The organism is Leclercia sp. LSNIH3, assembly GCF_002935105.1.
GTDB classification, from domain to species: Bacteria; Pseudomonadota; Gammaproteobacteria; order Enterobacterales; family Enterobacteriaceae; genus Enterobacter; species Enterobacter adecarboxylatus.
This window is the reverse complement of the sequence record NZ_CP026387.1, coordinates 286,899-344,139: the sequence shown is the minus strand read 5'-3', so window position 1 is coordinate 344,139 and position 57,241 is coordinate 286,899. Positions and strand designations below refer to the sequence as shown.

Here is a 57,241-nt window from a genome sequence, read left to right as displayed (position 1 = left end):
CAATTGGACTCGAACCAACGACCCCCACCATGTCAAGGTGGTGCTCTAACCAACTGAGCTATGAACGCATTGTTGTGTGTGACAACGGGGACGAATATTAGCGGCAGTGCGGGCATCAGGCAAGAGGAAAACTGCAAATTTCTTCGCGATTTCACGCGATTGCTTCATTCCCGCGCAAAATGCGGAGAAAGTAGCCGCCCGCAGGCGGCTACTGCGCAATTAGCGTGCAGCGCGTTGCAAAATCACGCTCGATGGCTGGCGTTGCAGGAAACGCATGCGCAGCATCATCATGATCGCGGCTGAGGTTAAGCCGATAATAAAGCCCATCCAGAAGCCGGCAGGACCCATCCGATCCACCACCAGGTCGGTGAGGGCGAGAATATAACCGCTCGGCAGCCCCAGCACCCAGTAAGCGATAAAGGTGATAAAGAAGATCGAGCGAGTATCTTTATAGCCACGCAGCACCCCGCTGCCGATGACCTGGATGGAATCAGAGATCTGATACACCGCTGCCAGCAGCATCAGCTGGGAGGCGAGGAGCACCACTTCCGGGTTGTCGTTATAGAGCAGGGCGATCTGTTCGCGTAACGCGACCGTGAACAGCGCGGTGCAGACTGCCATGCACACCCCGACGCCAATCCCGGTGCGTGCCGCGGTTTGCGCATCCAGGGTCGACCCCTGACCAAGGCGATACCCCACGCGAATGGTTACGGAGGCTGCGAGCGACAGTGGCAGAACGAACATCAGCGAACTGAAGTTAAGGGCGATCTGGTGGCCAGCCACATCCACGATCCCCAGCGGAGAAACCAGCAGCGCAACCACCGCGAACAGCGTCACTTCGAAGAACAACGCCAGCGCGATAGGCAGGCCCAGTTGCACCAGACGTTTAACCACCGCCATGTCCGGCTTGCTGAAGCCAGCTTCATAGCGAATATCGCGCATTGACCGGGCACGTTTCACGTACGACAACATGCTCAGGAACATCACCCAGTAAACCGCCGCTGTCGCTACGCCGCAGCCAACACCGCCCAGCTCAGGCATGCCGAAATGACCATAAATAAAGACATAGTTCACCGGAATATTCACTAACAGCCCGATGAATCCCATTACCATGCCCGGTTTGGTCTTTGCCAGACCTTCGCACTGGTTACGCGCCACCTGGAAGAATAAATAACCTGGCGTCCCCCAGAGCAGGGCGCGCAAATAACCGACGGCTTTATCGGCCAGGGCCGGATCAATATTGCGCATGGCGTGAATAATATAGCCCGCGTTCCACAGGACGATCATGATCAGCACTGAGACAAAACCGGCCAGCCAGAAGCCCTGGCGGATCTGGTGGGCGATACGCTCCCGGCGCCCGGAGCCGTTGAGCTGCGCAATAGTCGGGGTCAGGGCCAGCAGCAGACCGTGACCGAATAAAATTGCCGGCAGCCAGATAGAGGTGCCAATGGCTACCGCGGCCATATCGGTGGCGCTGTAGCCGCCCGCCATAACGGTATCGACGAATCCCATTGCGGTTTGGGCAATTTGCGCGAGTATTACCGGGATCGCCAGAGCTAATAACTGACGCGCTTCAATGAAGTACTTCTGCACGTAAACACCTTTGATATTGTTGTTATTTGAGATAAAAAAAGCCGCTGCGAAAAACAGCAAGAAGAAATGCGGGGAATTCCAGCTATTGTAGCGGGGATGCGCCAATTATCTAGTGAAAAAATCGCCAGAAAAGGTGGGGTACTGGCAACCTCTATTTTCAACTGTTATTGTGGTGCGATAAAACGGTGTCATCACCGAAGGAACAAACAGGAGTCGTAAGCATGTTTACTGGTATTGTGCAGGGCACCGCGAAACTGGTGTCCATTGATGAAAAACCCAACTTCCGAACCCATGTTGTGGCCCTGCCGGATGAGATGCTTGATGGGCTGGAGACGGGAGCATCGGTTGCACACAACGGTTGTTGCCTGACGGTCACCGAAATTAACGGAAACCTGATCAGTTTCGATTTAATGAAAGAAACGCTGCGCATCACCAATCTGGGCGAGCTGGCTGAGGGTGATATTGTTAACGTTGAGCGCGCGGCGAAATTCAGCGATGAAATCGGCGGTCATTTAATGTCGGGCCATATTATGACCACGGCAGAAATCGCCAAAATCCTGACCTCGGAAAATAACCGCCAGATCTGGTTTAAAGTTCAGGATCCGTCCTTAATGAAATACATCCTCTATAAAGGATTTATTGGCGTGGACGGTATCAGCCTGACGGTGGGTGAAGTAACACCAACCCGTTTCTGCGTACACCTGATCCCGGAGACGCTGCAGCGCACCACCCTTGGGAATAAAAAGCTGGGCCATCGGGTTAACATTGAAATCGATCCGCAAACCCAGGCGGTGGTCGATACCGTTGAACGCGTGCTGGCGGCCAAAGAGGCCGCAGCCATCCAACAGACGCTCAACGACGCGTAATAAAAAACACCCCGGCTTGCCGGGGTGTTTTGTTTAGCGAGCCACCCGCAGGCCGTGCTCCACGCCGCGGCTGAATACCACTTGCCACAGATGAATATCGCGGGCGCGAAACGCCCCGGCACAAGCATTCAGATAATAGCTGAACATCCGTTTAAATCGTTCGGAATAGTTGTCTGCGATCTCCGGCCAGGCGGCGAGGAAACGTTCATGCCATGCCATCAACGTCGTATCGTAGTCAGCGCCAAAATTATGCCAGTCCTCCATCACAAAATGGGGTTCACTGGCATTTGCAATCTGGCGAACAGAAGGTAAACAGCCATTCGGAAAGATGTATTTATCGATCCACGGGTCAACGCGATGATCGGTTTTCTGTGAACCTATGGTGTGCAACAGAAACAGACCATCCGGCTTCAGGTTATGGTCCACGACTTCGAAATAGGTGCGGTAGTTCTTTGGTCCGACATGTTCGAACATCCCCACGGAGACGATACGATCAAACTGATCGCGCAGGTCGCGGTAATCCTGCAGCAGAATGGTGACATCCAGACCGGCACAGCGCGCCTGCGCCAGACGTTGCTGCTCCGCTGAAATGGTCACGCCCACCACGCTAACGCCGTAATGTTTAGCCATAAACTCAGCCAGACCACCCCAGCCGCAGCCGATATCCAGCACCCGCATGCCGGGTTTAAGCTGCAATTTTTCGCAGATAAGACGGAGTTTATCCTGCTGCGCCTGTTCAAGGGTGGTCGCCTCTTTCCAGTAACCGCAGGAGTATTGCATAGTGGGGTCGAGCATCCGGCTGAACAGGTCATTACCCAGATCGTAATGCTCTTTACCGACGATCCAGGCGCGTTTTTTACTTTGCAGGTTGAACAGGCGAGCAGTGGCGATCCGAAGCGTATCCTTCAGGTGGCTGGGCAGTTGCGTTTCCAGGCCAGCGCGTAAGACGTTATGGAAAAAAATATCCAGCCGCTCGCACTCCCACCAGCCGTCCATGTAGCTCTCGCCAAGACCCAGCGAGCCTTGCTTCAGGACGCGTTTAAAAAAATCCGGGTGTTTAACCTGTAGATCGGAGGATGCCGGGCCGTTGATGGTGATACCTGCGCGGCTCAGCAATTCATTGACTATACGGAACCAGTCATCGTTCCGTATGCTGACTTCTTCTATACACGATGAACTCATAGCTTCTCCATCACCTGATGTAATCAGAATCCATAAACAGCGTAGATGCTCTTTATGGAGAGTGATAAATCTCACGGGAACCGTGAGGCTAATATCCGACGTAGAACAGAGGAAGGGAGGGGACCCTTGCCGAAAGGCCATCCATGGAGAAACGGGAGCACTCCGGCTCCCGTTAATACATAATATTTTAGTATTTATCAGAACGCTTCAGTCAGTATAGGACTGATATCGCACTGATTCAACAGGGTATCGTTAGCAAGCTAACGGCTTATTTTGTTATACCCGGGTCGATTCAGCTTGCAGACTATTATCCTGCTGATCAGCACGCACATACTGCATCCGATAGCCAAGCGCCGCCAGCACCACGGTTGCCACCATCACGCTGGTGGTGGTCAGCAGTGGGGTGGCAATCAGCCACGACACCAGCAGACTCGCCAGGAAGCAGAGGCCGAGCTGTAACGTGTTTTGCAGGGCAGCGGCACTGCCCGTCGCCTGTGGGAAAGGACGCAGTGCCTGCGCCACCACAATCGGGTAGATTGCACCGTTCGCCACCGCCATCAGGCAGAAGGGGATCAGCAGCTCTGCCAGGCTCGCGCCCGGAATAAACCCAACCGCCCAGGTGCCGATTACGCTAAGGGCAAACAGACCCAGCAGCCACGGCAGCATCTGATGCCCCTGCCATTTTTGCAGCGCGGCGCGACAGCCATAGCCACCAATCAGGAACGCAATAGTCTGCGGCACATAGCTCAGGCCAATCACCGCCGGGCTGTAGCCCATGTCGCTAAGAATAAACGGCGAGCCGGTCAGCCAGGCGAAGAAGCTCGCTGAGCAGGCGGCGTAAATCAGCACGTTCCCGCGGTAGGTGCGCGAACGTAACAGCGATAAAAAGGTTACGCGTTCTTTGGGTTGCTCATTTTTGACCGTCGCTGGCTTCAGGCTTAAGGCCGGGATCATCAGTACCAAAGTGATCACAAACAGCACGGCGAAAATTGCCTGCCAGCTAAAGTGGGCGAGGATCCAGCTACCGAGCAGCGGTGCCAGGGCCGGAGAAAGCCCGACCAGCGGCATGATGGTGGCGAAGATACGGTTGGTGCGCGACGCCGGGTAATAATCGGTGACCAGTGCCTGCCAGGTGACCGCCGCAGCGCAGACGCCTACCGCCTGGATAAAGCGCAGCACCAGCAGCCAGGTCGCATCGCGAACCCACAGCATGCCGAGGCAGCCGAGGGCGAAAATGGCTAAGCCCGCCAGAAGTACCGGCTTACGTCCGAAGCGGTCGGACATCGGTCCCCACAGCAACTGGGCAAAGGCAAACCCGGCCAGAAACAGGCTCAGGCTGGCGCTGATCGCAGCCGCAGGGGTTTGCAGATCCGCCTGCATAATCGAGAAGGCAGGCAGATACATATCGGTGGCAAGAAAGCCCAGCACGCTTAAGCCGCCGAGCCAGACTAAAAATCCTTTCCCGGGTTTCACTGTTTTATTTTCCTTATGGGCGCAGGTTGTCATTGCCGCAAAGTGTAGGGAGTGCAAACAGGCTTGTGAAACGCTAATATTTGGCGGTTGCGTTCAAAAATTTTGCAGGCAGAAAATGTGGTCAGAATATTCTCTTGAAGTGGTGGATGCGGTCTCGCGTAACGGCAGTTTCAGCGGTGCTGCGCAGGAGTTGCATCGCGTACCTTCAGCCATCAGCTATACCGTGCGTCAACTGGAGGAGTGGCTGGCAGTGCCGCTGTTTGAGCGTCGCCATCGCGATGTGGTTCTCACCCCGGCCGGGCTGTGGTTTCTGAAAGAGGGGCGGTCTGTTATCAAAAAAATGCAGATCACCCGCGAACAGTGTCAGCAGATCGCCAATGGCTGGCGGGGGCATATCTCTATTGCGGTGGACAACATTGTTCGTCCCGAGCGCACCCGCCAGATGATTGTCGATTTTTACCGCCACTTTTCTGACGTTGAGCTGCGGGTTTCTCAGGAGGTCTTCAACGGCGTCTGGGATGCGCTGGCAGACGGCAGGGTTGAGATGGCGATAGGTGCCACGCAGGCGATCCCGGTAGGTGGCCGCTATGCGTTCCGCGATATGGGAATGCTGAGCTGGTGCTGCGTGGTGGCCAGCCATCATCCTCTGGCTGCTCTGGACGGGCCGATCAGCGACGATATTCTGCGCAACTGGCCGTCGCTGGTACGAGAAGATACCTCCCGCTCACTGCCGAAACGGATCACCTGGCTGCTTGATAACCAGCGGCGAATTGTCGCGCCGGACTGGGAATCGTCCGCCACATGCCTCTCGGCAGGATTGTGCGTGGGCATGGTGCCGGTTCATTTTGCCCGCCCGCAAATAGCCAGCGGGAAATGGGTAGAGCTGGCGCTGGAGAATCCCTTCCCGGATGCGGCGTGCTGCCTGACCTGGCAACAAAACGATATGTCACCGGCCCTGGAATGGCTGCTGGATTATCTGGGAGACAGTGAAACGATGAACAGGGAGTGGCTGCGGGAGCCAGAGGTGCTGGCTCCCGGAGAAGATTAACGGCGATAGTCGCGGAACGGACCATCCGCAACGGAACGGCGTTCAATCAGGCGCGGATGCACTTCAATTGACTGGGACTCTTCGCGCTTGTTGACGATACGGTCCAGCAGCATGTTGAAGGCGGTCTCCCCCAGCGAATCTTTTGGCTGGTGGATGGTGGTCAACGCCGGGGTAAAGAAGCGCGCGTTGCGCACGTTATCATACCCGATCAGCGAAACGTCCTGCGGGACGCGCAGGCCCATCTCATCGGCGGCACAGAGCGCACCCATGGCCATAATATCCCCGCCACAGAAGATGGCAGTAGGGCGCGGGCTTTGGGAGAGGATCTGCTGCATTGCGCGGTAGCCGGACTCCGGTTCAAAGTCGCCCTGCACGATCCAGCTCTCTGGCACGGTAATCAACGCTTCTTCCATGGCTTTCATAAAGCCCGCCAGACGGCCGGCACCGGTGTTGCGCTCCAGCGCGCCCGGGATCACGCCGATTTCGCGGTGACCGCGTTCGATGAGGTAACGACCGGCCATGTAGCCGCCTTCAAAGGCGTTATCGATCACCGAGTCGGTGAAGTCGGCCTTCGCTTCGCCCCAGTCCATCACCACCATAGGAATATTGCGATACTCTTCCAGCATAGACAGCAGCGATTCTGGGTATTCGGAACACATCACCAGCAGACCATCGACGCGCTTTTGCGCCATCATCGACAGATAAGCCCGCTGTTTTTCGAGGCTGTTCCACGCGTTGCCGAGGATAAGGGTGTAGCCTTTCTGGAAGCAGTTCTTCTCTACCGCTTCAATGATTTCTGCGAAATAGGGCGCTTCGCTGCTGGTCGCCAGCAGGCCGATCGATTTCGTGTGATTGACCTTCAGACTGCGGGCCACGGCGCTAGGTGAGTAATGCAGCTCTTTAATGGCCGCCCAGACATTATTTCGGGTCTCTTCCGCGACAAAGCGGGTTTTGTTAATAACATGTGATACGGTTGTAGTGGAAACGTTTGCGCGTTTCGCCACGTCTTTAATTGTTGCCATCAGATGTCACTCCAGACCATATCTAAGCTCCTGAAAAACCGGTAGGTAAACGTTTGCCTTCACTCGCCCTAATTGCGCAATTTGAATTGCGGTACGCCGGGAAAACGACACAGGACGTCAGGAGGGGGTCAATGGCCGGTACGCTAATAAATTTAGCGTGGAATTTTGTCTTATCTTGGCCAAAAGGGGAAGAGCAAAAAACGATATCAATCTAAATCCAGCAAGATTTTTACCCTGAACTGTGTAAAAATGAGCAGGCTCACTCTTCATAGGGTGATTAAAAGGAGAAAAATTGATGAGTACCGATCTTAAGTTTTCGCTGATTACCACCATTATTGTTCTGAGTCTGATTGTCGCCAGCGGTCTGGTTGCGGCACTGCACTGATTGATGCGGGAGAGGCAGCTCTCCCTCGTTCCTTTACGCTGATTGTTACGCGCCCTGCAAAAATCTTTTGCTAAATTGTTAACTTCTCATTTTTTGTGATTGATGTCATGCTTTCGCCTTCATTGTTCTGTGTCGCCCGACGACACGGTGTCTGGAGTTGAAGTATGAGAATCAATTTTCCGCTGCTGGCCCTTGCCATCGGTGCCTTTGGTATTGGTACCACCGAATTTTCGCCGATGGGTCTGCTGCCGGTTATCGCCCGAGGGGTAGATGTTTCTATTCCCGCGGCAGGTATGCTGATCAGCGCCTATGCCATCGGGGTGATGGTGGGGGCACCGCTGATGACGCTGCTGCTGTCGCATCGGGGCCGCCGTAACGCCCTGATCTTCCTGATGGCGATCTTTACTGTCGGCAACGTGCTGTCGGCGCTCTCCCCGGACTACACCACCCTGATGCTGTCACGTATTCTGACCAGCCTGAACCATGGCGCATTCTTTGGCCTCGGATCGGTGGTGGCAGCCAGCGTGGTGCCAAAGCATAAGCAGGCCAGCGCCGTAGCCACCATGTTTATGGGGCTGACCATCGCCAATATTGGCGGCGTGCCTGCCGCAACCTGGATGGGTGAGGCGATTGGCTGGCGCATGTCCTTCCTGGCCACCGCGCTGCTGGGCGTGGTGTCGATGATGGCGTTGTTCTTCTCTCTGCCTTCTGGCGGTGCGGGTGAAAAGCCGGAAGTGCGCAAAGAGCTGGCGGTCCTGCTGCGTCCACAGGTGTTATCAGCCCTGCTGACCACCGTCCTGGGTGCCGGTGCGATGTTCACTCTTTATACTTATATTGCCCCGGTGCTGCATGACCTCAATCAGGCGACGCCAGCCTTTATCACCGCCATGCTGGTGCTGGTTGGCGTCGGTTTTTCCCTCGGCAACTATCTGGGCGGCAGGCTGGCTGATAAGTCCGTAACCGGCACCCTGAAAGGCTTTTTACTGCTGCTTATCGTGATCATGGTGGCGATTCCGTGGCTGGCGCGGAATGAGGTGGGCGCGGCCGTGGCGATGGTGATATGGGGTATGGCGACCTTTGCGGTGGTCCCCCCGTTGCAGATGCGCGTTATGCGCGTAGCCAGCGATGCGCCAGGGTTATCTTCTTCGGTGAATATCGGTGCCTTTAACCTGGGGAATGCGCTGGGGGCGGCGGCCGGTGGGGCGGTTATTTCCAGCGGAATGGGTTACAGCTTCGTTCCGGTAATGGGGGCGATCATTGCCGGTCTGGGGCTTATTCTGGTCTTGGCCTCCGGGCGAAAACAACCTGAACCGGTTTGCGCGACCAAGTAAAAAAAATAACGCCGAAGGAGTTACCTTCGGCGTTTTGTTTATGCCGCGAAGTTCTTCGCAACAAACTCCCAGTTTACCAGCGCCCAGAAGTGCTCCAGGTAATTTGGGCGCGCATTACGGTAATCGATGTAATACGCATGTTCCCAGACGTCAACGGTCATCAGCGGGGTGGCGCTGGTGGTTAATGGCGTCCCGGCGTTGGAGGTGGAAACGATAGCCAGCTTGCCGTCCGCTTCTTTGACCAGCCAGGTCCAGCCTGCGCCAAAGTTCTTCACCGCCGCATCAGTAAACTTCGCTTTAAAATCCGCAAAGCTGCCGAATGCAGCAGTAATGGCTGCCGCCAGCTCGCCCGTTGGCTCGCCGCCTGCATTGGGTGCCAGGCAGTTCCAGTAGAAGGTGTGGTTCCACACCTGAGCGGCGTTGTTAAACACGCCGCCTTCGGAGGTGCGTACGATCTCTTCCAGGGTTTTCCCTTCGAATGCGGTGCCGCCGATCAGGTTGTTCAGGTTGGTGACATAGGTCTGGTGGTGTTTGCCGTAGTGATATTCCAGGGTCTCCGCCGAAATATGCGGGGCCAGGGCGTCTTTTGCATACGGTAATGCAGGTAATTCAAACGACATTGCTACTCTCCTTATTATAGTGATCCATTTAATAGCCATACTAAATGAAGGGATAGAGTAGCAAATTGAAAGGCCATGCAAAAGAGGAACTTACCCCGCCAGCGTACTGGCGGGGCAGGGGATTAACGGAGGGTGTTGGCCTTCATTACGCGACGCGCGCCGACGTAATGACGCTGCCAGTAGTCTTCGCTGAGGGAAGTAATCTGGATGTCCTGGCCGGTGCGTGGCGACTGAATAAATTTGCCATTGCCGACGTAGACGCCGACATGATCCGCCGTACCCCGACCCTGGGTGCGGAAGAACACCAGGTCACCGCTCTCCAGCTCACCGCGATCGACCGGTGAGGCGTCACGCAGGTGGTACATTTCGTTAGCGGTACGTGGAATGCGGAATTTAACCAGATCTTTATAGGCGTAATAAACCAGGCCGCTGCAGTCGAAGCCGGTACGCGGCGACGAGCCACCCCAGCGATAAGGTTTACCAATCTGGCCCATCAGTTTATTCATTGCCGTTTTCTGGGCTTTTTGCACCCGGACTTTATGCGCCTCGGCAAGGGTGGTCGTTTTACTGGTTTTCACGCAGTGCGTTTTGCGCCCTTTACGGGTGGTGCATTTTTCTGTCACAACGCGGGAGGCGGTTTGCGTGGTTCGGCTGGCACTGCGTGAGGAGGTTCGGCTTTTTTTGCTGGAATTTGTTGACTGCGTTTTAGCGAGGCTTTTTTTAGTGCTGCTTTTTTTACTGGTGCTCTCTTTTTTTGTGGTTTTGCTGGTACTGCTTTTTTTCTTGGGTTCGGTTGCTTTTGCCAGATGCGTTTTATGCGCGGCAGAAGGCCGCGCCTGCTCTGAGGCGTTAGCCATCGGTGTGCAGGTGAGAGACGTAAACAGCAAGGCACAGAGCGTGATCGAGAATGTATTTATTCGCGCCACTGGGCAATCCCCTGGTAATAGCAGGTTATAAATAAACCTGCGTATGATTTACAAAACTCGTCGATTCTAATCTATAAAAAGGCCCGACGTTAATAAACTTTTTGCATCTAAAACCACGTTTCGTTAGCTAGCGCAAAAATATCACTCTTTCACCTGGGCATTTTGTGTATTAGCTGAACAAAACCGCAGGTAATCGCGCGATAAGGTCGTTTCTGAATGCAACTTTAAGGGACGCGCGGTAAAATCATATAAGTGACAAAAATGTTATTTTCCGTTGTCGGTCTGAAACGCTACAATGTCAGACGATTGCCGTAACAGAAGTTTAAGGAAGCAAAACATGAGCACTACTATTGAAAAAATTCAGCAGCAGATTGCTGAAAACCCGATCCTGCTGTATATGAAAGGTTCTCCGAAACTGCCAAGCTGTGGTTTCTCCGCTCAGGCGGTCCAGGCGCTTTCTGCCTGTGGCGAGCGTTTTGCTTACGTTGATATTCTGCAGAACCCGGATATCCGCGCTGAGCTGCCAAAATACGCTAACTGGCCGACCTTCCCGCAGCTGTGGGTTGATGGCGAACTGGTAGGCGGCTGCGACATCCTGATTGAGATGTATCAACGCGGTGAACTGCAACAGCTGATCAAAGAGACAGCTGCGAAATACAAATCTGAAGAGCCAGGCGCCGAGTGATCCACCGGGCCAGGTAAATAAAAAGCGACCAGAAGGTCGCTTTTTTTATGCGTCGTTATCGGCTTCCGGCAGCGGCCAGCCACCGAGGCGTTTCCAGCGGTTTACGATTTCACAAAACAGTTCCGTTGTGCGCTCGGTATCGTAGAGGGCAGAGTGCGCCTGGGTACCGTCAAACTCAATGCCGGCAGTGATGCAGGCTTTCGACAGCACGGTTTGCCCCAGTGCCAGCCCGCTTAACGCGGCGGTATCGAAGGTCACAAACGGATGGAACGGGTTTCGCTTCAGTGAGGCGCGCTCCGCGGCGGCCATCATAAAGCTGTGATCGAAGGTTGCGTTGTGCGCCACCATAATCGCGCGGTTACAGTTCTGTTCTTTCATGCCCTTGCGCACCATTTTGAAAATGGCATGCAGCGCCTCATATTCACTGACCGCCCCGCGCAACGGGTTATGCGGGTCAATGCCGTTAAACGCCAGCGCCTCTGGCTGCAGGTTCGCCCCTTCAAAAGGTTCAACGTGAAAATGCAGCGTGGAGTCCGGCAACAAATCGCCCTGTTCATCCATTTTCAACGTGATGGCGGCAATTTCCAGTAGCGCATCGGTTTTGGCGTTAAATCCAGCGGTTTCGACATCAATGACTACAGGATAAAAACCACGAAAACGGTCGCACAGACCGGTAAGTTGAGCGTTATCGGACATCTGGATCTCTTACAAGGGGAAAAAAGCAGTGCGCATTATGGCAAATTTTGCAGTGAGATGCAGTAAAACAAAGGGCGCATGGCGCGCCCTCAAGGATCAGTTGCCCAGACCGCGGCCCGCGTCTTTGGCTTCGATCAGTTCGATTTTATAACCGTCTGGATCTTCGACAAAAGCGATCACCGTGGTGCCGCCTTTAACCGGACCCGCTTCGCGAGTCACGTTGCCGCCGTTGCTGCGGATACGCTCGCAAGCTTCTGCCGCGTTATCCACTTCCAGCGCGATATGACCGTAGGCGGTGCCCAGCTCGTACTGCTCAACACCCCAGTTATAGGTGAGTTCAATAACGGCTTCGTCGCTCTCCGGGCCATAACCGACAAACGCCAGGGAGTATTTGTACTCCGGGTTTTCGCTGGTACGCAGCAGGGTCATGCCCAGCACGTTAGTGTAGAACTCGATGGAACGTTGCAGATCGCCAACGCGCAGCATGGTGTGAAGTAGGCGCATATTATCCTCTTAGCTTTTTATCATCTTGAACAGAAACGATGTTTTAGTATAGCGGCGAAAGGTCGCCGCTATCAATGAAGGGATTATAAAGAAGGGTAGTCGGTATAACCTTCAGCGCCGCCGCCGTAGAAGCTCTCCGGGCGCTGCGGGTTCAGCTCGGCTTTGCGCTCCAGGCGCGCGACCAGGTCCGGGTTAGCGATATAGGCGCGGCCAAAGGCCACCGCATCAATCAGCCCTTTGTTGATCAGGTCTTCTGCTTTTTCTGGCGTATAAGCGCCTGCACCGATGATCACACCCGGGAACACGTCCCGCACTTTCTGGCGGAACGCGTCGGTGTAAGGCTCACCACCGGCCCAGTCAGGCTCGGACATGTGCAGGTACGCAATGCCGCGTTTAGCCAGCTCTTTAATCAGGTACAGTGCGTCGGCTTCTTCGTTCGGGCCGTTATCGACATTCTGGAAGGAACCGATTGGCGAGACGCGGATCCCGATGCGATCGGCGCTCCACTCTTTGGATACGGCATCAATCACTTCCAGCACCAGACGAGCGCGGTTCTCTACGCTGCCGCCGTACTGATCGGTACGCTGGTTAGAGGACGGAGACAGGAACTGGTGCAACAGATAGCCGTGGGCACCGTGCAGCTCAACCATGTCGAAACCAGCTTCACGGGCGTTGGCGACAGCCTGACGGAAATCGTTGACGATGCCCGGGATCTCGTCCAGCTCCAGCGCGCGCGGCGTGGTGGTGTCGACGCGAATGGCATGACCGTTTTCATCGCGCAGGGAGGTACGGGTTCCTGCGTTGAGGGCAGAGGCTGAAACCGGTGCCTGGCCGTCAGGCTGGATGCTGCTGTGAGAGATGCGGCCAGTGTGCCACAGCTGCACTGCGATGCGACCGCCTTCGGCATGCACGCCGTCGGTGATTTTCTTCCACGCTGCGATCTGCTCCGGGCTGTGCAGGCCAGGTGCGCCAGCATAGCCTTTGGCCTGGGCGGAGATCTGGGTAGCTTCCGAGATGATCAGACCCGCGCTGACGCGCTGGCGATAGTATTCGCCCATCAGCGGCGTCGGGATATCGCCCGGCTCAATGCTGCGCAGACGGGTAAGAGGCGCCATGAAGACACGGTTTGGTGCAACGATCGCGCCCACGTTAAGCGGGGTGAATAATTTTTCGGCTGACATAGTGGCTCCTGAGTAGACCGGTCGTCTAGTAAATCGTGAAATAAAAACGCCTGTTATGCACCAGGCGTCGCAATGATATTTTTAACATGGTCCAGCGCGCTCTCCAGCGGCAGCGCGCTGCGGGACATTTTGGCCTGCAGGTTAGCGCCCAGCCACAGGGAGTAGAGCACCTGCGCCTGGGTCAGCGGCTCACCGACGAAGGCCAGTGATTTTTCATCACGGCCTTTCGCCAGCGCCTGTGCCAGCAGGGTGATCACACCCGTGGCCCCTTTATCCATCGCGGTGCGCATATCTTCAGAGAGATCGCACACTTCGGCAGAAAGTTTCACCGTCAGACAGCCGCTGATAATGCCCTGGGCACAAAACTGGGTCAGCGTCTGCTGGTAATAAGCCAGAACACGATCGCGGTAATTGCCGTTGCCGCTGGCAAAGTGCGTGGCCAGTCGCTGGTGATAGCCCGCATAGTGGCGCTCCAGCAGTGCCACGCCAAACGCCTCTTTGGAGCGGAAGTAGTGATAAAACGACCCCTTCGGCACGTCAGCGGTTTTCAGCAGTTCGCTCAGCCCCATTCCGGTAAACCCGCGGTGCATACAAAGTTGCTCGCCGGTGGCCAGAAGGTGTTCGCGTGTATCGTGTTCAGTATGCTTATTCATGTCATCAATGTAATAGACCAATCGGTCTAATGCAAGTCTTAGGTTCGACGGCAGTGGGTGAGCAGATCCATTTGCGGCTGATAAACCGACGTCCGAATGTTCATCATCCCCAGCACCGTGGAGAAGAGGTTGTCCTGCGACACCGCTTCTTTCGCCGCCTGGTCGCGCAGACACTGCGCGTCAACGCCGAAGTTCTGTTGGTAGTCCTTTGAAAGCCAGAATATAAACGGAATATGTGTCTGCTGCTCAGGAGCCAGCATGTAAGGCGTGCCGTGCAGGTACAGGCCGTTTTCCCCCAGCGATTCCCCGTGATCGGAGAGATACACCAGTGCCGTGTTGAGCGTCGATTGCCGCGCCTTCAGGGCATCAATAGTTTTACTCACCACGCTGTCGGTATACAGAATGGTATTGTCGTAGGTATTCATCAGCGCCTGATGCGTGCAGTCCTGGATCTCATTGGTGTCGCAGGTCGGAGTAAAGTGACGGTACTGGGCCGGGTAACGCTGATAGTAGGCCGGGCCGTGGCTGCCCATCAGGTGGATCACCAGCACCGTATCCTGTTTCACACCATCCAGCATGTCATCCAGGCGCCAGAGATTCACGTCATCAATACAAGAGTTGTCCTTACAGAACTGCTGCAGCTTCCACTGGGTCATGTCGGTGTGCGGAATGCGGTTGCAGGCGCCTTTACATCCACCGTCGTTATCCCGCCACAGCAGATTAACGCCAGCGTGGCCCAGCACATCCATCAATCCTTCCTGATGGTGCGCAAGATCGGCATCGTATTTTTTCCGGGGCATCCCGGAGAACATACATGGGACGGAGACGGCGGTTTCGGTTCCGCAGGAGGAGGCCTGCGGGAAGTTAATCACATTCTGTTTTTTAAGCTCGGGGTTGGTCTCGCGATCGTAGCCGTTCAGGGAGTAATTTTCCGCCCGGGAGGCTTCCCCGACAACCAGCACCAGTACGGTCTTTTTCTGCTGCGCCAGCAGTACCGGACCTTTTCGGGCATCTTCACCGAGACGGATCAAGGTCTGATCGCCGGCGAACCAGCGCGCCTTGCTGTATTTGGCGATAGCGCTGACGTAGTTAGCCGGTGTCACCATTTTGACGATGCCTTTGTTATTGCGAAACAGCGAGGCATAGTCCTTATAAAAGACCGCCGCTACCAGAACAATCACCACTGCACTGGCGAGCATTGCCGCGAGGCGTATTAACAGCGTATGCCACCATTTACCCGGCCGGATGCGAATCATCGCCAGCAGGCTGGCGGGCAGCAGTCCGGCGACAACCAGCCACACCACCAGTTGCGGGGTCACCAGCGCCGCGGCCTCCTGAGAGTTGGTCTCAAAGACGTTGACCATCATGTTCTGGTCAATCACCGCCCCGTAGGTAAACATAAACCAGGTTGCCGCCGCGCAGCCCAGGGTCAACAGCACCAGCAGCGGTTTGCGGATGAGGGGGATATTCAGGATGCTGAATACAATCACCCAGCCGCAGAAGAGCACCAGCGGCACCGAGAGGGCGAAGAGCACGTCATGCAGCCGGGCGGGGGAGATCACCTGCCAGCTGCGATGAATAAACAGGGCGTTTAACAGCGTAAATAAGAGCGCACAACCCAACGTAAACTTTATGTCGTTACACTGTAACTTTTTTATGGTCAGCATCATCGTTAAACCAGAATGTATTGATGAGGCGATTATAAGAAGCGAAGATTAGTGAAACCTTAATGCCACAATTCTATGATTGACGCCTTGCGTAACCCCGGCTTAAGGTCTTCACTTTAGGGTATTCAAGGGTTTCGGGAGGGTCGTGTGGCTGAACAACTGGAGTTCTTTCCTGTCCAGAGCCCATGCCGGGGGATTTGCCAGTCTGACGAGCGGGGTTTCTGTCGCGGCTGTATGCGCAGCCGGGAGGAGCGTTTTAACTGGCAAAGCTTCAGTGATGCCCAGAAGCAGGAGGTCCTGCGCCTGTGCCGTCAGCGCCTTTTGCGCAAATTGCGCGCAAACAAAGCCCCCGATACCGAAGAACCGCAGCAACCCTCACTGTTTTAGCCTCGTAAATGCGTATACTCCCCCCAGACTTTTTTTAAGGAAATTGCTATGGTTCAGCGTATTACCCTCGCGCCGCAAGGCCCGGAGTTTTCCCGTTTTGTGATGGGTTACTGGCGTCTGATGGACTGGAATATGTCCGCCCAACAGCTGGTCAGCTTTATTGAAGAACATCTTGATCTGGGGGTCACCACCGTCGACCACGCCGATATTTACGGCGGCTACCAGTGTGAAGCGGCCTTCGGGGAAGCGTTGAAGCGCTCACCCGCGCTGCGTCAGCGGATGGAGATCGTCACCAAATGCGGCATTGCCACCACTGCCAAAGCAGAACATGCGCTTGGCCACTATATTACCGACCGCGACCATATCATCAGCAGTGCGGAACAGTCCCTCACCAACCTGGCGACCGACTATCTTGACCTGCTGTTGATCCATCGCCCGGATCCGCTGATGGATGCCGACGAAGTGGCTGAAGCCTTCCTCGCCCTGCATCAGAGCGGCAAGGTGCGTCATTTCGGCGTGTCGAACTTTACCCCGGCGCAGTTTGCCCTGCTGCAGTCGCGTCTGCCGTTCACCCTGGCGACCAATCAGGTCGAAATTTCACCGGTTCACCAGCCACTGCTGCTGGACGGCACCCTCGATCAGCTCCAGCAGCTGCGGATCCGTCCGATGGCCTGGTCCTGCCTCGGCGGCGGACGCCTGTTTAACGACGAAGCCTTCCAGCCGCTGCGCGATGAACTCGCCCAGGTGGCGCAGGAGTTGAATGCCGAAACCATCGAGCAGGTGGTATACGCCTGGATTTTACGTCTGCCATCGCAGCCGCTGCCAATTATCGGTTCCGGTAAAATCGAGCGCGTGCGTTCGGCGCTGGCGGCAGAACAGCTGGCAATGACGCGCCAGCAGTGGTTCCGCATCCGTAAAGCTGCGCTGGGCTACGACGTGCCGTAATGCCGTAATGCCGTATTCGTCTGATTTCCCGGTGAAATCCTTGCCCCTGGTATAAACTTAAGGGGCAAAAAATAACCGAAGGAGGTCATATGAAGCGTTTTACTCTGGCAATGCTGACACTGGTGGTTTGCGCAGGTGCGCAGGCTGCCAGTGAAGAAGTAAAGATGAACCTCGTCACCCCGCAAGGGATAGGCCAGTCCATTGGGACGGTAAAAATTACCGAAACGGATAAAGGACTGGAGTTCTCCCCCGATCTCAACGCCCTTCCACCGGGCGAACACGGTTATCACGTCCACGCCAAAGGCTCCTGCGAACCGGCAATGAAAGAGGGTAAACCTTCCGCCGCTGAGGCTGCGGGCGGACACCTCGATCCACAGAATACCGGCAAACATGAAGGGCCAGAGGGCATGGGCCACCTGGGCGATCTGCCCGCGCTGGTCGTGAACAACGACGGGAAGGCCACCGATCCTGTGGTCGCGCCGCGCCTTAAAAAGCTTGATGAAGTTAAAGGTAAAGCGCTGATGATCCACGTTGGCGGCGACAACATGTCCGATCACCCTAAACCACTCGGCGGTGGCGGGGCGCGTTACGCCTGCGGCGTTATCTGATCGCTTAAGGTGCCCGGAGCGGGCGCCTGTTCCAGCTGGGATAGCGAGCAGTGCAGACGCCAGATCAGTGCTGCCAGCTCCTGCCCGGCCGGATGTGGATGATGCCCAAGCACGTCGCAGATACGCTGTAGTTCATCGAGAGCAGAGGCCAGCGGACGCTGCTGCACCCCGCGCTCGCTCATGATATCGCGCAGTAGCGACACGGCGACATCCCGCACCCGGGCCAGCGGGTCCGCGCGGGTCTCCCAGTCCCTTAGCTGCCACACCACATGACTGCAGTTGAGCAGCACCACCCCCCAGCGTAACAGCCAGCGGCGCGACAGGGCATCCTGACTGCTGTTGAGCTGACTCACATGGTGATACACCAGCGACTCATAACCATTTTCACTCAGCTGCGGCTTGCGGCTGAGCTGATCAACAAATCCCCGCCGCAGCTCCCGGATATGACGGCGGCTTTTCCGTGCATCCGATCCCGGGCGTAGCACTGCAAAGGCCAGCCACGTCAGTCCTACGCCAAGAATTTTTGCCAGATCGTCATTAAGGAAATCGGCAAAGTCATACACCGGCGGGTTTGTCACCGAAATAAACGAGCCCATAAACACGATGAGTTGCCCCCACAGGCCGGCCAGGGCAGGCATTTGCTGCTTCAGCAGTTGCATGGTGGTCAGCAGCGGGAACAGGAACAGCAGGAACAGCCACAGGTCGGAGATCTGCACCATCAGGCCAAATTTGACCACAAAGCTAAACAGCGAAAGCAGGATCAGGGTGCGTAACAGTAGGGCCAGCGAATTGAAGGGCGAAGCCGCCACCGAGTAAAGCACACTGCTGATCGCTGCCAGCGTCAGGGCTGCCCCTCCGGCATCCCACTGGGCGGCGATGGTCCAGGCGCCCACCAGGCTGAGAGCGCAAAAGGTGCGAAAGCCGCTCCACAATGCCTCCAGATTATCCGTATGCCGTGCCAAAGCAGGGCTGCGCGGGACGGCGAACACAGTGACCGGGGTGGCGTTTTCGACAGCGGCTATCCAGCGGCTGCTGCGCAGGTACAGGCGACAAAAATAGCGCAGCCGCTGCCAGACGGCGCGATGACGGTAGTCGCCGTCAGCACCCGGATTGAGCGGCGCGATGATGCGGGCCACGGTATAGAAATTTGTGTCGGGCCGTGCGAGGGCAGCGAGCAGTTGCTTGATGATCTCCCGGGTCTGCGCTGGCGGGTTGGGCCAGTTCAACAGCATGCGGCGCAGGCTGGAGATGGCGCTGGTCATCCGCAGCTGCTGGTGGAGCAGATAATTCAGCAGGGCATTCTGACGACGAAAGCGGTAGTGGCTCCAGAAAGCCTGAATGCGCAGCAGGTTCATGGTCAGGATCTGGGCGATGACTTTCTCATGCGCCAGGCGAATGGCGTCGTTGGTGTCGGGCTGCCACAACAGGCTGGCGTGTTCCAGCAGTCGGGCGTGCATTGCTTTCAGGGCGTTGATAAGGGCAGTGCCGTCGGAGGTGCTGGGCAGGATCATCATCATCACCCCACCGCTCAGGATGCCGATAATGACCTCGCACACCCGCGCCTGGGCAATATCCCACAGCTGAGTGATGTCCAGAATATTGATCACCGGGAAGGCGATGATTGCCGCGGTATATCCGGCCAGTTGGAAGGCGTAGGCGACGTTATTGCTGAAATGGGCGCAGGCCCAGGTACAGAACCCGAGCCAGGCCGCCATGCTCAACAGAAACAGCCACGGATCGTTCAGGGTGTGACCGGCAATGATCAGCGCCGCGGTGGCCCCCAGCAGGCTGCCCGCGACACGGCCCAGACTTTTACTGATCACCCCTCCGACGGTGGGGAAGCTAACCACCGCTGCCGAGGTCATTGCCCAGTAGGGTTCGTCCAGGTTGAGGCAGTAAGCGACGGTAAGCGCCAGACACATCGCAATCCCGTTGCGCAGGGCATAGCGCCACTGCGCTGGGGTTGCCCTGAGCCACGGAAGGTTGCGCAAATTCACCGGGCGCTTCCGATAGAGACGGTGCAGGTGGTGCCGGAGACCAGGGTCAGATCCGTCGGCAACGCGTCAAAGGCGATGCGTACCGGAATGCGCTGCGCCAGCCGCACCCAGGGGATATTAGGCTTAACGTCAGGCACCAGCCCTGAATCAGTTTCTACGCTTTGATCATAGATAGCGCGACCGATACTGGACACATGCCCCTGTAATCGCGTCGAGCCGCTGTAGAGGACGATTTGCGCCGGGGCACCCTCGCGGATGTGTCGCAATTTGGTTTCTTCAAAATAGCCCACCACGTAAAACGAATGGCTATCGACCAGGGCGAAGACCGGCTGGCCAGTTGTAGCGTAATCACCAGACCGGGTGGAAAGGTTAGTGACCCAGCCATCAACCGGGGCTTTAACCACCGTCTGAGTGAGTTGCCACTGGGCCTGCTTGAGCGTGGCTTCGGCGACGGCAACGCTGGCCTGCATCGCTTTGACGTTGATGTTGGCGGTATCAAGCTCTTCGGCGGAGATATAATTCTTTGACAGATGGCGGCGGCGGTTGGCTTCGTTATTCGCCTTCGCGAGGTCGGACTGGGATTTCGCCAGCTGTGCTTCGGCATTGAGGATCGCGATGTGATAAGGGGTCTCATCAATATGAAACAGCACGTCGCCCGCGTGGACAAACTGGTTGTCTTTAATCTGCAAGTGAGTGATGGTGCCGGACACCTGCGGCGTGATGCTGACCTGCTCGGCGCGCACCTTGCCGTCACGGGTCCAGGGTGACTGCATATAATAATTCCATAACCACCAGCCTGCGATCAGGGCCAGGGCCAGAACAAGTAATGAAGAGAAATATTTTATGGTTTTCACAGTATCGTCACCATGCAATCAACAGAGCCAGACTCAGGCACACCGCCAGCACAAACAGCGAAAGATCCATTAACATTGGGTGCCAGATCTCACCGGAATAGATCCAGTCGCGCAGCATACGGTGGGTGACAAGCCAGATCAGAAAACCCAGCATTACCGCCTTAAAGAGGGGAGGAAAGTAAACCGAGGCGCCGACAATTAAATCCTGAAGCGGTAACCCCGTGGCGTTAAACGTGAAATTCACGAGCCGGTTCCTTAGCAAAAGGGGAAGTGACCATAATAGCAGTCGCATGACACCCGTGGGCGTCTCTACGCAGTGTAAAACAGACGGCCATCAACTTTTAGACCAGTATTGCATTTGTTTTGGCAATATAAATGCTGCACACTATTCTAAAATCAGTATAATAACTTAGCAAGCTAATTATAAGGAGATGAAATTGGAATCGCCACTAGGTTCTGATCTGGCAAGGTTAGTACGCATATGGCGTGCTCTGATTGACCATCGCCTGAAACCTCTGGAGTTGACACAGACGCATTGGGTCACGCTGCATAATATTCATCAGCTGCCGCCCGACCAGTCACAGATCCAACTGGCAAAAGCGATTGGCATCGAGCAGCCGTCTCTGGTACGTACGCTCGATCAACTGGAAGATAAGGGTCTGATCTCGCGTCAGACTTGCGCCAGCGATCGTCGTGCCAAGCGGATTAGGCTTACCGAGAAAGCCACGCCTATCATCACTGAGATGGAAGCCGTGATCAGCAAAACGCGTGGTGAGATCCTCTCCGGGATAAGCCCCGCAGAACTCGAGCTGCTCATCTCGCTGGTCGCCCGGCTGGAAAGCAATATCCATGAGCTGCAATCCCGTGACTAACCTTTAAAAAAGCCTTGCTGATGCAAGGCTTTTTCTTTACCGAAATACTACTACCCGGTTACGCCCGGTCTCTTTCGCCTCGTACATCGCCTTATCTGCGCATTCTACGCAGGTTTCCGCGCTGGTATTGGTCGACGTGGCGGTAAATACGCCCATACTGATGGTGATGGGTTCGGGAAGTTGTCCCCCGGAACTGGCGCTGTCAACGCTGCTCAATTTTAACCTTATCCGCTCTGCAATCTGAAGGGCGGCCTCGGAAGAGGTCTGGTTTAACAGTAAAACAAACTCTTCACCGCCTATACGCGCTGCGATGTCCTGAGGCCGTACTGAATCCATCAGTAGTCGGGAGACAAACTGCAACACCTTGTCGCCCTGAAGATGCCCGTAGTTGTCGTTGATACGCTTAAAACGATCGAGATCGCTCACGATAACCGAGACCGGCTCTCGCTCATTTGCGGTGCGCAGCGATTGGTTTAACGCGTCGTAAAAATAGCTTCGATTGTAGAGGCGAGTCAGGGGATCGCGTATCGAGTTCTGGTAAGACTGTTGATACTTCAGATGCGAAGCGCGATACAGATTAAAGACGTCATACAGCAGGATGAAAATAATCAGCACAGTGGCGACCGTTTCAAATAAACGGGCACGATACCAGGTGATATCTTCTGCCTGGTCGCCTAAAAAGAGCATAGCCAGGGTCACAATATAACAGACGCAAATAAAATTCCCACCGACCCAAAACATATTGCGCACGCGGGTAATAATCATCAGCGTAGCTAATGTAACAACCCAGAATACAATTAAGGCGACGCTTATCGCCTTTTTCCACAGCAGCATGTAATGCCGGGTTTCATTATCGACCAAATCTAATGTTAACAAAGGCGAATAGCTGGAATATATCCAGGCTAACATTACTATCACGACGGTAAAAAGAGAGGCGCCGAAAAGAAGCGAGAAATGAAACCTTCGCGACAGCGGTTTATTACGAATAGCGTACAGCAGCGCTGAAGTGATAAACAGAATTGACATTAACAAATGACGAAACGTAAAGAAGATCATCGCATCATTGTAATTCACAACGTTGTACTGGTGTAGATCCAGCCAGGCCGGGTAGCTGGACAGCGTCCCCGCCATCAGCATAGCGGAGCCGGTATAGGCGAAGGCGAACGCCATCAGATATAAGCGTTTTCTGTCGCACCAGTATTTCATCACCATGAAACAGGCAATAACCAGGTGAAAGACCAGTAAAAATATGGTCAGCATGGGGAATAAAAGCGGTGAGAATGATGAAACCTTTTCTTCAAGCCCAACAAAGAGAAAGTTTGCAATCCCAATGATAATAATGCATCCAAGAAAGAACTGAACATAACTGTTTTTTATATTTCGACTCATCGCAACCATAGGCATCGTTTTAAAGTAAAAAGCACAGAGAGAGGATTTGCGAATGGTCTCATGAGCGCAGGGGGAAATACTTTGCGCAGGGACAAGTTAAGCGGATATTAAATATATTTGTGATGAATGTATTTTGTAAATATATTCACGGTAATGTTGTAGAGTGTAAAGGGACGTGGCCGGAAGGCCACGCCCACATTGTTCTTAACGCGGAGAAACGGTAACCTGGCTACCATTGCTTGCCAGCACGACGCGTTGGCCTGCGGCAAAACGGGTGTTGCCCTGTTTCTGCACCACCATAATGGTGTTGCCGTCGTCTTTGCGGATTTCAAGCTCGACGCCCTGGGTTTTGTTCATTGATCCCTGAACGCCCTGACCGGCCACACCACCGGCAACAGCACCTGCTGCAGTCGCCAGAGAACGGCCTGTACCGCCACCCACGGTGTTACCGAGGAAGCCACCCAGCACCGCGCCGCCAAGCGCACCGATCACGTTATTATCATCTCCACCCTGAATCTGCACAGGGCGCGTGTTCACAATGGTGCCGTAGGTGACGTTTTGTACCTGCTTCGCCTCAGACGCACTGTAAACATCCCCGGAGAGGGAGTCGTTATTAACACAGCCAGCCAGAGTGAATCCAACCAGCGAAACGGCCAGTACACGTAAAATCATTTGAATCTCCTGTTCACCAAAAAACGCTCTGTGAGCATCCGTTATGGCTAAATTATATGGCATCTGGGGCCATAGTTCCTATCTTCGCCTAAACAATAGGAGAATAGTACTTGATTCTGACTTAACCAGATATAAACGGGCGTTGACTTCACCCCATATCCGGTAAGGATAATTCCTGGAATGCTCCTAACCTGAAGGTATTGTTAAAAAGTATTATCCGGTCATGGAATTGGTGCCGGGTTTATGGTGGAGTGGGCCATCAACCCAGCGAAGTAAGGAAAACTCATGAAATCGGGTCGCTATATTGGCGTAATGTCAGGAACCAGTCTGGATGGTGTGGATGTCGTTCTCGCGGCAATCGATGAGAATATGGTGGCGCAGCAGGCAAGCCTTAGCTGGCCCATTCCCCAGGAAATTAAACAAGCGATCCTGAATATCTGTCAGGGCCAACAGCTAACGCTGTCGCAGCTGGGACAACTGGATACGCAACTGGGACGTCTGTTCGGCGATGCCGTGCTGGCCTTGATGAACCAGGAGGATTTGCGCCCTCAGGATGTGGTGGCGATAGGCTGTCACGGCCAGACGGTCTGGCATGAGCCGGTCGGAGAGGCGCCTCATACCTTGCAGATTGGCGATAATAACCAGATTGTAGCCAAAACCGGGGTGACGGTGGTGGGGGATTTCCGCCGCCGGGATATGGCGCTCGGCGGGCAGGGCGCGCCGCTGGTTCCGGCCTTCCACCATGCGCTGCTTGCGCACCCGACGGAGCGCCGCATGGTACTCAACATTGGCGGTATTGCTAATCTTTCCTTATTAATCCCCGGGCAGCCGGTACGTGGATTCGACACCGGGCCGGGAAATATGCTGATGGACGCCTGGATCTGGCGCCAGGCGGGCAAACCTTACGATAAAGACGCCCAGTGGGCCTGCAGCGGCAAGGTCATCATCCCGCTGCTGCAAAGCATGCTGTGCGATCCCTATTTTGCCGCCCCGGCACCAAAAAGCACCGGCCGCGAGTATTTCAATTACGGCTGGCTGGAACGTCAGCTGGCGAATTTCCCGGGCCTGGCGCCGCAGGACGTTCAGGCCACGCTGGCAGAGCTTACAGCCGTTTCCGTATCGGAACAGGTGTTGCTGAGCGGCGGATGCGATCGTCTGCTGGTGTGCGGTGGCGGCGGCCGTAACCCGTTGCTGATGGCGCGTTTGGCCGGTCTGCTGCCGGGTACAGAAGTAACAACCACCGATCGGGCCGGGATCAGCGGCGATGATATGGAAGCCCTGGCCTTTGCCTGGCTGGCGTGGCGGACGGTGGCGGGACTGCCTGGGAACCTCCCCTCCGTGACCGGCGCGCGTGAAGCCAGCGTGTTAGGTGCTGTTTTTCCAGCCAATCCGCGGCAAAATCAGAGTTAACCGAATTTCGCTTAAAACCACGATGGGTAGAATTACACGAAAAAACGGGAGGGCGTTTTCGCCCTCCGGGACCTGGAAAGTCTTCGGAACTCACCCATGAAAAAACTGCTTCTTGCTTTAACCCCCTTCCTCCTGGCGAGCTGTAGCGTCTACAACCAGTTTGTCGAGCGCATGCAAACCGACTCCCTGGCATACCAGTGCGATGAAAAACCGCTCACCGTGAAGCTCAACAATCCTCGTCAGGAAGTCAGTTTTGTCTATGACAACAAGCTGCTGACGTTGAAGCAGGGGATGTCTGCCTCCGGCACCCGTTACAGCGACGGGGTCTATGTCTTCTGGTCGAAAGGCGACAGCGCGACGGTATATAAGCGCGATCGTATCGTGCTGAACAATTGTCAGATCGAAAATCCGAAGCGTTGAGATTTTGCAGGGGGGGGCGCACAATAGCCTCACCCATTGTCAATGTCAGCTAACGCCATGTCAGATAACGACGAATTGCAAAACATCGCGCACCTGCGCCGCGAATACACCAAAGGCGGCCTGCGTCGCCAGGATCTCCCCGCTGAGCCGCTGGTGCTGTTTGAGCACTGGCTGAAACAGGCCTGTGAAGCCCGACTGGCGGATCCCACCGCCATGGTAGTGGCGACCGTCGACGAACAGGGGCAACCCTACCAGCGCATCGTGTTGCTGAAGCATTACGACGAGAAAGGGCTGGTGTTCTACACCAACCTCGGCAGCCGCAAAGCGCACCACCTCGAAAACAACCCGCGCATCAGCCTGCTCTTCCCCTGGCATATGCTGGAGCGTCAGGTCATGGTCACCGGTACCGTTGAGCGCCTCTCTACCCTGGAAGTGGTGAAGTACTTCCACAGCCGCCCGCGTGACAGCCAGATTGGTGCCTGGGTCTCTAAACAGTCGAGTCGCATCTCTGCGCGTGGCGTGCTTGAAAGTAAATTCCTCGAGCTGAAACAGAAGTTCCAGCAGGGCGAAGTGCCCCTGCCAAGTTTCTGGGGCGGGTTCCGCGTCAGCGTTCAGCAGATGGAGTTCTGGCAGGGCGGTGAACATCGCCTCCACGACCGGTTTTTATACCAGCGCGATAACAGCGCGTGGAAAATCGATCGTCTGGCACCTTAATCCCATAAATTTGTTCTTTTAAGCGCTGGTACAACGGGTGTCAGCGCTTTATTCTATGTACCTTTCGCGTCTGGCGAAAAGTCGTGTACCGGCAGAGGTGCAGTCGTTTTATACATGGAGAATTTGATGGCAAGCAGTAACTTGATTAAACAATTGCAAGAGCGGGGGCTGGTAGCCCAGGTGACGGACGAGGAAGCGTTAGCAGAGCGACTGGCGCAAGGCCCGATCGCGCTCTATTGCGGCTTCGATCCTACCGCCGACAGCTTGCATTTGGGGCATCTTGTTCCATTGTTATGCCTGAAACGCTTCCAGCTGGCAGGCCATAAGCCTGTGGCGCTGGTGGGCGGCGCAACGGGTCTGATTGGCGACCCGAGCTTTAAAGCCGCTGAGCGTAAACTGAATACGGCAGACACCGTGCAGGAGTGGGTGGATAAGATCCGCAAACAGGTCGCCCCGTTCCTCGATTTCGACTGTGGTGAAAACTCAGCGATCGCCGCCAACAACTACGACTGGTTTGGCGGCATGAACGTGCTGACCTTCCTGCGTGATATCGGCAAGCACTTCTCCGTTAATCAGATGATCAACAAAGAAGCGGTGAAGCAGCGTCTGAACCGCGACGACCAGGGCATCTCGTTCACCGAGTTCTCTTATAACCTGCTGCAGGGTTATGACTTCGCCTGCCTGAACAACCTTTACGGTGTGGCGCTGCAGATTGGCGGCTCCGATCAGTGGGGTAACATCACCTCCGGTATCGACCTGACCCGTCGTCTGCACCAGAACCAGGTCTTCGGTCTGACCGTTCCGCTGATCACCAAAGCCGACGGCACCAAGTTCGGTAAAACCGAAGGCGGCGCGGTTTGGCTCGATCCGAAGAAAACCAGCCCGTATAAGTTCTACCAGTTCTGGATCAACACCGCAGATGCTGACGTCTATCGCTTCCTGAAGTTCTTCACCTTTATGGATCTTGCAGAGATCAACGCTCTGGAAGAAGAAGACAAGAACAGCGGTAAAGCCCCGCGCGCCCAGTACGTGCTGGCGGAGCAGGTTACGAAGCTTGTTCACGGCGAAGAGGGCCTGGCGGCCGCGAAGCGTATTACCGCCAGCCTGTTTAACGGTACCCTGAGCGATCTGAGCGAAGCTGATTTCGAACAGCTGGCGCAGGATGGCGTGCCGATGGTGGAGATGGAGAAAGGAGCAGACCTGATGCAGGCTCTGGTTGACTCCGAGCTGCAGCCGTCCCGTGGTCAGGCGCGTAAAACTATCGCCTCAAATGCCATCACCATTAACGGCGAAAAGCAGTCCAACGAGGAGTATACCTTCGTGGACAGCGATCGCCTGTTTGGCCGCTACACCTTACTGCGTCGCGGCAAAAAGAATTACTGCCTGATTTGCTGGAAGTAATCATAAAAGCACAGGGGCGTGGGAAACCACGCCCCTTTATTTTTTCAGGGTTGTGGTAAGAAAATGAAGAATATCCTCGCCATCCAGTCCCACGTCGTGTTTGGGCATGCTGGCAACAGCGCCGCTGAATTTCCGATGCGTCGTCTCGGGGCCAACGTCTGGCCGCTAAATACCGTGCAGTTTTCCAATCATACGCAATACGGCAAATGGACCGGTTGCGTGATGCCGCCTGCCCATCTGACCGAGATTGTTCAGGGTATTGCGGAGATCGACAAACTCAAAACCTGTGATGCTGTGCTGAGCGGCTATCTGGGGTCAGCCGAGCAGGGCGAGCATATTCTTGGTATTGTCCGTCAGGTGAAGGCAGCCAACCCGGCGGCGAAATACTTCTGCGATCCGGTGATGGGCCACCCTGAAAAGGGTTGCATCGTGGCGCCCGGCGTGGCCGAGTTTCATGTCCGTTATGCTTTACCCGCCAGCGATATCATCGCCCCTAATCTGATTGAACTGGAGATCCTCTGCGAACATCCGGTAAATAATGTGGAACAGGCAATTGCGGCATCACGCGAACTGATTGCCAAAGGCCCGGAGATCGTGCTGGTGAAACATCTCGCCCGCGCCGGGATAAGCCCGGACCGCTTTGAGATGCTGCTGGTGACGAAAGACGAAGCCTGGCACATTAGCCGTCCGCTGGTGGATTTTGGTAGCCGTCAACCGGTAGGCGTCGGGGATGTGACCAGCGGCCTGCTGCTGGTGAAACTGCTTCAAGGGGCGACGGTGCGTGATGCGCTTGAGCACGTCACAGCGGCAGTATACGAAATCATGATTGCCACAAAGAGTATGCAGGAGTATGAACTGCAGGTGGTGGCCGCCCAGGACCGGATTGCCATGCCGGAGCACCTTTTTAGCGCGACCCAGCTTTAACCTCTATGCCCGGCGGCACTGCGTTTGCCGGGCCTATAAAGAGTGCCGGGTGAACGATAGCGCCACCCGGCAACAAACACTAATTTACTTCAAACCTTCCGCTTCCAGCGCTGCCGCCACGGCAGGGCGCTCCGCCATACGCTGCATATAGGCGTCAATATGGCTTAATCCTTCCATATTCAGCTTCACGGCCCGCGCCCAGCGCAGAACGGTAAACAGATACGCATCGGCAATGGTAAAGCGTGGGCCGCAAATCCACTGATCGTCTTTTAACGACTCGTTCACGTATTGCAGCTTTTTCTCCAGCAGAGCACGAACGGTCGGCTTGTACTCTTCCGGGGTATCCGGGCGGAACAGCGGGGTGAAACCTTTGTGCAGTTCTGTGGCGATGTAGTTCATCCATTCGAGGGTTTTGTAGCGGGCGATGCTGCCGGTCGGGGCCAGCAGCTGGCGATCCGCGACGCCATCCGCCAGGTATTGCATGATGGCCACCCCTTCGGTCAGTAAGGTGCCATCTTCCAGCAGCAGTGCCGGGACCTGGCCTTTAGGATTCACCGCGAAAAAGTCATCGCCGTTTTCCAGACGCTTTTTCATCAGATCAACACCGTTGAGCGTGAAGTCTTTACCGCTCTCGCGCAGCGTAATATGGGAGGCAAGAGAGCAGGCGCCTGGTTTATAGAACAGTTTCATCGGTCACTCCTGTTTACGTAGGTTTACTCTATGGTAGTGCGCCACCGACTAAAAAAAAAGCCGCTAACGCACAGTTAGCGGCTTCTGTTCAGTCGTTTCCCGATGACATTACACGGTCGCGGTTTTGCTCGCTTTTGCGGTAGTGTCGTCGTCCTGAGTCATACGATTCAGTTTCGGTGCGGTCAGCATCATCAGCACGGCGATAACTGCGGTAGCGACACCAATCTGCAGGAATACATCGCCATACACGTGCAGTGACAGCAGTGGATCGGTTACATCAGATGGCACGGCCATCAGGTTTGCAATCTTACCTGCGATAATCGCGGCACCGGCAGTGGTCAGGAACCAGCTACCCATGATGAAGCCCATCAGACGCTGTGGCACCAGCTGTGCAACCATCGCCAGACCCAGACCAGAGATCATCAGCTCACCGATAGACTGCAGGGCGTAGCTCAGGATCAGCCAGTTGACGGAGACAATACCGGCGTCGCTGGCGAATTTCGCACCCAGCGGCAGCACCAGGAAAGCACCAGAGCACAGCACCATACCAATCGCGAACTTGTGCGGCATTGGCAGGCGGTCGCCCATCTTGTTGTAGATAGCGGCCAGGATTGGGCTACCCACCATGATCCAGAACGGGTTCAGGGCCTGGAACTGCTCAGGTTCGAACGCGATGCCCAGGATAGAGTGCTCAACGTTACGGATAGCGAAGAAGTTCAGCGACGTTGGCATCTGGCTGTACAGTACGAAGAAGACAATCGCTTCAACCATCAGGATGAAGGCAACAATCATCTTACGACGCGCCGCACCCTGCATAGAGAAGGCTTCTTTCGCGAAGATACAGACGATACCCAGGGCAACCACACCCAGTACCGCACGGGCGATACCCTGGTTGTGCAGCAGCCAGGTGGCAACAGCGACCAGAATCACCACGCCGACGATGGTCGCCAGCAGTTTGCCCATCTGTACCGGTGCAAAGTCAGGTTTTGAACCGTAGTCCTTCACCCAGCTGCGGCAGAACAGGAAGTTAACCACGGTGATCAGCATGCCGACGAAGCTCAGGGCAAACGCCACGCTCCAGCCGAATTTCGCTGCCAGCCACGGGGTCGCCAGCATAGAGAAGAAGGAGCCAATGTTGATGGACATGTAGTACATGGTGAATGCACCGTCCAGACGTGGATCATCTTTCTTATAGCAGGTCGAAAGCAGGGAAGAAGGGTTAGCCTTGAACAGGCCGTTACCGACCGCAATGGTCGCCATACCCATGTAAACCACACCGGCATCATGACCAGACCAGGCTACCAGGCCATAACCGATCGCCAGAACGATGGCACCCAGCAGAATAACTCGTTTGGTTCCCAGTACTTTATCGCCGAGCCAGCCGCCAATTGCGACCAGACCGTACACCAGAGCACTGAAAGAAGAGAACAGCGTGATGGAATCAGCTTCGGACATACCCAGTTGTTTAACCAGGTAAACAGCCATGATCCCTTGCAGACCGTAGTAACCAAAACGCTCCCACAGCTCAATAGAGAAAATGAGATAGAACGATTTCGGTTGTTTGAAAGCGTTAAGACTTACGCTTTCCTCAGCTGGTTTATTGTTTGCAGTAGACACATATACCTCTTTTTTTACATCCCATATTAACGGGGGTGTTCATAGCGTGATGACCGTAGTCCGTCCGCTTTATAGTTATAGTGGGAGGGGAAACGGCGGGTAATGTTCACTATCCTGACCCGTCTGGCAAGGTGTTTGCAATAATCTGTTACATATAACCCTGGCACTATAATGCGCCAGAAACCTAAATGTTATTTAGCGTTAAATTTTACCGTTGCGTATAAACTGGTTTTTTTCACTATTAATCAGCCCAAAAAATGCGCAGATGGCGATATGTTCTGCTGTAAAAGGCAATGTGCAGTGATATGGACTAAGTTCTGAAAAATATCCGGTCATATCTTCGGGTTATCAGAGGTGATTTATTGATGCAATAAGGCTTTGTCGGCATTTCCAATACATAAAATTAACACAGTGTGAACAGAGTGATCCCCGTCACACTTATATAGAAAATTTCGCTGACAAAAAAACAATTAACCTGTTTGATTGTTATATCGCCACAGATTACGCGAGGGGCGGACTCGTGCTCAGGTTGAACAACTGCAAAAGGGGGGATCAGCAGGGAGGCATACTTTACGTAAGGCATTGAAAAGGTGAAAAACCGTCAAATGACGGTTTCAGTGGTCTGTTTTCTCTTTATATTCGCAGAGATCTTCGATTATACAGGAGCCGCAGCGCGGTTTGCGCGCAATGCAGGTATAGCGCCCGTGCAGGATCAGCCAGTGATGGCAATCGACCTTAAATTCCGCCGGAACCACTTTCAGCAGTTTCTCTTCCACCAGCTCGACATTCTTGCCGGGGGCAAAGTTGGTGCGGTTGCACACGCGAAAGATGTGAGTGTCCACGGCAATGGTTGGCCAGCCAAAGGCGGTATTCAGCACCACGTTAGCGGTTTTACGCCCGACGCCCGGCAGGGCCTCCAGCGCGGCGCGGTCTTCCGGCACCTCGCCGCCGTGCAGCTCCAGCAGCATGCGACAGGTCTTAATCACGTTCTCGGCTTTGCTGTTAAACAGGCCGATGGTCTTGATGTACGACTTAACGCCTTCTACGCCCAGCTCCAGCATCGCCTGCGGCGTGTTGGCAACAGGATAAAGCTTTGCAGTGGCTTTATTGACGCTGACGTCAGTCGCCTGCGCAGAGAGCAGGACGGCAATCAGCAGTTCAAACGGCGAGGTAAAGTTCAGCTCGGTCGTCGGGTGCGGGTTGTTATCCCGCAGGCGTTGCAGAATGGTTAAACGTTTCTCTTTGTTCATGAAGCCTTCTCAGGGATCCCTTCCTCGATGCTGCGTGCGGCAGCGCGGCGCTTACGTTTCTCATCAATCAGGTATTTTACCGCCAGCATCATGCCGAGGCCGATAAACGCGCCCGGAGGCAGCATCGCCAGCAGGAACGGGGTATCGGTGTGGAACACCTCAATGCGCAGGGATTTCGCCCAGCCGCCCAGCAGCGCATCTGCGCCGTCGAACAGGGTGCCGTTGCCGAGAATTTCACGCATCGAACCCAGCACGAACATCGCCCCCGTTGCGCCCATGCCGATGGCAAAGCCATCCAGAGCAGAAATGAGCGGGTCATTTTTCACCGCAAAGGCTTCGGCGCGGCCTACCACGATGCAGTTGGTCACGATCAGCGGGATAAAAATCCCCAGTGACTGATAGAGGCCAAAGGCGTAGGCGTTGATCAGCATCTGCACGACGCTCACCACCGAGGCGATGATCATCACGTAAATCGGAATACGAATTTCTGACGGCGTCCAGCGACGCAGGGCAGAGATCGACAGGTTGGTCAGGGTCAGTACCAGGGTGGTCGCCAGACCCAGACCCAGGGCGTTGGTGGCGGTCGAGGTGACCGCCAGCAGGGGACACATCCCCAGCAGCTGAACAAGGGCGGAGTTGTTCTTCCACAGCCCCTGGACAATAACCTCTTTAACCTGACTCATGATCACTCCTCACAGGCGGGCAGATTGTTGAGTTGCGCAGGCAGCGTCTGGGCGTATATGCCCGCACGTTTAACGGCATTTACCACCGCGCGTGGGGTGATGGTCGCCCCGGTAAATTGATCGATCTCACCACCATCTTTCTTTACTGCAAATGCCGGATCGTCACTGCCATGAATGGTTTTGCCGGCAAAATGCAAAATCCAGTCGCTTAAGCGGGTTTCGATTTTATCCCCAAGCCCTGGCGTTTCGTGATGCTCAGTGACGCGCGTACCCAGCACGGTGCCGGAGAAGTCGGTGCCGACCAGCAGCTGGATGGCGCCGGAATAGCCATCCGGGGCTGTGGTTTCCATCACTGCGCCAACCGGGGCATCCCCTTTACGGGCAATAAAGATACGGTGAGTGCCTTTGCCTAAGGGGGCTGCCTCGACAAGATAACAACTTTTTTGCAGGTTGTTATCGTAAAGCTCTGCCGGGATCACCTGATCGAACAGCGCCTTTTGCTGACGCGCCGCCTGTTCGTCGATGGTGGGTTTGGTTAGCCCGTTGACGAGAGCCGTCAGGCCGGTCAGCACCGCGGCAAACAGCGCCAGCGTTACGCCGTGTTTTTGCATTGTTTTTAACATGGCGAGTCCCTTAGCGATGGCCGTACACACGTGGTCGCGTGTAATAATCAATTAACGGTACGGTGATGTTCGCCAGCAGAACCGCAAAGGCCACGCCGTCCGGGTAGCCGCCAAAGCTGCGGATCAACCACACCAGCAGACCGGCCAGAGCACCGAAAATCAGACGCCCACGGTTGGTGGTGGAGGCCGTCACCGGATCGGTAAGAATAAAGAACGCCCCCAGCATGGTCGCGCCGGAGAGCAGATGAAGTTGCGGTGACGCCAGCGATTCCGGCGAGAAGGCCCAGCCCAGCCCGGAACAAATTGCCAGGGTGACCAGGAAGCTCACCGGGATATGCCAGCGGATCGCCTTTTGCCACAGCATAAACAGGCCACCGGCAAGGTATGCCAGGTTAACCCACTGCCAGCCCGCGCCTGCCAGCACGCCGCTGTAAATCGGGTACTGCATGATCTGCTCCACGCTGTGACCGGCGTGCAGAGAGGTTTTAAAGGTATCGAGCGGGGTCGCCTGGCTGATACCGTCCACGCCCATGCGCAAGCTGTTCATATCCGCGCCTGTGGCGGTATGGCCAGAGAAAATTACTTGCAGGGCATCCATAAAGCCAGGCACGGTGGCCGCGATCTCATGCGGCGGTAGCCAACTGGTCATCTGCACCGGGAAGGAAATCAGCAGCACCACATAACCAATCATTGCCGGGTTAAACGGGTTATGCCCCAGGCCGCCATACAGCTGTTTGGCGATGATCACCGCAAACACGGTGCCGAGCACCACCATCCACCATGGGGCGAACGGCGGGATACTGATGGCCAGCAGCAGGCCGGTGAGCAGGGCGGAGTTATCGGCCAGGATCTTACTTACCGCCATCTTACGCAGTTTGAGCACCAGGGCTTCCGCCGCCAGCGCGCTCGCACAGCCCAGGATTATCTGGAACAACGTCCCCCAGCCAAAAAACCAGAACTGAACGGCAATGCCCGGCAGCGCGGCCAGGCAAACCAGCATCATAATGCGCGATGTCTGGCGCTGGTTGTGGGTATAAGGGGAGCTTGCGATTCTGAAAACCATTTAATCCTCGTTAACTGCCTGCTGTGCGGCTTTCTTCGCCTGGACGCGCGCAATGGCGGCAGCAACTGCCGCTTTGCGTGGATCGTCATTGGCTGCCGGTTCTTCTTCCTGTTGTGCCGCTTTACGTGCTTTCGCACGGGCAATGGCGGCTTCGACCGCGGCTTTACGCGGATCGACCGGTGTCGGTTCTACCTGAATTTCGTCCGGCTGCGCCGCTTTGCGGGCTTTCGCACGGGCAATGGCGGCTTCAACGGCCGCTTTACGCGGATCGACTGGTGCCGGTTCGGCCTCGAGCTCGTCCGGTTGCGCCGCTTTGCGGGCTTTCGCACGGGCAATGGCGGCTTCAACTGCCGCTTTACGCGGATCAATGGGTGCCGGTTCGGCCTCAATCTCGTCCGGCTGCGCCGCTTTACGGGCTTTCGCACGGGCAATGGCGGCTTCAACGGCCGCTTTACGCGGATCAACGGGTGCCGGTTCGGCCTCAACAGTGTCCGGTTGCGCCGCTTTACGGGCAATGGCAGCTTCAACGGCCGCTTTACGCGGATCAACGGGTGTCGGTTCGGCCTCAATGTTGTCCGGCTGCGCCGCTTTACGGGCTTTCGCACGGGCTATAGCGGCTTCTACAGCCGCTTTACGCGGATCAACGGAGGTCGGTTCTACCTCAGTCTCGTCCGGCTGCGATGCCTTACGGGCTTTAGCGCGGGCAATAGCAGCCTCAACTGCCGCTTTACGCGGATCCGCTTCTGGCTGTGCGGCGCCGGACTGCGCCTTCTCGGCCTGACGGGCACGAGCCTCTGCTTTACGCGCTTCGCGCGCGGCAATGGCTTCGCTATTGTCAGGGCGCTGACCCGATGGGATCACCACATCCTGAGCGGCAGTGGCTTTCTTCTCGCGAACACGAGCCAGGGCGGCATTAATGGCGTCCTGATCTTTCGCCGCAGGCTGAACCGCTGCTTTTTTATGACGTTCTTCGCGGGCGGCTTTTTCTCGCTCCAGACGCAGCTGGCGGGCTTCAAAGCGTGCTTTGGCCTCGGCAGCGCGTTTCTCTTCCTGGGCGATGGCGTAAATCTCGGCCTTTTCGACGCGGAAATATTGCACCAGCGGAATATTGCTCGGGCAAACCCAGGCGCAGGCACCGCATTCAATGCAGTCGGCCAGGTTATGGGCTTTTGCTTTGTCGTGGACCTGACCTTTGCTGTACCAGTAAAGCTGCTGGGGCAGCAGATCCGCCGGACAGGCATCGGCGCAGGCGCTGCAGCGTATGCAACCTTTCTCTTCCTGCTCCTCGCCCATCTCGCTGACGGATGGGGCCAGCAGACAGTTGGTGATTTTCACCACCGGGACATCCAGCCACGGCAGGGTAAAGCCCATTAGCGGTCCGCCCATGATCACCATCTGCTCCGCGCTCGGGCAGAACCCGGCCTGGTCCAGCAGGTGACGAACTGGTGTGCCCAGACGCGCCCAGACGTTGCCAGGGCGGCTGACGGCTTCACCGGTGAGGGTAACGACGCGCTCAGTGAGCGGCTCGCCGTCAACGACCGCACGTTTCACTGCATAGGCGGTGCCGACGTTCTGCATGAGCACGCCGATGTCAGAGGAGCGACCGCCGTGTGGAACCTGCTTGCCGGTTAAAATTTGGGTCAGCTGCTTCGCGCCACCGGAGGGGTATTTCGTCGGGATCACCCGCAGGCTGATATCATGACTCCCCGCCAACACCGCACGTAGCATTGAGATCGCCTGCGGCTTGTTGTCTTCAATACCGATCAGCACTTCCTTCGGCTGTAAAACATGGGCGAGGATGCGAATACCTTCAACAATTTGCGCTGCACAGTCCTGCATCAGACGATCGTCGGCAGTGATGTAAGGTTCACATTCGGCGGCGTTAATAATCAGGGTCTGAATCTTGTCGCCGCCGCCCTGCAATTTGTTGCCGGTGGGGAAGCCTGCGCCGCCCAGTCCGGCGACGCCAGACTGGTGGATACGGGCGATCAGCTCTTCGCGGCTGCGGCTACGGTAGTCGCTCCAGCCGTCGCGTTCGATCCAGCGATCTTCACCATCAGCGTCAATCACCACACACAGCTCAGACAGGGCAGAAGGGTGGGCTACCGTGTGCGGAGCAATCGCCGTTACGGTACCGGACGTGGGGGCATGAACCGGCAGCATACGCCCGCGCCCAAAGGTCAGCGGCTGGCCGCGTAACACAGTGTCACCGACCTTCACGCACAGCTCACCCTCAGCACCGATATGCTGTTTAAGAGGGATAACAAAACGGTTAGCCAGCGGGATCTGGCGCAGCGGCGTACCGCTGGACTGGGTTTTCATTTCGGGCGGATGAATACCGCCGTCGAAATCCCAGATCTTCTCTTTTCTGAAGGCAGAAAATAACTTAAGCATGTTGTTCCACAGGAATAATGCGAACCGGAATGGTTTGAAGATCCCATTTCCAGCTGTCGGTCGTTGTCGCTACCGGGCGTAACTCAATGCACTGCGTCGGGCAGGGGGCAACGCAGAGGTTGCAGCCGGTACACAGATCCTCAATCACGGTATGCATGGCGCGCGTGGCGCCTACGATGGCATCTACCGGGCAGGCCTGAATGCATTTGGTACAGCCGATGCAGTTTGGTTCATCGATCACTGCCAGCATACGAACCGGCTCCTGCGCACTTTCGTCACCGTCAACCGGCTGCGGATCGACGTTCAGCAAGGTGGCAATCTTCAGCATCACCGCTTCGCCGCCAGGCGCACAGCGGTTAATTTTCTCTCCGCCGTTACCTACCGCCTCTGCGTACGGGCGACAGCCGGGATAGCCGCACTGCCCACACTGGCTTTGCGGCAGCAGCTCATCAATTTTCTCAACGATCGGATCGTCCTCAACCGCGAAGCGGCGCGAAGCGTAACCGAGAATGATGCCAAATAGCAGCCCCAGTACGCTGATGGCTGCGATGGCGATCCAGATTGCATTCATTACAACTTCACCAGACCACTAAAGCCCATAAAGGCCAGAGACATAAGACCGGCGGTAACCAGCGCGATGGCGTTACCGCGAAACGGTGCCGGGATATCGGCGGCGACCATGCGTTCGCGGATCGCCGCAAACAGGACCATCACCAGCGAGAAGCCGACCGCAGCCGAAAAGCCGTACAGCGCCGACTGCAGGAAATTGTGCCCAAGGTTAATGTTGAGCAGCGCCACGCCGAGCACCGCACAGTTAGTGGTGATCAGCGGCAGGAAGATGCCGAGCAAACGGTATAACGCCGGGCTTGTTTTGCGCACCACCATTTCGGTGAACTGCACCACCACCGCGATAACCAGAATAAAGGCTAGCGTGCGCAAATAGGTCAGGCCAAGGGGGAGCAGGATCCATGTTTCAATCCACCAGGCACAGATCGAGGCGAGGGTCATCACGAAAGTGGTTGCCAGCCCCATCCCCATTGCTGTTTCCAGCTTTTTGGACACGCCCATAAACGGGCACAGGCCAAGAAACTTCACAAGAACGAAGTTGTTTACCAGCACCGTGCCGACAAAAAGCAGTAAGTAATCGGTCATTTTTCAGCCTGAGATAAAAAAGCCCCCTATTATCGGACAAGCCGCGGCAGGCGACAACAGGTTAACTGTAAGGTTATTACGGGTTCACAAAGGTGTTCTTCACGCGTGCCGAACGCTTAAAGTAGGGCACAAACAGTGCAGTCACCAGCAGGGGGAAGAGTAACTGACGCACCGCCAGCGCATCGGAGACGGGCGAAAACGCAAAAGCTTTAATAGCCAGTAATACAGAAACCAGTAGCCAGATAATATAGTGTTTCGGCACAGCCCGACGGCGTTTAAAAAACGCAATGGTTAACCAAAGCGTGTAGTACCACATGGCAATCGCAAAGGCGAAAGAAATAAACCACATGACAATATTACTGGTATTTTGCGCGCCCAGCGTTTTTAACGCGTGCGGCGACGTTAACGCCGTAGAGTAAAGGACGAGTGCCAGCGAAGCGCTTAATAATGCCATTAGCAGCCAGGCAAGCGGAGCCAGTAACCAGCCGCCAATTTTTTCTCCAGCCGTTGTGGTCATGTTCTCTCCCGAAGTCAGCGTAACAGTGCAAACTGCAAATTTGCAGGGGCGAGAGTATATAACATTTCCCGGGAATGGCTACCCTCTTATAGCACGTAACGCCACACGGACTTAGGCACTTCGCCAATGTTGAACAAACGCCCGCCAGAGACCAGTTCAGCGCGGCGATGATCTGCGGCGCGGTACATGCTGATAATCTCCTGGTTATCGCTCAGACTGTAGTTCAGATGATCAAACAACTTTTCCAGACTTTCGAGAGAATTAATTTTGCGAAATTTTAATAAATAGTCCTGAACGGTCATATTAATAATTTTCCATATTAAGAAGGAGTGATACCAAAGAAGTAATTCGGTCGAATAGTAAACGGAACAAAAAAGGCGTAAACATTTGCCGAAGCGTAGCGGCAAAAATAAGAATTTTCTTTACATGGCAAAATCAGGCGTCGGTCGACGCCTGGCGATGAAGGTTAACGCTGTTCATGACGGCTGGCAATATGCAACTGACATCATATGTCACTATTTTTGAGCAGTGCATGCGGCTTGGCTTGATTGACACTATTGACCGGTTCCGGCGGCTGATAGTTGTCGATATGGCTGGCGATGCCCAGCAATATCACCGACACGCCCAACACAATCCATCCGGCTAACTCGATAATTCGATTAATGATTGTCGTCATGATTCGTTATTTTGTTTTATCCATAAATACAGTTTAAGAATTTTACAGCGCAGATTGCCGCCCGGCAAGCGCTTTGCAGTGTTGTTTTGCGATTGTACTCAGCTAGTTATAATTGTTAATCAGAAATTACTGATTGCATATATCGCCCCGAGGCGCAAAACCCAGTTTTAACCTATTGTGACCAGAGTAGAGATAGTGTGAAATATGTGTGTCAAAAGAAGAGAGGCGACGTCATGAACGACAAAATCCGTGTTGGATTAATAGGTTATGGTTATGCGAGTAAAACGTTTCATGCTCCGCTAATTGATGGCACGCCAGGGATGGAACTGGCGGCAATCTCCAGCAGCGATGCGAGTAAAGTGCATGCAGACTGGCCGACGGTGCCGGTAGTTTCCGAGCCGAAGCATCTGTTTAACGATCCCACTATTGATCTCATCGTCATCCCTACGCCCAATGACACTCACTTCCCACTGGCTAAAGCAGCCCTGGAAGCAGGGAAGCATGTGGTGGTGGACAAACCTTTTACCGTGACACTGTCACAGGCCCGGGAGCTGGACGCGCTGGCGAAAAGCCTCGGGAAATTGCTCTCCGTGTTTCATAACCGCCGTTGGGACAGCGATTTCCTGACCGTGAAAGCGTTGATCGCTGACGGGTCTCTCGGAGAAGTAGCCTTCTTTGAATCGCATTTTGATCGCTTCCGTCCGCAGGTACGCAACCGCTGGCGCGAGCAGGCGGGTCCGGGCAGCGGTATTTGGTACGATCTGGCCCCCCATCTGCTTGACCAGGCCGTTAACCTGTTCGGTCTACCGGTGAGCCTGAACGTCGATCTGGCCCAGCTGCGTCCTGGCGCACAGGCCACGGACTACTTCCACGCTGTGCTGAGTTATCCGCAGCGTCGTGTGGTACTGCACGGCACCATGATGGCAGCGGCAGAATCGGCTCGCTATATCGTGCATGGCTCCCGCGGCAGCTACGTGAAGTTTGGCCTCGACCCGCAGGAAGATCGTCTGAAAAATGGCGAGCGTCTGCCGCAGGAAGACTGGGGTTACGACATGCGTGACGGCGTGTTGACCCGCGTTGAAGGCGAAGAGCGTGTAGAAGAGACCTGGCTGACGCTGCCGGGTAACTATCCGGCCTATTATGCTGGTATTCGCGATGCGCTGAACGGCGACGGTGAAAACCCTGTTCCTGCGAGCCAGGCGATTCAGATTATGGAGTTGATTGAGCTGGGGATTGAGTCTGCGAAACATCGCGCGACCTTGTGTCTCGCTTAAAAAAGTAAAGCCCGGCACTGCCGGGCTTTTTCTTATCCGCGTGCGACCTTGTCGCGCAGCGCCTGCTTCTCCGCAGGGGTCAGGAAGGCCATTTCCAGCCCGTTGATCTGCGCCTGGCGGATCTGCTCCCGGCTCAGTCCAGCCAGCGAGGCGGCAACCGTATACTCGTGAATAATATCCACGCCCTGAACCGCCGGATCGTCGGTATTCAGCGAGGCCATCACCCCATGCTCCAGGAAGGTTTTCAGTGGATGCTGCGCCAGCGTCGCCACGGTGCTGGTCTGAATATTGGAGGTCAGACAGGATTCAATCCCGATACGCTGCTCTGCCAGGAAGTCCATCAGAGCCGGGTCTTCAACCGCCTTCACCCCATGACCGATACGCTCGGCACCTAACTCACGAATGGCCTGCCAGATGCTCTCCGGGCCTGCCGCTTCACCGGCATGCACGGTGATGTGCCAGCCAGCATCGCGGGCGCGGTTAAAGTGAGAGAGGAACAGGCTGCCCGGGAAGCCCAGCTCGTCACCCGCCAGATCCACAGCGGTGATATGGTCGCGGTGCGCCAGCAGCGCCTCAAGCTCCTGCAGGCAGGCGTCTTCCCCGAAGGTGCGGCTCATGATGCCAATCAGACGGGCCTCGACGTTGAAGGTCTTGCAGCCCTCACGCACGCCAGCAATCACCGCTTCAACCACGCCTGCCACCGGCAGTTTATGGGTCATCGCCATGTAGCCCGGCGAGAAGCGCAGTTCGACATAGTGCAAACCGTTGCGCGCGGCATCTTCGATATTTTCAAAAGCGACGCGACGACAGGCGTCCAGCGAGGCCAGAACTTTTACCCCCCAGTCGAGCTTACTCAGGAAACTGACCAGATCCGGCTCGTTTTCCGTAACCTGCACATGTGGGATCAACGTCTCAAGGGTTTGTGCGGGCAGGGTTAAATTATACTGACGGCCCAGGTCAAGGATGGTCTGGGCGCGGATGTTACCATCAAGGTGGCGATGAACGTCAGTTAACGGGAGGGTGATATCAATCATGGTCGCACTCTTTATTAGTAGAAGTGCGGGCTATTATAAAAACAAAACGAGAGAAAAAGCTATTTGCGCAAGGGATTATTCCGTTGCGCAAACGAATTACTGCAAAGTACGGATCCCGGCAATCAGGCGCTCGACACCCTGCTCAAGCTTACTGCGTGGGCAGCCAGCGTTAAGACGGACAAAACCTTTGCCTCCATCCCCGTAGGTATAACCCGGCATGATTGCCACTTTTTGCAGCTCAATCAGCACCTTCTGCAGTGCCTTGTCATCGATCCCGAGCGGACGAAGATCGATCCATGCCAAATAGGTCGCCTGCGGCGGCTGCCAGTTTAACGTCGGGAAAGCGGCATTCAGCGTGTCGGCGACGTACTGCAAATTCGCCTCCAGATAAGCGCGTAGCGCATCCAGCCATGCTTCGCCCTGCTGATACGCCGCAATATGCGCCACCAGCGCCAGCACCGACGGCGAGGACAGCCCATCACGGCCTTTCAGCGCCTGCAGATAGGCCATGCGACTGGCCTCATCGCCAATCAGGCCGTATGCGCCGGTAAGGGCGGGAATGTTGAAGCTCTTGGAGCCAGAGGTTAGCAGCGCCCATTTACCCTGAGCGACTTCGCACCAGGGGGTATGCCGTTGCTCGCCCCACACCATATCCATGTGGATTTCATCACTGATCACCGCCACGCCATGTCGCGCGCAGAGGTCAGCCATAGTGGTTAACTCGTCGCGTGTCCAGACCTTGCCGGTCGGATTATGCGGGCTACAGAGCAATAGGATTTTGTTTTGCGGCTGGGCCAGCACCGCTTCCAGTTCGGCCATATCGCACTGCCAGCCCGCCACCGAGTGTTGCAGGCCGACAGAGACAACCTGTCGGTTATTACCCGCAACGGCGTTATAAAACGCGTCGTAAGCGGGGGTGTGGATCACCACGCCGTCACCGGCGTCCGACCACTGGCGAATCAACTCTGACACCATATAGATCACCGAGGGGCCATAGACGATGGCACGGGTGTCGATGGTGCTGTGAAAACGCTGGTGGAACCAGTGGGCCACAGCGGCCAGGAATTCGTCGTTTTTCCAGCGGCTGTAACCAAATACCCCGTGGCCGATGCGCGTTTGCAGGGCGTCGATGATGCAAGGGGCGGTGGCAAAATCCATATCCGAGATGGTAAAAGGCAGCAGATCGGCGGCACCAAAACGGTCGGCAATATAGTCCCACTGGGTGCACCATGTACCGTGACGATCCACGACGGTAGCAAAATCAAACATGTCGTTGGTCCTTAAAATAAAACCCCCTCATGGCGAGGGGGGAGGCATCAGGCTTCTACTGTTCGCATCAGGGTCGCCAGTTCGTCTTTGACTGATTGCACCTGCGGGCCGATAACCACCTGCAAATTATGCTGGTTTAACTGTACCACGCCGATAGCGCGGTTAGCCTTCAGGGCGTTGGTATCTACTTTAGACATATCTGCCACCGACAGACGCAGGCGGGTGATGCAGTTATCCAGCGAGGTAATGTTATCCGCACCGCCCAGCGCCGCCAGAATGGCAGGGGTGTTATAGCCGGATTTGCCAATCGTACCCGCAACCGCCTGTTCAACGCTGGTGGCCGCATCGGTATCACGACCCGGCGTTTTCAGGTTAAAGCGGGTGATGGCGAAGCGGAAGATACCGTAGTACACCGCGAACCAGATCGCTGCTACTACGGGTACCAGATACCATTTGGTCGACAGGCCATGCAGGATGCCGAACACCACAAAGTCGATCACGTTGCCGTCGGTGTTGCCGATAGTCACACCCAGCACCGCCATCACGGTAAAGCCCAGACCGGTCAGCACAGCGTGGATGAGGTACAGCACCGGGGCAACGAACAGGAACAGGAATTCAATCGGTTCGGTGGTTCCGCCCACCACGCAGGCGATCACACCGGAGATCAGCAGGCCTTTAATTTTGTGACGGTTTTCCGGGCGAGCACAGTGGTACATCGCCAGGGCTGCGCCCGGCAGGCCACCGAGGAAGGCTGGCATTTTACCCTGGGACAGGAAGCGAGTGGCGCTCTCCGAGAAACCGTGGGTGGTCGGGCAGCTTAGCTGCGCCTGGAAGATGGTCAGCGCGCCGCTCACATCGTGACCGCACACCTCCATCGTACCGCCCGCTTCCGTGAAACGGATCAGGGCGACAAGAATATGCTGAAGTCCAAACGGCAGCAGCAGACGTTCACCGGTACCGAAGATCATCGGTCCAAAATCACCGGCACCGTTAATGATGCGGCCAATGCCGGTAATGCCCATGGCAAAGACAGGCCAGATCAAGGGGATCACAAGGCCAAACAGACCCATCACCACAAGGGTGATAATGGGCACAAAGCGGGTGCCACCAAAGAATGCCAGCGCGTCCGGCAGGCGGATATTGTGGAAACGCTCGTGCAGCATCCAGATGATCACACCCGCGATCACTGCGCCGAGGATCCCGGTATCAATAGACTGAATACCAATCACGCTCTGTATGTTGTTGGCCTTGAGTACTGCCGCATCGGTGGTCGGCAGGATGCCTTTGGCAGTGAGCCAAAAGTTGACCGCCAGGTTCATCACCGCATAGCCAACGAAACCGGCAAATGCCGCGACACCTTTGTTTTCCCGCGCCAGGCCCAGCGGGATAGCGATACAGAACATCACCGGCAGGAAGCTAAAGGCAAAGGAGCCGACCTTGCTCATCCAGATGAAGACAGCCTGCAGCACAGGATTGCCGAGGAACGGGATCAGCGTAATCACATCGTGACTGCTTAGCGAGCTGCCGATCCCCAGCATGATCCCGCAGAACGAGAGGAGCGCCACGGGCAGCATAAAGGTTTTACCCAGTTGCTGGAAAAACTCCCACAGCGATATTTTTTGTGCTGCTTTCGCCGTCATAAAACGACTCCTGTGTTGTTAAAATCAGTTTATCTGCTTCAATGCTGCGAGAAGATAAAACGTTTTATCAAATTTTAGTGCGCGCTAAATCACATTCTTAGCCTTTAACTGGTAGTATAAAGATAACGTATTGATAAAACGTTTTACCGGTCTCATTGTCAGGGAGTCACGCCATCACATGGCTGTAGCGAAAAAGATCACCATTAATGACGTCGCGCAGGCGGCGGGCGTGTCCGTCAGCACGGTGTCACTGGTGCTGAGCGGAAAAGGGCGGATCTCCTCCGCGACAGGCCAGCGCGTCAACGATGCGGTTGAGGAATTGGGATTTGTTCGTAACCGGCAGGCTTCGGCGCTGCGCGGTGGACAAAGCGGGGTGATTGGCCTGATTGTCCGCGATCTGACCTCGCCGTTTTATGCCGAACTGACGGCAGGGCTGACGGAGGCGCTGGAATCGCAAGGCCGGATGGTCTTTTTACTCCACGGTGGCCGGGAAGCGGATCAGTTGCTCCAGCGCCTCGACATGCTGCTGACCCAGGGGGTCGATGGGGTGATCGTTGCCGGGGCATCCGGGTTAAGCAACGAACTGTGCGAACGGGCAGCCCAGAAGGGTGTTCCGCTGGTGTTTGCTTCTCGCGCCAGCTATCTGGATGAGGCCGATACCCTGCGCCCGGACAACATGCAGGCAGCACAAATGCTGACCGAACATCTTATTCGCCGCGGCCATCAGCGGATTGCCTGGCTGGGCGGAAAAAGCTCGTCGCTGACCCGCGCCGAACGGGTGGGCGGCTACTGTTCAACGCTGATTAAATACGGCCTGCCGTTCCACAGTGAGTGGGTGGTGGAGTGCGAGTCCAGCCAGAAGCAGGCGGCAGAGGCTATCGGGACGTTGCTCCGCGCCAGCCCCACCATCAGCGCCGTGATCTGCTACAACGACGTCATCGCAATGGGCGCCTGGTTTGGCCTGATACGGGCCGGACGCCAGAGCGGGGAAGGCGGGGTTGAAACCTTCTTTGGTCATCAGGTGGCGCTCGGTGCCTTTGCGGATGTGTCAGAAAACGCGCTGGACGATCTGCCTATCGTCTGGGCAACCACCCCTGCACGGGAGATGGGCCACACGCTGGCGGACAGGATTATGCAGCGGATTGAAAAATCTGATGTGCAAGCCGGGCATCAGATTGTCTCCGCCCGGTTAGTCCCCGTGAAGTAGCGTCACGGTTACAGGAAGATCGCTAAGACGTCCTGGCTGGCGGCAATAAAAAACCCCTCAAAGAGGGGTTTTTTAGCATTACTGCTGCGGAACCGTAGGCTGTGCCGGAGCCGGAGCCGGAGCCGGAGCCGGAGCCGCTGGCGCGGCAGGCTCGTCCGGTACCGCCAGGTTCAGCGCCGGAACGCCAAACATGCCGACAAACTCTTCCAGCGTCATCTTCTGACCGTTCAGCGTAACCTGCCCGTTGCTGTACTGCAGGCTGGTGCTGATGACGTTATCTTCCACGGTAGTGATGCGGAACATCTGGCCCATTGCCGCCAGGCCTTTCACCTGCTGGCCAGCCAGCTTACCAGCGTCATCTTCGTTATAGCCTTCCAGCTTCGCAATCTGGGTCATGAACTCGGTCGCCATGTCCATCGGGATAGTAAGCTTGCTCTCCAGCGATTTCACACTGCGATCCACTTCCTGGGCCAGGGTTTGCGCCTCGCCCGTGGCGGTGGCAGGGTCCTTCAGGAACAGCGACAGGTTGAAGTTGGTCTCGCCTTTGCTGTTTTTCCAGCTCAGCGGAGCCAGCGTTACCACCGGCTCGCCTTTAAGCAGGACGGGCAGGTTGCTGAAGAAAACTTCTGCCGCTTTTTGCTGATACAGGGCCGGATTTTCCATCAGCGCTTTATCTGCCAGCAACGCCTGGCTCTGGGCGCGATATTGCTGGCTGAATTGATGCCACGCCTGGCCGTCAATATTGCCGATTTTCAGCGTCAGCTTGCCGGTACCCAGATCCTGATTCTGCACTTTCAGGCTCTTCAGGCTGTAATCCAGCTGGCTATTAACGCTCTTGCCATCTTTCGACAGCTCGGCTTTACCGCTCAGATCGGTTCCCTCAAGCACGGCCATCTCTTTGCCTTCAATGGCGATAGCCAGCTTATCGAGCGTGAGTTTTTGATCGCCGATCCGCTCATCAAAGTCGGTCAGACGGCTATTGCCCTCGGTTTTGAGGTTGTTGAAGGTGAGCTGCACTTTCTGGCCGTACTCATTGACGGCATTTACCAGGCCGCTTGCTGCGTCACCTTTCAGCGAGACGTTTTTGCCATCACGATCGGCATCCAGCTGGAAATTGCCGCCGCTGAAGGCCACTTTTTCATCGCCCTTTTCGTAATTCAGTGCTTTCAGCGCCAGATCGGTACTCGTATCACCGGCATAGCTGATGCGGGTATTGGCCTCGAACGGAGACTCATTCTTCGCCAGATCGAACAGCGGTTTTGACGCTTCGTTGTTCACCAGCGTCGATTTTACCGAGGCCATGGAAGGGATAAGGTTGAAGGATTTCAGCTGGGCGAGCGGGAAGGGACCGTGATCCACCACTTCGTTCAGCACCAGGCTTTGTCCTGGCTGCAGCCATGGATTTTGCGTGCCAGCGACCGGTTTAAGCACCAGTTGCAGATGGCTTTTGAACAGGCCGCGCTGGTAATCCTGGTAACTGACCTCCAGCCCGGCTTCTGGCGCGGTGCGCTTAAGCTCGCTGTTCGCCTGCGCGACCATTTCTGCCAGATGGCTCTCCAGCTGTTTCCCGGTATACCAGGCCGCACCCGTCCAGACCACACCTAATGCAACAATAACGCCTGCGGCTATAACCGATTTCTTCATCGTGATTATCCCTAAAATGAAACCGAGCGGTTAAAACCGCCCGGTGAGGTCATAAGATTACCAATAGCTTAGCAACAAATGTTAAAAAATTCAGTAGGTCACTATAGCTTGTTGTAAACACGGGCCAGACGACCGACGCCGCTGACGTTGACCGGCGAGTCACTGGCGGCAATAAATGCCGACTCGCCCGGCTTCAGCACCAGCCGCTCGTCACCCTTGCTCACGACGGCTTCGCCCTCAACGCAGAAGAGGATCGCCGCGCTCTGCTGAGCCAGCGCGCTTTCTGCACTGCTCAGTTCGTGAAGCGAAAACGCAAAGTCTTCAACCGGGATCGGGAAGTCCAGTTCTGCACCGTTTTTAACCGGCTGGGTGAGCAATTCTGCCGCCGGTTTGGCGACAAATTTAACATTCGCCACCAGTTCAGGAATATCGATGTATTTTGGCGTCAGGCCCGCGCGAAGCACGTTATCGGAGTTGGCCATCACCTCCAGCGCCACGCCTTTAAGGTAGGCGTGCGGCGTTTCGGCGAACAGGAACATCGCTTCACCCGGTTCGAGTTTGACCACGTTTAACAGCAGCGGTGAGAACAGGCCGCTGTCGTCGGGGTAGAACTCTGAAATCACGCGGATAGTCTGCCACGGCTCACCCTGTTGGCTGTTCAGAGCGGCTTTCAGCACCGCCAGCGCGCGGGATTTTTCTTCGCCCTGCATATTGAGCAGGCTGGCGAAGAGGTGGCTCAGGCGCTCTGCATCGGGTTTTTCGAGGAAGTGGGCAATGGCGCTGTGTGCCCCGGCCACCGGCTGAAGCAGGGAGACAATTTCAGAGAATTCGCGGAAAGCATTCATCGCCAGGAACGGCGTTAAAGCGAAAACCAGCTCCGGTTTGTGGTTCGGATCTTTATAGTTACGCTCGGCGGCATCCAGCGGAATACCGGCGGCGTTCTCTTTGGCAAAACCTGCTTCTGAGGCCTGCTTGTTCGGGTGAACCTGAATGGAGAGCGGCTGATCCGCGCACAGCACCTTAAAAAGAAACGGCAGTTCGCCAAAACGGTCAGCGACCTGCGTACCCAGCAGCGTGCCTTTATCCGCGTCGATGACCTCACGCAGGGAGCGAACCCCGTGGGCACCCTCAATTTTTGAGCTGCTCTTTGGGTGCGCCCCCATCCACAGCTCTGCCATCGGCAGGTTGTCGGGGTTGGCGATACCGTAGAGATCCGTTAACGCAGTTTTACTTCCCCAGGCGTAGTTCTGCACTGAGTTAATGAGTTTTTGCATTATCAAGCCCTGTTTCAAATGTGGAATTAACTGCCCGTATTAAAGCAATAAACCGGGCGGAAGTAACCTGCGCACGGAAAAAGTCGTACTAGTCTCAGTTTTTGTTAAAAAATTGTGTAGGATAAGCCAACTCGCTTTTAAGCAAGGCAAACGGAACATCTGCCTGAACCATAATCAGCAATGTCGTAAGTGAGAGAACAATGTCGAATAAACCCTTCTATTATCAGGATCCTTTCCCGCTGGCCAAGGATCAGACCGAATATTACCTGTTAACCCGCGATTACGTTTCTGTCTCTGAGTTTGAAGGTCAGGAGATCCTCAAAGTGGACCCGCAGGCGCTGACCTTACTGGCGCAACAGGCCTTCCACGATGCCTCCTTCATGCTGCGCCCGGCGCACCAGCAGCAGGTGGCCGATATCCTCAGCGACCCGCAGGCCAGTGAAAACGACAAATACGTTGCGTTGCAGTTCCTGCGTAACTCCGATATCGCGGCGAAAGGCATTCTGCCGACCTGCCAGGACACCGGCACCGCCATCATCACCGGTAAAAAAGGCCAGCGCGTCTGGACCGGCGGCGGTGACGAAGCGGCCCTGGCGCACGGCGTCTATAACACCTATATCGAAGATAACCTGCGCTATTCGCAAAACGCCGCGCTGGATATGTACAAAGAGGTGAATACCGGTACCAACCTGCCGGCGCAGATCGACCTCTACAGCGTCGATGGCGACGAATACAAATTCCTCTGCATCGCTAAAGGCGGCGGTTCAGCCAACAAAACTTATCTCTACCAGGAGACCAAAGCGCTGCTCTCGCCGGGCAAGCTGAAGAACTACCTGGTCGAGAAGATGCGTACCCTTGGCACCGCGGCCTGCCCGCCGTACCACATCGCCTTTGTCATCGGCGGCACCTCGGCAGAAAGCACCCTGAAAACCGTTAAACTGGCCTCCACCAAATATTATGACGGCCTGCCAACCGAAGGTAACGAGCACGGTCAGGCGTTCCGCGATGTGCAGCTGGAACAGGAGCTGCTGGTGGAAGCCCAGAACCTCGGATTGGGCGCACAGTTTGGCGGCAAATATTTTGCCCACGATATCCGCGTGATCCGCCTGCCGCGTCACGGCGCGTCCTGCCCGGTGGGTATGGGCGTCTCCTGCTCCGCTGACCGTAACATCAAGGCCAAAATCAACCGCGACGGTATCTGGATCGAAAAACTGGAAAACAACCCAGGGAAATACATCCCGGAAGAGCTGCGTAAAGCGGGCGAGGGCGAGGCGGTGCGCGTTGACCTGAACCGTCCGATGAGCGAGATCCTGGCCCAGCTTTCGCAGTACCCGGTCTCCACCCGTCTGTCGCTGAACGGCACCATCATCGTGGGCCGTGATATCGCTCACGCGAAGCTGCAGGAGCGTCTGGATAACGGCGAAGGGCTGCCGCAGTACATCAAGGATCACCCGATCTATTACGCGGGTCCGGCCAAGACTCCTGATGGTTATGCTTCCGGTTCCCTGGGGCCAACCACGGCAGGGCGTATGGATTCTTATGTAGATCAGCTCCAGGCCAACGGCGGTAGCATGATCATGCTGGCGAAGGGCAACCGCAGCCAGCAGGTGACCGACGCCTGCCACAAGCACGGTGGTTTCTACCTCGGCAGTATCGGCGGCCCGGCCGCGGTGCTGGCGCAGGGCAGCATCAAGAGCCTCGAGTGCGTGGAATACCCGGAACTGGGGATGGAAGCCATCTGGAAAATTGAAGTGGAAGACTTCCCGGCGTTTATCCTCGTGGATGACAAAGGCAACGACTTCTTCAAACAGATCCAGTCTTCACAGTGTTCGGCCTGTGTGAAGTGATCTAAAACGCCTATCCGGCCTGCCAGTAAGATAGGCCGGATAGGCGCAGTGCCGCCGGACAACAAAAAGAGCGCACAAAGCGCCATACCGTTTCCCCGATCTCATCAATACTTATTTCTTTGAGCTGTGAGCAATCCACTTCAGTGTTATCAAGGAGAAAGTAATGACCTCACGCAGTGAGAAAGATTCGATGGGCGCCATCGACGTCCCGCAGGACAAACTCTGGGGCGCACAAACCCAGCGTTCGCTGGAACATTTCCGTATTTCCACTGAAAAAATGCCGGTCTCGCTGATCCAGGCCCTGGCGCTGACTAAACGTGCGGCAGCCAAGGTAAACCAGGATTTAGGCCTGCTGGGGGCAGAAAAAGCCACCGCCATTATCAACGCCGCCGATGAAGTGCTGGCGGGCAAACATCCCGACGAGTTCCCTCTCGCTATCTGGCAGACCGGCTCCGGCACCCAAAGCAATATGAATATGAACGAGGTGCTGGCAAACCGTGGCAGCGAGCTGCTCGGCGGCGTACGCGGCATGGAGCGCAAGATCCACCCCAACGATGACGTTAACAAAAGCCAGAGTTCCAACGACGTCTTCCCGACGGCGATGCATGTGGCGGCGCTGATTGCCCTGCGGGAGCAGCTGATTCCACAGCTGAACGTGCTCAAGCAGACCCTCGATGATAAAGCTCAGGCGTTCGCCGATATCGTCAAAATTGGCCGAACCCATCTGCAGGATGCCACACCGCTGACTCTCGGCCAGGAGATCTCCGGCTGGGTAGCGATGCTCGACCACAATCTGCGCCATATCGACCACAGCCTGCCGCACCTGGCGGAGCTGGCACTGGGGGGCACCGCGGTGGGCACCGGGCTTAACACCCATCCTGAATACGCGGTACGCGTGGCTGAGGAACTGGCGACCATCACCGGGCAGCCGTTTGTCACCGCGCCGAACAAGTTTGAAGCGCTGGCCACCTGCGATGCGCTGGTGCATGCCCACGGGGCGCTGAAAGGGCTGGCGGCATCGCTGATGAAAATCGCCAACGACGTGCGCTGGCTGGCCTCCGGGCCGCGCTGCGGCATTGGTGAGATCAGTATTCCTGAGAACGAGCCGGGCAGCTCCATCATGCCGGGCAAGGTGAACCCAACCCAGTGTGAAGCCATGACCATGCTCTGCTGCCAGGTGATGGGCAACGATGTGGCGGTCAACATGGGCGGGGCGTCCGGCAACTTTGAACTGAACGTCTACCGTCCGATGGTGATCCATAACTTCCTGCAGTCGGTGCGTCTGCTGGCCGATGGCATGGAGAGCTTTAACGAACACTGCGCGGTAGGTATTGAGCCTAATCGCGAGCGCATCAGCCAGCTGCTCAATGAGTCGCTCATGCTGGTGACGGCACTCAATACCCATATTGGCTACGACAAGGCGGCTGAGATCGCGAAAAAAGCCCATAAAGAGGGGCTGACGCTCAAAGCCGCCGCGCTGGCGCTGGGCTATCTCACCGAGGCCGAGTTCGGCAGCTGGGTTCGCCCGGAAGAGATGGTCGGTAGCCTGAAATAGCTACTCCGCAACATACAGGTGCAGCCGCGGAATGATTAAGCGTAGCGGCTGCGCCTGGGGCTTATAACGATGCTGTACGTTGTCAGCATCGTAATTCAGCAACTCGCCGATATCCGGGATCACCGCGCCCTGGTCAACGTCGTACAACGCAATCAACGGCGTCGGGCAGGCGTACTGCACCTGCTTTTGCTGTCCGGCATACCAGACGCGGGCGATAGGCTGCACCTTTACCGGCCTTTTGATCTTCAGCCGCGCCTGCACAGGCAGCGCATGGATGGCGGTATATTCTGCCTCCAGCCGCTCCACCCACTGATCTCTGGACCAGGGCGCCACGGCGCGCGGAGACTTCAGGCTTTTTTCCAGCATCTCCAGCACCTCATCGCGGGTGAAATTCTTGATGATGTGCTTATTGGCCCAGCCGAAGCGCAGCGTGGCGGGGTGATTGATCACCGTTAACGTGCGATAGGCGTTGAGCGTGATCAACCCCGGCAACTGGTGATGCACCCACTCAAAGCGTGCGGCGGGAGCCAGGCCAGACTCCTCGGTGACGATTTTTTCAAAGTCCGCTTTTAAGGCGTTAATGCTCGCGATCTGTTCCGTAAGCTGCATCCGGTGGGCGGCGTCGCTCTGCAGGCAGATCACCCCCGGCAGGCGCACGGCGGCCTTGCTGCTGCGGGTTTCCGACTGCTGCTGAATAAACAGGTGGCGGTAGTGTTGCAGCGCCATGGTCAGGGCTTCCTGGCCGATGTGCTGCTTTACCGCGATGGCGTTAAGCGGATCGTGTTCAGCCCCTTTGGCAACGTCCGGCAGGGAGAAGACGCGGCCCGCCAGCAAGCGGCAGGATTGCAGATCGTGGGTAAGTTGCGCCAGCTCGTGTTCCATCTGGCGAAAGGTTGAGTTTAAGCGTTCGAGCAGATCGTAAGTCGCCATAGCACACCACATTAGTTACAACATACTCATTATATAGCACAGCACGCCCGGTCAGGCCAGCGTGCGGTTTGGTTCAGTCAGGGATGGGAAGGGCGATATGATGCCAGACAGGCCAGTTGAAGCAGAACCTGGCGCCGCCGAGATCGCTCGCTTCGCAGCTGACATCGCCGCCCAGCGCCTGAGCGATCGAGTGGACGATAGCCAGCCCCAGGCCGCAGCCGCCGGTGGCGCGGTCACGGCTCGGGTCGAGTCGGACAAAGGGTTCAAACACCCGCTGACGCGCCTCTGGTGCAATGCCCGGGCCGTCATCCTCCACCGACAGCGTGGCGCGGCTGCCGCTCAGGTGCAGTGAAATTCGCAGGGTGTTATCGCTGTAGCGCAGGGCGTTATTGACCAGATTATCCAGCACCCGCTCCATCAAACGCATATCCAGCGCGCCGTAATCGCCGCCCATGCTGTCTATCAGCAGCGTGCGCTGGGGGTTAACGCTCTGCACGTCTTCAACATAGCTACGCAACCAGGCCGGGAGATCCGGGGTGGTGAGTTTAAGTTCGTTCTGCGGGCGATCGAGCCGGGCATAGGTCAGCAGCTCCTCAATCAGCGCCTCAAGTTGGCCGATATCGCGATTCAGCGCCTGTGATTCCGCCGCGGTCAGGTTCTCACTCATCTCCAGCCGGTAGCGCAACCGCACCAGCGGGGTACGCAGCTCGTGGGCGATACCGTCGATCAGCTGCTTTTTGCTGGCGATCAGCGCGTTGATGTTGTCGGCCATCTGGTTAAAGGCCACCCCCAGACGCTCAAAGCTGGAGGCGCTGTCGAAATGGATCCGTTCAGTCAGGTGCCCGTCGCCAAAGCGCTGGGCAGCGGCCTCAAGGCGGAGCATGTCCTGCCAGTGGGGACGCATCCAGATAAAGACCGGGAAGGCCAGCGAAATGGCGATAAAGGCCAGCAGGACGAGATCCAGCAGGCGCATCTGGTGCAGGAAATAGAGGTAGGGCACCGGGCCAACCGCCAGCACATAGTGGCTGCGCGGGATACGCTGGATAAAGGTGTATTGATCGTCCAGCGCCACGATGTCACCCCCACGAAGGCGCTGCATGGTCGGGGCATCCAGGTCGTACTTTTTCAACGGTTCGATGCGCAGTTTGAAGGATAAATTCAGATCCAGCTCCTTAATGGTGCGCGCCCAGTCGTGAGGAGGGATCTCACGCAGTTCGCTACGCATCAGATAGAGCGAGCTTTTCATCAGGTCATCCAGCGATTGCCTGCCCGCGCGCTCGGCGGTGAATTTGTAGACCAGCCCGACCAGCATGGCCATTACCAGGAAGCAGACAAACAGCAGGAGGTAAAACTGCACGAACAGCTTTTTCATTACGTATCACCCAAATACCACGCGTTAATGATGCGGCCCGACCAGACGGTTCACACTCTCTGGCGGAACATGGCACACTTTACGCAATGGGCTGCCTCATGGCATAGCGAATATTTAACGTCTCGCCTTGCTTTATCACGTTTGCTTTCACATGCCAGGCATTTTCGATCAGCGCAGGGGTCAGCACGGTATCCGGTGGTCCACTGGCAATCACAGACCCGGATTTCAGCAGCACCAGCCGCTGGCAATAGTTGGCGGCGAGATTGAGATCATGCAGCGCCACCACCACCGTAACCGGCAGTTTGGTGATTAACGTCATTAATTCCAGTTGGTACTCAATATCCAGGTGGTTGGTGGGTTCATCGAGGATCAGTAGCCCCGGCCGTTGGGCGAGGGCGCGGGCGATTTGAGCGCGCTGCCGTTCCCCGCCGGAAAGTTGTCGCCAGAGGCGGTGTCGCAAGCTGGAAAGTTTCATCAGACGGATGGCATCCTCCACGGCGATGTCGTCGGTACTGTCCCAGCTAAAAAGCCCCCTGCGGTGCGGCGTGCGGCCCAGACGGACGATTTGCTCCACGCAAAGATCGCCGTCGACGTCGGCATGCTGGGGAACAAACGCCAGTTTTTTTGCCCGCTCCCGCAGGGGGATCGCGTTGAGCGGAGTTCCATCAAGGCGGATATGATGCGCCTGGTGCGGGAACAACCCCGCCAGGCAGCGCAGCAGTGTTGATTTACCGGAACCATTCGGCCCCAGCAAGCCAATAACTTCCCCGGTAGCCAGCTCAAGATTGATGTCGTGCAGCACTTTTCGCGACTGCAGGGTCAGCTGCAATCCTTTCAAGGAAAGGGTCATTATTTTTTCTCCCGGCTGCGATACAGCAGAACCACAAATGCAGGCGCACCCACCAGTGCGGTGACCACGCCTATGGGAAGAACCTGATGAGTAATCAGGGTACGAGAAACCACATCGGCGAGGATCATAAAGTGACTGCCGATCAGAAAGGTCAGGGGAATGGCGCGGCGATGCCCGGGGCCACATAACAGGCGTGTAATGTGCGGGATCACCAGCCCAACAAACCCCACCGCACCGATGATACTGACCATCACCGCTGTCACCAGCGCACAGGTAAGCAGCAGCATGATACGTACCAGGGTTACCGGCACGCCCAGCGTAGTCGAGACTTCATCCCCAAAGGTGAAGGTATCAAGCGAACGTGAAAATGCGAAAACCACCATCAACCCGGCCATTACCACCGCCAGGGCCAGGATGGCATCCGGCCAGCGTACGCCGCTCAAACTTCCCAGCAGCCAGAACATCACGCTGCGCGACTGCTCCGCATTCGCGGATGTGCTGACAATGTACGCCGTCATGGCGTTAAACAGTTGCGTCCCGGCGATGCCCGCTAACAATATGCGCGGCGGGCTGTCGCTCATCCCGTGCGTGATCAGCATGATAAGCCCAAACGCGCAGCATGCGCCCACAAAGGCACCGCCGCTGATGCCCAGCGTGCTGCCACCCACCCCCAGCAGCATAACGCAGACCGCGCCAAGTGAAGCGCCGGAAGAGATCCCCAGAAGATAGGGCTCAGCCAGCGGATTACGCAGAATGGACTGCATCACCAGGCCGCAAAGCGCCAGTCCCCCTCCGCTGCAGGCCGCCATCAGCGCCCGGCTCATGCGGTATTCCCAGATAATCCCTTCCTCAATCTGTGGGAGGGGCCAGCCACCCAGCCCAAGGCCGTTAAGGATCGCTTTTCCTGCCGTCGTATACGTCACCGGCATATCACCGACGGTTGCGGCGAAAACCAGTGTTAACGGCAGGGTCAGCAATCCGAGGACCATCAGGCTTCGCGGTCTCCAGCGTGGCATTCTGAAGGGAACACGCAAAGTCAGTAGGCTCATTGTGCAGTCTGCCAGGTCGCAAGCTGGTTACTTATCATCTCAACGGCATCGACATTACGTAATGAGGGGTTCAGTGACATCGCAGGCACGACAATGATGTGGCCTTTTTTAACAGCGGGCATATTTCGGGTGACGGGGTCGTCGTGCAAAAAGGCTTTTTTAACCGCCACATCATCAGCGGGGTAAAGTCGCCGGGACATCTCTGCAATCACAATAATGTCAGGCTGCGCCTGAGCAATGTGTTCCCAGGTCACGGCCGGCCATTCATCATGGGAATCAATGATATTTTTCAGTCCCAGCGTGTTGCTGATCCAGCCCGGTGCGCCGTAATCGCCCGCCACCCAGGGATCGCCTTTCAGACGGCTACTGGAGAACCAGAACACCACTTTTAAAGGGCGCGAGTGCTGCGACGCCGCGCGCGCCTGAGCCTTCTGAATACGTCGGGTCAGCGCCTCGTTGAGCTGATCCCCCTGCGGCTGAACATCGAAGATGGCTGCCAGCGCATCGATTTCACGTTTGATTTCCTCAATGGTGAAAGGGGTGCTGCGCGCCCCGTCGCCATTTGAACTGTCGGTTACGCTTTTGCCGATGCAATCGGCGGGAGAGATCCAGGTCGGAATGCCAAGCGTTGCAAACTGCTCACGGGTGCCGGTTTCTCCCTGCGGCCCGATATGCCAGTGATATTGCGCCAGCACCAGATCGGGATTCTGGGCGGTGACAGCCTCAAAGGAAGGGGCGTTATCGGCCAGTTTTTTTAATCCTTTACCGCGTTCCGCTACCGCATCCGGTAGTGGACCAAACCAGACCGACGTGGCACTGATTTTCTTTTCCAGTCCCAGCGCCAGCAGTAATTCCGTCTCGTGTTGCCCGACAGTCACCACCCGTTGCGGCGCGCGGGTAAATGTCTCTTTAATCCCACAGTTTTCTACCGTCAGCGGATAAACCTGTGCGGCAAAAACCGAATTTGCGAGGGTCGCAAGAACAGACGCCAGCACCAACTTTTTGATTAACACAATCCCATCCTCATAATTGTTATGTTATAACATAATACATATTATGCAGGCAGGCGCAAAAGTTTAATCAGCAGGGGGGATTTCAACAGCAGGAAGCAGCCCGCATTGCCGGGAAAGGTATTCTGGCGATGCGGGCTGAGGGGGTCAGATATCCCAGGCGTGTGGCGCGAAGAGATAGCCTTTATTACGCACG

General features: G+C 56.0%; 57 protein-coding genes and 1 tRNA gene (2 of these 58 only partly in view). 18 read left to right on the top strand and 40 right to left on the bottom strand.

The genetic code is table 11. From position 1 onward, the window contains the following. A tRNA-Val gene (locus tag C3F35_RS01685) sits at nt 1-68 on the bottom strand; it reaches 9 nt to the left of the window's first position. A gap of 151 nt (nt 69-219) precedes the next feature. Further along, the gene (gene mdtK, locus C3F35_RS01680) at nt 220-1,593 is read right to left on the bottom strand and encodes an MdtK family multidrug efflux MATE transporter (protein WP_032617830.1); all 1,374 of its coding nucleotides are present in this window, start codon (nt 1,591-1,593) and stop codon (nt 220-222) included. Nucleotides 1,594-1,814: 221 nt separating this feature from the next. On the opposite strand from mdtK, the gene C3F35_RS01675 reads away from it, so the two are divergent. Then, entirely contained in the window at nt 1,815-2,459 is a 645-nt protein-coding gene (locus tag C3F35_RS01675) for a riboflavin synthase (RefSeq protein WP_032617799.1), read from the top strand. Between the two features lie 33 nt (nt 2,460-2,492). On the opposite strand, the gene cfa is transcribed toward C3F35_RS01675, so the two are convergent. Both cfa and punC read right to left on the bottom strand, forming a co-directional pair. Further along, nucleotides 2,493-3,641 carry a cyclopropane fatty acyl phospholipid synthase gene (cfa, locus tag C3F35_RS01670; RefSeq protein ID WP_059308118.1) on the bottom strand — a complete coding sequence of 383 codons (1,149 nt, stop codon included), beginning with the start codon at nt 3,639-3,641 and terminating at the stop codon, nt 2,493-2,495. Between the two features lie 276 nt (nt 3,642-3,917). After that, nucleotides 3,918-5,114: a purine nucleoside transporter PunC gene (gene punC / locus C3F35_RS01665; protein WP_059308117.1), complete on the bottom strand. Its 1,197-nt coding sequence runs from the start codon at nt 5,112-5,114 to the stop codon at nt 3,918-3,920. Between the two features lie 115 nt (nt 5,115-5,229). On the opposite strand from punC, the gene punR reads away from it, so the two are divergent. After that, nucleotides 5,230-6,162, top strand: coding sequence for a DNA-binding transcriptional activator PunR (gene punR / locus C3F35_RS01660; protein WP_032617803.1), 933 nt, complete (start codon nt 5,230-5,232; stop codon nt 6,160-6,162). Here punR and purR read toward each other — a convergent pair. Beyond that, complete coding sequence (gene purR / locus C3F35_RS01655) at nt 6,159-7,184, bottom strand: HTH-type transcriptional repressor PurR (RefSeq protein ID WP_032617804.1); 1,026 nt, start codon at nt 7,182-7,184, stop codon at nt 6,159-6,161. The two genes, punR and purR, sit on opposite strands and share 4 nt — an antisense overlap. Nucleotides 7,185-7,479: 295 nt before the next feature. On the opposite strand from purR, the gene cydH reads away from it, so the two are divergent. Next, a complete protein-coding gene (cydH, locus tag C3F35_RS01645) occupies nt 7,480-7,569 on the top strand; it encodes a cytochrome bd-I oxidase subunit CydH (protein WP_032617805.1) in 90 nt (29 codons plus the stop codon). A 164-nt stretch (nt 7,570-7,733) separates the two neighbouring features. After that, the gene (locus tag C3F35_RS01640) at nt 7,734-8,900 is read left to right on the top strand and encodes an MFS transporter (RefSeq protein WP_103793190.1); all 1,167 of its coding nucleotides are present in this window, start codon (nt 7,734-7,736) and stop codon (nt 8,898-8,900) included. A 38-nt stretch (nt 8,901-8,938) separates the two neighbouring features. Here C3F35_RS01640 and sodB read toward each other — a convergent pair whose 3' ends face one another. Further along, the gene (gene sodB / locus C3F35_RS01635; protein ID WP_032617808.1) at nt 8,939-9,520 is read right to left on the bottom strand and encodes a superoxide dismutase [Fe]; all 582 of its coding nucleotides are present in this window, start codon (nt 9,518-9,520) and stop codon (nt 8,939-8,941) included. A gap of 122 nt (nt 9,521-9,642) precedes the next feature. Next, nucleotides 9,643-10,446 carry a C40 family peptidase gene (locus tag C3F35_RS01630; RefSeq protein ID WP_032617809.1) on the bottom strand — a complete coding sequence of 268 codons (804 nt, stop codon included), beginning with the start codon at nt 10,444-10,446 and terminating at the stop codon, nt 9,643-9,645. Nucleotides 10,447-10,783: 337 nt separating this feature from the next. Between C3F35_RS01630 and grxD the strand changes: the two genes are divergently transcribed. Beyond that, nucleotides 10,784-11,131 carry a monothiol glutaredoxin 4 gene (grxD, locus tag C3F35_RS01625; protein WP_032617810.1) on the top strand — a complete coding sequence of 116 codons (348 nt, stop codon included), beginning with the start codon at nt 10,784-10,786 and terminating at the stop codon, nt 11,129-11,131. 45 nt (nt 11,132-11,176) lie between these two features. On the opposite strand, the gene rnt is transcribed toward grxD, so the two are convergent. From rnt to eptA, 5 genes are all read right to left on the bottom strand, one after another. Next, nucleotides 11,177-11,827 carry a ribonuclease T gene (gene rnt, locus C3F35_RS01620; protein WP_032617811.1) on the bottom strand — a complete coding sequence of 217 codons (651 nt, stop codon included), beginning with the start codon at nt 11,825-11,827 and terminating at the stop codon, nt 11,177-11,179. A gap of 96 nt (nt 11,828-11,923) precedes the next feature. Continuing rightward, the gene (gene gloA, locus C3F35_RS01615; RefSeq protein ID WP_032617812.1) at nt 11,924-12,331 is read right to left on the bottom strand and encodes a lactoylglutathione lyase; all 408 of its coding nucleotides are present in this window, start codon (nt 12,329-12,331) and stop codon (nt 11,924-11,926) included. Nucleotides 12,332-12,414: 83 nt separating this feature from the next. Further along, on the bottom strand, nt 12,415-13,512 hold the full coding sequence (locus tag C3F35_RS01610; protein ID WP_077226656.1) for an alkene reductase: 1,098 nt from the start codon (nt 13,510-13,512) through the stop codon (nt 12,415-12,417). A gap of 53 nt (nt 13,513-13,565) precedes the next feature. Next, entirely contained in the window at nt 13,566-14,165 is a 600-nt protein-coding gene (locus C3F35_RS01605; protein WP_059308115.1) for a TetR/AcrR family transcriptional regulator, read from the bottom strand. Nucleotides 14,166-14,203: 38 nt separating this feature from the next. Further along, the gene (eptA, locus tag C3F35_RS01600) at nt 14,204-15,832 is read right to left on the bottom strand and encodes a phosphoethanolamine transferase EptA (protein ID WP_103793237.1); all 1,629 of its coding nucleotides are present in this window, start codon (nt 15,830-15,832) and stop codon (nt 14,204-14,206) included. A gap of 147 nt (nt 15,833-15,979) precedes the next feature. Here eptA and C3F35_RS01595 point away from each other — a divergent pair, with 147 nt between their 5' ends. From C3F35_RS01595 to sodC, 3 genes are all read left to right on the top strand, one after another. Continuing rightward, nucleotides 15,980-16,219: a DUF1289 domain-containing protein gene (locus C3F35_RS01595; protein ID WP_032617815.1), complete on the top strand. Its 240-nt coding sequence runs from the start codon at nt 15,980-15,982 to the stop codon at nt 16,217-16,219. Between the two features lie 48 nt (nt 16,220-16,267). After that, a complete protein-coding gene (locus tag C3F35_RS01590) occupies nt 16,268-17,164 on the top strand; it encodes an aldo/keto reductase (protein WP_059308113.1) in 897 nt (298 codons plus the stop codon). Nucleotides 17,165-17,253: 89 nt separating this feature from the next. Next, nucleotides 17,254-17,772 (top strand): superoxide dismutase [Cu-Zn] SodC, encoded by a 519-nt coding sequence (gene sodC, locus C3F35_RS01585; RefSeq protein ID WP_032617817.1) that lies wholly within the window; start codon nt 17,254-17,256, stop codon nt 17,770-17,772. Here the strand turns inward: sodC and C3F35_RS01580 are convergent. From C3F35_RS01580 to C3F35_RS01570, 3 genes are read right to left on the bottom strand one after another with little or no spacing between them, the layout of a single operon-like run. After that, nucleotides 17,751-19,769 (bottom strand): FUSC family protein, encoded by a 2,019-nt coding sequence (locus C3F35_RS01580; RefSeq protein WP_103793191.1) that lies wholly within the window; start codon nt 19,767-19,769, stop codon nt 17,751-17,753. The two genes, sodC and C3F35_RS01580, sit on opposite strands and share 22 nt — an antisense overlap. Next, nucleotides 19,766-20,623 (bottom strand): efflux RND transporter periplasmic adaptor subunit, encoded by an 858-nt coding sequence (locus C3F35_RS01575; protein ID WP_032617848.1) that lies wholly within the window; start codon nt 20,621-20,623, stop codon nt 19,766-19,768. Before C3F35_RS01575 ends, C3F35_RS01580 begins: the two co-directional genes overlap by 4 nt. Nucleotides 20,624-20,630: 7 nt before the next feature. Further along, nucleotides 20,631-20,867 (bottom strand): DUF1656 domain-containing protein, encoded by a 237-nt coding sequence (locus C3F35_RS01570; protein ID WP_032617833.1) that lies wholly within the window; start codon nt 20,865-20,867, stop codon nt 20,631-20,633. A gap of 187 nt (nt 20,868-21,054) precedes the next feature. On the opposite strand from C3F35_RS01570, the gene slyA reads away from it, so the two are divergent. Then, the gene (gene slyA, locus C3F35_RS01565) at nt 21,055-21,495 is read left to right on the top strand and encodes a transcriptional regulator SlyA (RefSeq protein WP_032617834.1); all 441 of its coding nucleotides are present in this window, start codon (nt 21,055-21,057) and stop codon (nt 21,493-21,495) included. 36 nt (nt 21,496-21,531) lie between these two features. Here slyA and C3F35_RS01560 read toward each other — a convergent pair whose 3' ends face one another. Then, the gene (locus C3F35_RS01560; protein WP_103793192.1) at nt 21,532-22,893 is read right to left on the bottom strand and encodes a sensor domain-containing diguanylate cyclase; all 1,362 of its coding nucleotides are present in this window, start codon (nt 22,891-22,893) and stop codon (nt 21,532-21,534) included. A 195-nt stretch (nt 22,894-23,088) separates the two neighbouring features. Next, nucleotides 23,089-23,556: an outer membrane lipoprotein SlyB gene (gene slyB, locus C3F35_RS01555; RefSeq protein ID WP_032617836.1), complete on the bottom strand. Its 468-nt coding sequence runs from the start codon at nt 23,554-23,556 to the stop codon at nt 23,089-23,091. Nucleotides 23,557-23,841: 285 nt separating this feature from the next. Here slyB and anmK point away from each other — a divergent pair, with 285 nt between their 5' ends. From anmK to pdxY, 5 genes are all read left to right on the top strand, one after another. After that, entirely contained in the window at nt 23,842-24,966 is a 1,125-nt protein-coding gene (anmK, locus tag C3F35_RS01550) for an anhydro-N-acetylmuramic acid kinase (RefSeq protein ID WP_032617837.1), read from the top strand. 96 nt (nt 24,967-25,062) lie between these two features. After that, nucleotides 25,063-25,386: a C-type lysozyme inhibitor gene (mliC, locus tag C3F35_RS01545; RefSeq protein WP_032617838.1), complete on the top strand. Its 324-nt coding sequence runs from the start codon at nt 25,063-25,065 to the stop codon at nt 25,384-25,386. 57 nt (nt 25,387-25,443) lie between these two features. Further along, entirely contained in the window at nt 25,444-26,100 is a 657-nt protein-coding gene (pdxH, locus tag C3F35_RS01540; protein ID WP_032617849.1) for a pyridoxamine 5'-phosphate oxidase, read from the top strand. 126 nt (nt 26,101-26,226) lie between these two features. Next, nucleotides 26,227-27,501: a tyrosine--tRNA ligase gene (tyrS, locus tag C3F35_RS01535; protein ID WP_032617839.1), complete on the top strand. Its 1,275-nt coding sequence runs from the start codon at nt 26,227-26,229 to the stop codon at nt 27,499-27,501. A gap of 63 nt (nt 27,502-27,564) precedes the next feature. Continuing rightward, nucleotides 27,565-28,425 (top strand): pyridoxal kinase PdxY, encoded by an 861-nt coding sequence (gene pdxY / locus C3F35_RS01530; RefSeq protein WP_032617841.1) that lies wholly within the window; start codon nt 27,565-27,567, stop codon nt 28,423-28,425. Between the two features lie 84 nt (nt 28,426-28,509). Here pdxY and gstA read toward each other — a convergent pair whose 3' ends face one another. From gstA to blr, 12 genes are all read right to left on the bottom strand, one after another. Then, nucleotides 28,510-29,115: a glutathione transferase GstA gene (gene gstA, locus C3F35_RS01525; protein ID WP_032617842.1), complete on the bottom strand. Its 606-nt coding sequence runs from the start codon at nt 29,113-29,115 to the stop codon at nt 28,510-28,512. A gap of 108 nt (nt 29,116-29,223) precedes the next feature. Next, nucleotides 29,224-30,732, bottom strand: a complete 1,509-nt coding sequence (gene dtpA, locus C3F35_RS01520; RefSeq protein ID WP_032617843.1) for a dipeptide/tripeptide permease DtpA — start codon at nt 30,730-30,732, stop codon at nt 29,224-29,226. Between the two features lie 614 nt (nt 30,733-31,346). Then, nucleotides 31,347-31,982: an endonuclease III gene (nth, locus tag C3F35_RS01515; protein ID WP_103793193.1), complete on the bottom strand. Its 636-nt coding sequence runs from the start codon at nt 31,980-31,982 to the stop codon at nt 31,347-31,349. Next, complete coding sequence (locus C3F35_RS01510) at nt 31,979-32,665, bottom strand: electron transport complex subunit E (RefSeq protein WP_059308109.1); 687 nt, start codon at nt 32,663-32,665, stop codon at nt 31,979-31,981. Before C3F35_RS01510 ends, nth begins: the two co-directional genes overlap by 4 nt. A 2-nt stretch (nt 32,666-32,667) precedes the next feature. Continuing rightward, the gene (gene rsxG / locus C3F35_RS01505) at nt 32,668-33,288 is read right to left on the bottom strand and encodes an electron transport complex subunit RsxG (RefSeq protein ID WP_032617846.1); all 621 of its coding nucleotides are present in this window, start codon (nt 33,286-33,288) and stop codon (nt 32,668-32,670) included. A gap of 10 nt (nt 33,289-33,298) precedes the next feature. Next, complete coding sequence (gene rsxD / locus C3F35_RS01500; RefSeq protein ID WP_103793194.1) at nt 33,299-34,351, bottom strand: electron transport complex subunit RsxD; 1,053 nt, start codon at nt 34,349-34,351, stop codon at nt 33,299-33,301. Then, the gene (gene rsxC / locus C3F35_RS01495) at nt 34,352-36,745 is read right to left on the bottom strand and encodes an electron transport complex subunit RsxC (protein ID WP_103793195.1); all 2,394 of its coding nucleotides are present in this window, start codon (nt 36,743-36,745) and stop codon (nt 34,352-34,354) included. Then, nucleotides 36,738-37,316: an electron transport complex subunit RsxB gene (gene rsxB / locus C3F35_RS01490; RefSeq protein ID WP_032617851.1), complete on the bottom strand. Its 579-nt coding sequence runs from the start codon at nt 37,314-37,316 to the stop codon at nt 36,738-36,740. The genes rsxC and rsxB overlap by 8 nt, the downstream gene beginning before the upstream one ends. Next, a complete protein-coding gene (gene rsxA / locus C3F35_RS01485) occupies nt 37,316-37,897 on the bottom strand; it encodes an electron transport complex subunit RsxA (protein ID WP_103793196.1) in 582 nt (193 codons plus the stop codon). Before rsxA ends, rsxB begins: the two co-directional genes overlap by 1 nt. 76 nt (nt 37,898-37,973) lie before the next feature. Further along, the gene (locus C3F35_RS01480) at nt 37,974-38,414 is read right to left on the bottom strand and encodes a DUF2569 domain-containing protein (protein WP_032617853.1); all 441 of its coding nucleotides are present in this window, start codon (nt 38,412-38,414) and stop codon (nt 37,974-37,976) included. Between the two features lie 86 nt (nt 38,415-38,500). Further along, nucleotides 38,501-38,716, bottom strand: a complete 216-nt coding sequence (gene ydgT, locus C3F35_RS01475) for a transcription modulator YdgT (RefSeq protein WP_032617854.1) — start codon at nt 38,714-38,716, stop codon at nt 38,501-38,503. Between the two features lie 203 nt (nt 38,717-38,919). Then, complete coding sequence (gene blr, locus C3F35_RS01470; RefSeq protein ID WP_051916144.1) at nt 38,920-39,078, bottom strand: division septum protein Blr; 159 nt, start codon at nt 39,076-39,078, stop codon at nt 38,920-38,922. A gap of 245 nt (nt 39,079-39,323) precedes the next feature. Between blr and C3F35_RS01465 the strand changes: the two genes are divergently transcribed. Then, on the top strand, nt 39,324-40,364 hold the full coding sequence (locus tag C3F35_RS01465) for an oxidoreductase (RefSeq protein ID WP_032617856.1): 1,041 nt from the start codon (nt 39,324-39,326) through the stop codon (nt 40,362-40,364). A gap of 32 nt (nt 40,365-40,396) precedes the next feature. Here C3F35_RS01465 and add read toward each other — a convergent pair whose 3' ends face one another. The 3 genes from add to malX all read right to left on the bottom strand — a co-directional run bounded on the left by add (nt 40,397) and on the right by malX (nt 44,307). Further along, nucleotides 40,397-41,398: an adenosine deaminase gene (gene add / locus C3F35_RS01460; protein WP_059308104.1), complete on the bottom strand. Its 1,002-nt coding sequence runs from the start codon at nt 41,396-41,398 to the stop codon at nt 40,397-40,399. A gap of 96 nt (nt 41,399-41,494) precedes the next feature. Next, nucleotides 41,495-42,667 (bottom strand): MalY/PatB family protein, encoded by a 1,173-nt coding sequence (locus C3F35_RS01455; protein ID WP_103793197.1) that lies wholly within the window; start codon nt 42,665-42,667, stop codon nt 41,495-41,497. Between the two features lie 47 nt (nt 42,668-42,714). Then, nucleotides 42,715-44,307 (bottom strand): maltose/glucose-specific PTS transporter subunit IIBC, encoded by a 1,593-nt coding sequence (gene malX / locus C3F35_RS01450; RefSeq protein WP_032617859.1) that lies wholly within the window; start codon nt 44,305-44,307, stop codon nt 42,715-42,717. 178 nt (nt 44,308-44,485) lie between these two features. Between malX and C3F35_RS01445 the strand changes: the two genes are divergently transcribed. Continuing rightward, nucleotides 44,486-45,514 (top strand): Mal regulon transcriptional regulator MalI, encoded by a 1,029-nt coding sequence (locus C3F35_RS01445; protein ID WP_103793198.1) that lies wholly within the window; start codon nt 44,486-44,488, stop codon nt 45,512-45,514. A gap of 78 nt (nt 45,515-45,592) precedes the next feature. Here the strand turns inward: C3F35_RS01445 and C3F35_RS01440 are convergent, their stop codons facing one another. Next, entirely contained in the window at nt 45,593-47,158 is a 1,566-nt protein-coding gene (locus C3F35_RS01440; protein WP_103793199.1) for a YdgA family protein, read from the bottom strand. A 101-nt stretch (nt 47,159-47,259) separates the two neighbouring features. After that, nucleotides 47,260-48,432 (bottom strand): mannose-6-phosphate isomerase, encoded by a 1,173-nt coding sequence (gene manA / locus C3F35_RS01435; RefSeq protein ID WP_103793200.1) that lies wholly within the window; start codon nt 48,430-48,432, stop codon nt 47,260-47,262. 200 nt (nt 48,433-48,632) lie between these two features. On the opposite strand from manA, the gene fumA reads away from it, so the two are divergent. Next, a complete protein-coding gene (gene fumA, locus C3F35_RS01430; RefSeq protein ID WP_032617863.1) occupies nt 48,633-50,279 on the top strand; it encodes a class I fumarate hydratase FumA in 1,647 nt (548 codons plus the stop codon). 163 nt (nt 50,280-50,442) lie between these two features. Further along, nucleotides 50,443-51,834: a class II fumarate hydratase gene (fumC, locus tag C3F35_RS01425; RefSeq protein WP_103793201.1), complete on the top strand. Its 1,392-nt coding sequence runs from the start codon at nt 50,443-50,445 to the stop codon at nt 51,832-51,834. Here the strand turns inward: fumC and tus are convergent, their stop codons facing one another. The 6 genes from tus to rstA all read right to left on the bottom strand — a co-directional run. Further along, nucleotides 51,835-52,764, bottom strand: coding sequence for a DNA replication terminus site-binding protein (gene tus, locus C3F35_RS01420; RefSeq protein ID WP_103793202.1), 930 nt, complete (start codon nt 52,762-52,764; stop codon nt 51,835-51,837). It lies immediately after the preceding gene. Between the two features lie 73 nt (nt 52,765-52,837). Further along, complete coding sequence (rstB, locus tag C3F35_RS01415; RefSeq protein ID WP_103793203.1) at nt 52,838-54,136, bottom strand: two-component system sensor histidine kinase RstB; 1,299 nt, start codon at nt 54,134-54,136, stop codon at nt 52,838-52,840. Nucleotides 54,137-54,215: 79 nt separating this feature from the next. Beyond that, entirely contained in the window at nt 54,216-54,986 is a 771-nt protein-coding gene (locus C3F35_RS01410) for an ABC transporter ATP-binding protein (protein WP_103793204.1), read from the bottom strand. Continuing rightward, a complete protein-coding gene (locus C3F35_RS01405) occupies nt 54,986-55,975 on the bottom strand; it encodes a FecCD family ABC transporter permease (RefSeq protein WP_103793205.1) in 990 nt (329 codons plus the stop codon). Before C3F35_RS01405 ends, C3F35_RS01410 begins: the two co-directional genes overlap by 1 nt. 56 nt (nt 55,976-56,031) lie before the next feature. Then, complete coding sequence (locus C3F35_RS01400; protein ID WP_103793206.1) at nt 56,032-57,048, bottom strand: ABC transporter substrate-binding protein; 1,017 nt, start codon at nt 57,046-57,048, stop codon at nt 56,032-56,034. 144 nt (nt 57,049-57,192) lie between these two features. Then, nucleotides 57,193-57,241, bottom strand: partial view of a two-component system response regulator RstA gene (gene rstA / locus C3F35_RS01395; protein WP_032617870.1) — the end only. Its footprint extends 668 nt past the window's final position; the window shows 49 of its 717 coding nt (coding positions 669-717); its start codon lies beyond the right edge, outside the window; the stop codon is at nt 57,193-57,195.

Bases quoted from the DNA above. Each gene is read 5' to 3' on its own strand.
- C3F35_RS01675 (WP_032617799.1), top strand. From the start codon at position 1,815: ATGTTTACTGGTATTGTGCAGGGCACCGCGAAACTGGTGTCCATTGAT.
- cfa (WP_059308118.1), bottom strand. From the start codon at position 3,641: ATGAGTTCATCGTGTATAGAAGAAGTCAGCATACGGAACGATGACTGG.
- punR (WP_032617803.1), top strand. From the start codon at position 5,230: ATGTGGTCAGAATATTCTCTTGAAGTGGTGGATGCGGTCTCGCGTAAC.
- purR (WP_032617804.1), bottom strand. From the start codon at position 7,184: ATGGCAACAATTAAAGACGTGGCGAAACGCGCAAACGTTTCCACTACA.
- cydH (WP_032617805.1), top strand. From the start codon at position 7,480: ATGAGTACCGATCTTAAGTTTTCGCTGATTACCACCATTATTGTTCTG.
- C3F35_RS01640 (WP_103793190.1), top strand. From the start codon at position 7,734: ATGAGAATCAATTTTCCGCTGCTGGCCCTTGCCATCGGTGCCTTTGGT.
- sodB (WP_032617808.1), bottom strand. From the start codon at position 9,520: ATGTCGTTTGAATTACCTGCATTACCGTATGCAAAAGACGCCCTGGCC.
- grxD (WP_032617810.1), top strand. From the start codon at position 10,784: ATGAGCACTACTATTGAAAAAATTCAGCAGCAGATTGCTGAAAACCCG.
- rnt (WP_032617811.1), bottom strand. From the start codon at position 11,827: ATGTCCGATAACGCTCAACTTACCGGTCTGTGCGACCGTTTTCGTGGT.
- gloA (WP_032617812.1), bottom strand. From the start codon at position 12,331: ATGCGCCTACTTCACACCATGCTGCGCGTTGGCGATCTGCAACGTTCC.
- C3F35_RS01610 (WP_077226656.1), bottom strand. From the start codon at position 13,512: ATGTCAGCCGAAAAATTATTCACCCCGCTTAACGTGGGCGCGATCGTT.
- C3F35_RS01605 (WP_059308115.1), bottom strand. From the start codon at position 14,165: ATGAATAAGCATACTGAACACGATACACGCGAACACCTTCTGGCCACC.
- eptA (WP_103793237.1), bottom strand. From the start codon at position 15,832: ATGCTGACCATAAAAAAGTTACAGTGTAACGACATAAAGTTTACGTTG.
- C3F35_RS01590 (WP_059308113.1), top strand. From the start codon at position 16,268: ATGGTTCAGCGTATTACCCTCGCGCCGCAAGGCCCGGAGTTTTCCCGT.
- sodC (WP_032617817.1), top strand. From the start codon at position 17,254: ATGAAGCGTTTTACTCTGGCAATGCTGACACTGGTGGTTTGCGCAGGT.
- slyA (WP_032617834.1), top strand. From the start codon at position 21,055: ATGAAATTGGAATCGCCACTAGGTTCTGATCTGGCAAGGTTAGTACGC.
- C3F35_RS01560 (WP_103793192.1), bottom strand. From the start codon at position 22,893: ATGGTTGCGATGAGTCGAAATATAAAAAACAGTTATGTTCAGTTCTTT.
- slyB (WP_032617836.1), bottom strand. From the start codon at position 23,556: ATGATTTTACGTGTACTGGCCGTTTCGCTGGTTGGATTCACTCTGGCT.
- anmK (WP_032617837.1), top strand. From the start codon at position 23,842: ATGAAATCGGGTCGCTATATTGGCGTAATGTCAGGAACCAGTCTGGAT.
- mliC (WP_032617838.1), top strand. From the start codon at position 25,063: ATGAAAAAACTGCTTCTTGCTTTAACCCCCTTCCTCCTGGCGAGCTGT.
- pdxH (WP_032617849.1), top strand. From the start codon at position 25,444: ATGTCAGATAACGACGAATTGCAAAACATCGCGCACCTGCGCCGCGAA.
- tyrS (WP_032617839.1), top strand. From the start codon at position 26,227: ATGGCAAGCAGTAACTTGATTAAACAATTGCAAGAGCGGGGGCTGGTA.
- pdxY (WP_032617841.1), top strand. From the start codon at position 27,565: ATGAAGAATATCCTCGCCATCCAGTCCCACGTCGTGTTTGGGCATGCT.
- gstA (WP_032617842.1), bottom strand. From the start codon at position 29,115: ATGAAACTGTTCTATAAACCAGGCGCCTGCTCTCTTGCCTCCCATATT.
- nth (WP_103793193.1), bottom strand. From the start codon at position 31,982: ATGAACAAAGAGAAACGTTTAACCATTCTGCAACGCCTGCGGGATAAC.
- C3F35_RS01510 (WP_059308109.1), bottom strand. From the start codon at position 32,665: ATGAGTCAGGTTAAAGAGGTTATTGTCCAGGGGCTGTGGAAGAACAAC.
- rsxG (WP_032617846.1), bottom strand. From the start codon at position 33,288: ATGTTAAAAACAATGCAAAAACACGGCGTAACGCTGGCGCTGTTTGCC.
- rsxD (WP_103793194.1), bottom strand. From the start codon at position 34,351: ATGGTTTTCAGAATCGCAAGCTCCCCTTATACCCACAACCAGCGCCAG.
- rsxC (WP_103793195.1), bottom strand. From the start codon at position 36,745: ATGCTTAAGTTATTTTCTGCCTTCAGAAAAGAGAAGATCTGGGATTTC.
- rsxB (WP_032617851.1), bottom strand. From the start codon at position 37,316: ATGAATGCAATCTGGATCGCCATCGCAGCCATCAGCGTACTGGGGCTG.
- rsxA (WP_103793196.1), bottom strand. From the start codon at position 37,897: ATGACCGATTACTTACTGCTTTTTGTCGGCACGGTGCTGGTAAACAAC.
- C3F35_RS01480 (WP_032617853.1), bottom strand. From the start codon at position 38,414: ATGACCACAACGGCTGGAGAAAAAATTGGCGGCTGGTTACTGGCTCCG.
- ydgT (WP_032617854.1), bottom strand. From the start codon at position 38,716: ATGACCGTTCAGGACTATTTATTAAAATTTCGCAAAATTAATTCTCTC.
- C3F35_RS01465 (WP_032617856.1), top strand. From the start codon at position 39,324: ATGAACGACAAAATCCGTGTTGGATTAATAGGTTATGGTTATGCGAGT.
- add (WP_059308104.1), bottom strand. From the start codon at position 41,398: ATGATTGATATCACCCTCCCGTTAACTGACGTTCATCGCCACCTTGAT.
- C3F35_RS01455 (WP_103793197.1), bottom strand. From the start codon at position 42,667: ATGTTTGATTTTGCTACCGTCGTGGATCGTCACGGTACATGGTGCACC.
- malX (WP_032617859.1), bottom strand. From the start codon at position 44,307: ATGACGGCGAAAGCAGCACAAAAAATATCGCTGTGGGAGTTTTTCCAG.
- C3F35_RS01445 (WP_103793198.1), top strand. From the start codon at position 44,486: ATGGCTGTAGCGAAAAAGATCACCATTAATGACGTCGCGCAGGCGGCG.
- C3F35_RS01440 (WP_103793199.1), bottom strand. From the start codon at position 47,158: ATGAAGAAATCGGTTATAGCCGCAGGCGTTATTGTTGCATTAGGTGTG.
- manA (WP_103793200.1), bottom strand. From the start codon at position 48,432: ATGCAAAAACTCATTAACTCAGTGCAGAACTACGCCTGGGGAAGTAAA.
- fumA (WP_032617863.1), top strand. From the start codon at position 48,633: ATGTCGAATAAACCCTTCTATTATCAGGATCCTTTCCCGCTGGCCAAG.
- fumC (WP_103793201.1), top strand. From the start codon at position 50,443: ATGACCTCACGCAGTGAGAAAGATTCGATGGGCGCCATCGACGTCCCG.
- tus (WP_103793202.1), bottom strand. From the start codon at position 52,764: ATGGCGACTTACGATCTGCTCGAACGCTTAAACTCAACCTTTCGCCAG.
- rstB (WP_103793203.1), bottom strand. From the start codon at position 54,136: ATGAAAAAGCTGTTCGTGCAGTTTTACCTCCTGCTGTTTGTCTGCTTC.
- C3F35_RS01410 (WP_103793204.1), bottom strand. From the start codon at position 54,986: ATGACCCTTTCCTTGAAAGGATTGCAGCTGACCCTGCAGTCGCGAAAA.
- C3F35_RS01405 (WP_103793205.1), bottom strand. From the start codon at position 55,975: ATGGTCCTCGGATTGCTGACCCTGCCGTTAACACTGGTTTTCGCCGCA.